General features: G+C 50.3%; 36 protein-coding genes, 3 pseudogenes and 1 riboswitch. Of the genes and pseudogenes, 12 read left to right on the top strand and 27 right to left on the bottom strand.

Going from position 1 to position 43,027, the window contains the following annotated elements; all coding sequences use genetic code 11:
* Positions 1-2: 2 nt before the first annotated feature.
* On the top strand, positions 3-59 hold the full coding sequence (locus ABZJ92_RS08460) for an IS1 family transposase (protein WP_003032489.1): 57 nt from the start codon (positions 3-5) through the stop codon (positions 57-59).
* A 107-nt stretch (positions 60-166) separates the two neighbouring features.
* Here ABZJ92_RS08460 and ssb1 read toward each other — a convergent pair whose 3' ends face one another.
* Complete coding sequence (gene ssb1 / locus ABZJ92_RS08455) at positions 167-703, bottom strand: single-stranded DNA-binding protein SSB1 (protein ID WP_000168305.1); 537 nt, start codon at positions 701-703, stop codon at positions 167-169.
* Positions 704-956: 253 nt separating this feature from the next.
* On the opposite strand from ssb1, the gene uvrA reads away from it, so the two are divergent.
* A complete protein-coding gene (gene uvrA, locus ABZJ92_RS08450) occupies positions 957-3,779 on the top strand; it encodes an excinuclease ABC subunit UvrA (protein WP_000357740.1) in 2,823 nt (940 codons plus the stop codon).
* Positions 3,780-3,813: 34 nt separating this feature from the next.
* Here the strand turns inward: uvrA and ABZJ92_RS08445 are convergent, their stop codons facing one another.
* The 3 genes from ABZJ92_RS08445 to aphA form a co-directional block, all read right to left on the bottom strand.
* Complete coding sequence (locus tag ABZJ92_RS08445) at positions 3,814-4,170, bottom strand: MmcQ/YjbR family DNA-binding protein (RefSeq protein WP_000155673.1); 357 nt, start codon at positions 4,168-4,170, stop codon at positions 3,814-3,816.
* A gap of 3 nt (positions 4,171-4,173) precedes the next feature.
* On the bottom strand, positions 4,174-4,590 hold the full coding sequence (locus ABZJ92_RS08440; protein WP_000270367.1) for a secondary thiamine-phosphate synthase enzyme YjbQ: 417 nt from the start codon (positions 4,588-4,590) through the stop codon (positions 4,174-4,176).
* Between the two features lie 110 nt (positions 4,591-4,700).
* Complete coding sequence (aphA, locus tag ABZJ92_RS08435; protein ID WP_001226928.1) at positions 4,701-5,414, bottom strand: acid phosphatase AphA; 714 nt, start codon at positions 5,412-5,414, stop codon at positions 4,701-4,703.
* 401 nt (positions 5,415-5,815) lie between these two features.
* On the opposite strand from aphA, the pseudogene ABZJ92_RS08430 reads away from it, so the two are divergent.
* Positions 5,816-6,020, top strand: a pseudogene (locus tag ABZJ92_RS08430) (hypothetical protein).
* Between the two features lie 502 nt (positions 6,021-6,522).
* On the opposite strand, the gene tyrB reads toward ABZJ92_RS08430, so the two are convergent.
* From tyrB to dnaB, 3 genes are all read right to left on the bottom strand, one after another.
* The gene (gene tyrB, locus ABZJ92_RS08425) at positions 6,523-7,716 is read right to left on the bottom strand and encodes an aromatic amino acid transaminase (RefSeq protein ID WP_000486978.1); all 1,194 of its coding nucleotides are present in this window, start codon (positions 7,714-7,716) and stop codon (positions 6,523-6,525) included.
* Between the two features lie 252 nt (positions 7,717-7,968).
* Positions 7,969-9,048, bottom strand: a complete 1,080-nt coding sequence (gene alr, locus ABZJ92_RS08420) for an alanine racemase (protein ID WP_001147328.1) — start codon at positions 9,046-9,048, stop codon at positions 7,969-7,971.
* A 52-nt stretch (positions 9,049-9,100) separates the two neighbouring features.
* The gene (dnaB, locus tag ABZJ92_RS08415; RefSeq protein WP_000918363.1) at positions 9,101-10,516 is read right to left on the bottom strand and encodes a replicative DNA helicase; all 1,416 of its coding nucleotides are present in this window, start codon (positions 10,514-10,516) and stop codon (positions 9,101-9,103) included.
* Between the two features lie 82 nt (positions 10,517-10,598).
* Here dnaB and ABZJ92_RS08410 point away from each other — a divergent pair, with 82 nt between their 5' ends.
* Positions 10,599-11,582 carry a quinone oxidoreductase gene (locus ABZJ92_RS08410; RefSeq protein ID WP_000235501.1) on the top strand — a complete coding sequence of 328 codons (984 nt, stop codon included), beginning with the start codon at positions 10,599-10,601 and terminating at the stop codon, positions 11,580-11,582.
* Positions 11,583-11,747: 165 nt separating this feature from the next.
* On the opposite strand, the gene pspG is transcribed toward ABZJ92_RS08410, so the two are convergent.
* The 3 genes and pseudogenes from pspG to ABZJ92_RS08395 all read right to left on the bottom strand — a co-directional run bounded on the left by pspG (position 11,748) and on the right by ABZJ92_RS08395 (position 14,509).
* Positions 11,748-11,990, bottom strand: coding sequence for an envelope stress response protein PspG (gene pspG / locus ABZJ92_RS08405; protein ID WP_000891402.1), 243 nt, complete (start codon positions 11,988-11,990; stop codon positions 11,748-11,750).
* A 133-nt stretch (positions 11,991-12,123) separates the two neighbouring features.
* Entirely contained in the window at positions 12,124-13,161 is a 1,038-nt protein-coding gene (dusA, locus tag ABZJ92_RS08400) for a tRNA dihydrouridine(20/20a) synthase DusA (protein WP_005050598.1), read from the bottom strand.
* A gap of 362 nt (positions 13,162-13,523) precedes the next feature.
* Positions 13,524-14,509, bottom strand: a pseudogene (locus ABZJ92_RS08395) (DUF2713 domain-containing protein).
* Positions 14,510-14,826: 317 nt separating this feature from the next.
* Here ABZJ92_RS08395 and zur point away from each other — a divergent pair.
* Positions 14,827-15,342 carry a zinc uptake transcriptional repressor Zur gene (gene zur / locus ABZJ92_RS08385; protein WP_001295691.1) on the top strand — a complete coding sequence of 172 codons (516 nt, stop codon included), beginning with the start codon at positions 14,827-14,829 and terminating at the stop codon, positions 15,340-15,342.
* A 41-nt stretch (positions 15,343-15,383) separates the two neighbouring features.
* Here zur and ABZJ92_RS08380 read toward each other — a convergent pair whose 3' ends face one another.
* From ABZJ92_RS08380 to dgkA, 4 genes are all read right to left on the bottom strand, one after another.
* On the bottom strand, positions 15,384-15,593 hold the full coding sequence (locus ABZJ92_RS08380) for a CsbD family protein (RefSeq protein ID WP_001030593.1): 210 nt from the start codon (positions 15,591-15,593) through the stop codon (positions 15,384-15,386).
* Between the two features lie 115 nt (positions 15,594-15,708).
* Positions 15,709-17,034, bottom strand: coding sequence for an MATE family efflux transporter DinF (gene dinF, locus ABZJ92_RS08375; protein WP_001301116.1), 1,326 nt, complete (start codon positions 17,032-17,034; stop codon positions 15,709-15,711).
* Between the two features lie 72 nt (positions 17,035-17,106).
* A complete protein-coding gene (lexA, locus tag ABZJ92_RS08370; protein WP_000646078.1) occupies positions 17,107-17,715 on the bottom strand; it encodes a transcriptional repressor LexA in 609 nt (202 codons plus the stop codon).
* 109 nt (positions 17,716-17,824) lie between these two features.
* Positions 17,825-18,193, bottom strand: a complete 369-nt coding sequence (dgkA, locus tag ABZJ92_RS08365) for a diacylglycerol kinase (RefSeq protein ID WP_000002907.1) — start codon at positions 18,191-18,193, stop codon at positions 17,825-17,827.
* A gap of 170 nt (positions 18,194-18,363) precedes the next feature.
* Between dgkA and plsB the strand changes: the two genes are divergently transcribed.
* Positions 18,364-20,787: a glycerol-3-phosphate 1-O-acyltransferase PlsB gene (gene plsB / locus ABZJ92_RS08360; RefSeq protein WP_005050606.1), complete on the top strand. Its 2,424-nt coding sequence runs from the start codon at positions 18,364-18,366 to the stop codon at positions 20,785-20,787.
* Positions 20,788-20,941: 154 nt separating this feature from the next.
* Here plsB and ubiA read toward each other — a convergent pair whose 3' ends face one another.
* The 6 genes and pseudogenes from ubiA to malK all read right to left on the bottom strand — a co-directional run bounded on the left by ubiA (position 20,942) and on the right by malK (position 27,955).
* A complete protein-coding gene (gene ubiA, locus ABZJ92_RS08355) occupies positions 20,942-21,814 on the bottom strand; it encodes a 4-hydroxybenzoate octaprenyltransferase (RefSeq protein ID WP_000455241.1) in 873 nt (290 codons plus the stop codon).
* Between the two features lie 12 nt (positions 21,815-21,826).
* Positions 21,827-22,324 carry a chorismate lyase gene (ubiC, locus tag ABZJ92_RS08350; protein WP_001295693.1) on the bottom strand — a complete coding sequence of 166 codons (498 nt, stop codon included), beginning with the start codon at positions 22,322-22,324 and terminating at the stop codon, positions 21,827-21,829.
* Between the two features lie 222 nt (positions 22,325-22,546).
* Positions 22,547-24,127, bottom strand: a pseudogene (locus ABZJ92_RS08345) (SopA family protein).
* Between the two features lie 228 nt (positions 24,128-24,355).
* Positions 24,356-25,276: a maltose operon protein MalM gene (malM, locus tag ABZJ92_RS08340; protein WP_000783442.1), complete on the bottom strand. Its 921-nt coding sequence runs from the start codon at positions 25,274-25,276 to the stop codon at positions 24,356-24,358.
* Positions 25,277-25,427: 151 nt separating this feature from the next.
* Positions 25,428-26,768: a maltoporin LamB gene (gene lamB, locus ABZJ92_RS08335; RefSeq protein ID WP_000973658.1), complete on the bottom strand. Its 1,341-nt coding sequence runs from the start codon at positions 26,766-26,768 to the stop codon at positions 25,428-25,430.
* Between the two features lie 71 nt (positions 26,769-26,839).
* Positions 26,840-27,955, bottom strand: a complete 1,116-nt coding sequence (gene malK, locus ABZJ92_RS08330) for a maltose/maltodextrin ABC transporter ATP-binding protein MalK (protein ID WP_005050616.1) — start codon at positions 27,953-27,955, stop codon at positions 26,840-26,842.
* Positions 27,956-28,319: 364 nt separating this feature from the next.
* Here malK and malE point away from each other — a divergent pair, with 364 nt between their 5' ends.
* The 4 genes from malE to xylE all read left to right on the top strand — a co-directional run bounded on the left by malE (position 28,320) and on the right by xylE (position 33,959).
* Positions 28,320-29,510 carry a maltose/maltodextrin ABC transporter substrate-binding protein MalE gene (gene malE / locus ABZJ92_RS08325; RefSeq protein WP_000695390.1) on the top strand — a complete coding sequence of 397 codons (1,191 nt, stop codon included), beginning with the start codon at positions 28,320-28,322 and terminating at the stop codon, positions 29,508-29,510.
* A 153-nt stretch (positions 29,511-29,663) separates the two neighbouring features.
* Positions 29,664-31,208 (top strand): maltose ABC transporter permease MalF, encoded by a 1,545-nt coding sequence (gene malF, locus ABZJ92_RS08320; RefSeq protein WP_001297290.1) that lies wholly within the window; start codon positions 29,664-29,666, stop codon positions 31,206-31,208.
* A 14-nt stretch (positions 31,209-31,222) separates the two neighbouring features.
* Positions 31,223-32,113 (top strand): maltose ABC transporter permease MalG, encoded by an 891-nt coding sequence (malG, locus tag ABZJ92_RS08315; RefSeq protein WP_001252058.1) that lies wholly within the window; start codon positions 31,223-31,225, stop codon positions 32,111-32,113.
* Between the two features lie 370 nt (positions 32,114-32,483).
* A complete protein-coding gene (gene xylE, locus ABZJ92_RS08310; RefSeq protein ID WP_001097282.1) occupies positions 32,484-33,959 on the top strand; it encodes a D-xylose transporter XylE in 1,476 nt (491 codons plus the stop codon).
* Between the two features lie 43 nt (positions 33,960-34,002).
* On the opposite strand, the gene psiE is transcribed toward xylE, so the two are convergent.
* Both psiE and ABZJ92_RS08300 read right to left on the bottom strand, forming a co-directional pair.
* Positions 34,003-34,413: a phosphate-starvation-inducible protein PsiE gene (gene psiE / locus ABZJ92_RS08305; protein WP_000202902.1), complete on the bottom strand. Its 411-nt coding sequence runs from the start codon at positions 34,411-34,413 to the stop codon at positions 34,003-34,005.
* A gap of 125 nt (positions 34,414-34,538) precedes the next feature.
* Entirely contained in the window at positions 34,539-34,682 is a 144-nt protein-coding gene (locus ABZJ92_RS08300; protein WP_000487766.1) for a hypothetical protein, read from the bottom strand.
* Between ABZJ92_RS08300 and ABZJ92_RS08295 the strand changes: the two genes are divergently transcribed.
* Positions 34,683-34,961, top strand: coding sequence for a periplasmic protein (locus ABZJ92_RS08295; protein WP_001295279.1), 279 nt, complete (start codon positions 34,683-34,685; stop codon positions 34,959-34,961).
* Positions 34,962-35,007: 46 nt separating this feature from the next.
* Here ABZJ92_RS08295 and ABZJ92_RS08290 read toward each other — a convergent pair whose 3' ends face one another.
* The 5 genes from ABZJ92_RS08290 to pgi all read right to left on the bottom strand — a co-directional run bounded on the left by ABZJ92_RS08290 (position 35,008) and on the right by pgi (position 40,944).
* Positions 35,008-37,104: a YjbH domain-containing protein gene (locus ABZJ92_RS08290; protein ID WP_000745744.1), complete on the bottom strand. Its 2,097-nt coding sequence runs from the start codon at positions 37,102-37,104 to the stop codon at positions 35,008-35,010.
* Positions 37,104-37,841, bottom strand: coding sequence for a capsule biosynthesis GfcC family protein (locus ABZJ92_RS08285; protein WP_000595564.1), 738 nt, complete (start codon positions 37,839-37,841; stop codon positions 37,104-37,106). The genes ABZJ92_RS08290 and ABZJ92_RS08285 overlap by 1 nt, the downstream gene beginning before the upstream one ends.
* The gene (locus tag ABZJ92_RS08280; protein ID WP_001341739.1) at positions 37,838-38,476 is read right to left on the bottom strand and encodes a YjbF family lipoprotein; all 639 of its coding nucleotides are present in this window, start codon (positions 38,474-38,476) and stop codon (positions 37,838-37,840) included. Before ABZJ92_RS08280 ends, ABZJ92_RS08285 begins: the two co-directional genes overlap by 4 nt.
* A gap of 113 nt (positions 38,477-38,589) precedes the next feature.
* On the bottom strand, positions 38,590-38,832 hold the full coding sequence (gene yjbE / locus ABZJ92_RS08275) for an exopolysaccharide production protein YjbE (protein ID WP_000757326.1): 243 nt from the start codon (positions 38,830-38,832) through the stop codon (positions 38,590-38,592).
* 462 nt (positions 38,833-39,294) lie between these two features.
* The gene (gene pgi / locus ABZJ92_RS08270; protein ID WP_000789994.1) at positions 39,295-40,944 is read right to left on the bottom strand and encodes a glucose-6-phosphate isomerase; all 1,650 of its coding nucleotides are present in this window, start codon (positions 40,942-40,944) and stop codon (positions 39,295-39,297) included.
* 236 nt (positions 40,945-41,180) lie between these two features.
* Positions 41,181-41,377, top strand: a riboswitch (Lysine riboswitch).
* A gap of 91 nt (positions 41,378-41,468) precedes the next feature.
* On the opposite strand from pgi, the gene lysC reads away from it, so the two are divergent.
* A complete protein-coding gene (gene lysC, locus ABZJ92_RS08265) occupies positions 41,469-42,818 on the top strand; it encodes a lysine-sensitive aspartokinase 3 (protein ID WP_001290322.1) in 1,350 nt (449 codons plus the stop codon).
* The last annotated feature ends 209 nt before the right edge of the window (positions 42,819-43,027 follow it).

Genomic DNA, 43,027 nt, shown 5'->3' with positions numbered 1-43,027 from the left:
CGGTGGAGCTGCATGACAAGGTCATCGGGCATTATCTGAACATAAAACACTATCAGTAAGTTGGAGTCATTACCGAAGCCTCCATAACGGAGGCTTCTTTTTTATGGCTGGCAGATGCTTTAATCATCCACCTTAAAACAATATAACCTATTGTTTTAATGACAAATCAGAACGGAATGTCATCATCAAAGTCCATCGGCGGCTCGTTAGACGGCGCTGCCGGAGCGGACTGCTGCGGGCGAGACTGCGCGCCGCCGCTGAACTGATTGCCACCCTGCGGCTGCTGAGGCTGACCCCAACCGCCCTGCGGCTGACCACCACCGATATTGCCACCTGCCGGAGCGCCACCACCCTGACGACCACCCAGCATCTGCATGGTGCCGCCAACGTTCACCACGACTTCTGTGGTGTAGCGATCCTGACCGGATTGATCGGTCCATTTACGGGTACGCAGCTGACCTTCGATATAAACCTGAGAACCTTTACGCAGATATTCGCTCGCCACTTCTGCCAGTTTGCCGAACAGCACAACGCGGTGCCATTCAGTCTGTTCTTTCATCTCGCCGGTCGCTTTATCACGCCAGGATTCGGAAGTAGCCAGCGTAATGTTGGCAACTGCGCCACCATTTGGCATGTAGCGTACTTCCGGGTCCTGACCCAGATTACCAACGAGAATAACCTTGTTTACGCCTCTGCTGGCCATGTTCGTGTCTCCTGAAAAAAATCGTTCTGAATAAGTGTAAACGCGCGATTGTACCATTACCAATAGCGCTTTTACTATGTTGTGACCTCGGTTCCGGGAAACAAACCTGGCCAGACATTGTTACACAACACTCCGGATAATGCATTCCAATACTGTATATTCATTCAGGTCAATTTGTGTCATAATTAACCGTTTGTGATCGCCGGTAGCACCATGCCACCGGGCAAAAAAGCGTTTAATCCGGGAAAGGTGAATGGATAAGATCGAAGTTCGGGGCGCCCGCACCCATAATCTCAAAAACATCAACCTCGTTATCCCCCGCGACAAGCTCATTGTCGTGACCGGGCTTTCGGGTTCTGGCAAATCCTCGCTCGCTTTCGACACCTTATATGCCGAAGGGCAGCGCCGTTACGTTGAATCCCTTTCCGCCTACGCGCGGCAGTTTCTGTCACTGATGGAAAAGCCGGACGTCGATCATATTGAGGGGCTTTCTCCTGCCATCTCAATTGAGCAGAAATCGACGTCTCATAACCCGCGTTCTACGGTGGGGACAATCACCGAAATCCACGACTATTTGCGTTTGTTGTTCGCCCGCGTCGGCGAACCGCGCTGTCCGGACCACGACGTCCCGCTGGCGGCGCAAACCGTCAGCCAGATGGTGGATAACGTGCTGTCGCAGCCGGAAGGCAAGCGTCTGATGCTGCTCGCGCCAATCATTAAAGAGCGCAAAGGCGAACACACCAAAACGCTGGAGAACCTGGCAAGCCAGGGTTACATCCGTGCTCGTATTGATGGCGAAGTCTGCGATCTTTCCGATCCGCCGAAACTGGAACTGCAAAAGAAACATACCATTGAAGTGGTGGTTGATCGCTTCAAGGTGCGTGACGATCTTACCCAACGTCTTGCGGAGTCGTTTGAAACCGCGCTGGAACTTTCCGGTGGTACAGCGGTAGTGGCGGATATGGACGACCCGAAAGCGGAAGAGCTGCTGTTCTCCGCCAACTTCGCCTGCCCAATTTGCGGCTACAGTATGCGTGAACTGGAGCCGCGACTGTTTTCGTTTAACAACCCGGCAGGTGCCTGCCCGACCTGTGACGGCCTTGGCGTACAGCAATATTTCGATCCTGACCGCGTGATCCAAAACCCCGAGCTGTCACTGGCTGGCGGTGCGATCCGTGGCTGGGATCGCCGCAACTTCTATTACTTCCAGATGCTGAAATCGCTGGCAGATCACTATAAGTTCGACGTCGAAGCGCCGTGGGGCAGCCTGAGCGCGAACGTGCATAAAGTGGTGTTGTACGGTTCTGGCAAAGAAAACATTGAATTCAAATACATGAACGATCGTGGCGATACCTCCATCCGTCGTCATCCGTTCGAAGGCGTGCTGCACAATATGGAGCGCCGTTATAAAGAGACAGAATCCAGTGCGGTACGTGAAGAATTAGCCAAGTTTATCAGCAATCGCCCATGCGCCAGCTGCGAAGGGACGCGTCTGCGTCGGGAAGCGCGCCACGTTTATGTCGAGAATACGCCGCTGCCTGCTATCTCCGACATGAGCATCGGTCATGCGATGGAATTCTTCAACAATCTCAAACTCGCTGGTCAGCGGGCGAAGATTGCGGAAAAAATTCTTAAAGAGATCGGCGATCGCCTGAAATTCCTCGTAAACGTCGGCCTGAATTACCTGACACTTTCCCGCTCGGCAGAAACACTTTCCGGCGGTGAAGCCCAGCGTATCCGTCTGGCGAGCCAGATTGGTGCGGGCCTGGTTGGCGTTATGTACGTGCTGGACGAGCCGTCTATCGGCCTGCACCAGCGCGATAACGAGCGCCTGTTGGGTACGCTTATCCATCTGCGCGATCTCGGTAATACCGTGATTGTGGTGGAGCATGACGAAGACGCAATTCGCGCCGCTGACCATGTGATCGATATCGGTCCTGGTGCGGGTGTTCACGGCGGTGAAGTGGTCGCAGAAGGTCCGCTGGAAGCGATTATGGCGGTGCCTGAATCGTTGACCGGGCAGTACATGAGCGGTAAACGCAAGATTGAAGTGCCGAAGAAACGCGTTCCGGCGAATCCAGAAAAAGTGCTGAAGCTGACAGGCGCACGCGGCAACAACCTGAAGGACGTGACGCTCACGCTGCCAGTCGGTCTGTTTACCTGCATCACAGGGGTTTCAGGTTCCGGTAAATCGACGCTGATTAACGACACACTGTTCCCGATTGCCCAACGCCAGTTGAATGGTGCGACCATCGCCGAACCGGCACCGTATCGCGATATTCAGGGACTGGAGCATTTCGATAAAGTGATCGATATCGACCAAAGCCCAATTGGTCGTACTCCACGTTCTAACCCGGCGACCTATACCGGCGTGTTTACGCCTGTGCGCGAACTGTTTGCGGGCGTACCGGAATCCCGTGCGCGTGGTTATACGCCAGGACGTTTCAGCTTTAACGTCCGTGGCGGGCGCTGCGAAGCCTGTCAGGGCGACGGTGTGATCAAAGTGGAGATGCACTTCCTGCCGGATATCTACGTGCCGTGCGATCAGTGCAAAGGTAAACGCTATAACCGTGAAACGCTGGAAATTAAGTACAAAGGCAAAACCATCCACGAAGTGCTGGATATGACCATCGAAGAGGCGCGTGAGTTCTTTGATGCGGTGCCAGCTCTGGCGCGTAAGCTGCAAACGTTGATGGACGTTGGTCTGACGTACATTCGCCTGGGGCAGTCCGCAACCACACTTTCTGGTGGTGAAGCCCAGCGCGTGAAGCTGGCGCGTGAGCTGTCAAAACGCGGCACCGGGCAGACGCTGTATATTCTCGACGAGCCGACCACCGGTCTGCACTTCGCCGATATTCAGCAACTCCTCGACGTGCTGCATAAACTGCGCGATCAGGGCAATACCATTGTGGTGATTGAGCACAATCTCGACGTGATCAAAACCGCTGACTGGATTGTCGACCTGGGACCAGAAGGCGGCAGTGGCGGCGGCGAAATCCTCGTCTCCGGTACGCCAGAAACCGTCGCGGAGTGCGAAGCTTCGCATACGGCACGCTTCCTCAAGCCGATGCTGTAATCGTTAAGGCCGCTTTCTGAGCGGCCTTTTCCTTTCAGAGTTGTACCAGCAATTTACGCTTTTCTTCCGGTAGTAAATTCACTGCCTGCTGATAAGACGCATCCACCAGATAATAGATTTGCGAATCCGGCAGCGAACCGTCGAGATACACGGTGCTCCAGTGCGCTTTATTCAGATGGCGGCTAGGACGCACATCGCTGTGCTGCTGACGTAGCAGCTCCGCCAGCTCCGGGCTGGTTTTCAGCGAAACAGCTGGGCGATTTTCTACTTCTTTCACCATCGCAAACAGTACATCTTCCACTTTGATCTGCGTCGCTTTCCAGTCGTTATGCACGCTCTGTTCTGCGCTTGGTTTTGCCATGCAATATTGTAGCAACTCCGAAATGGTCATTTTTTACTCCCCTTGTAGTGTCGCGATGATGCGACGCGATCCGCCGTGGATGCGATGTTCCCCCAGCCAGATGCCTTGCCAAGTGCCGGTCTGAATACGCCCTTTATGTACCGGCAATACAAGCGATGTTCCCAGCATTGAGGATTTGATATGAGAAGGCATATCGTCTGCTCCCTCATAGTCATGCTCATAATTTCCGTTGTCGGGAACGGTGCGGAGGAAAAAACACTCCATGTCGTGGCGTACGGTGGGATCGCAGTTCTCATTAAGTGTCAGAGAGGCGGAGGTATGTTGCAGCAACAGATGCAGTAAGCCGATGTTAACGCGCGGCATATCAGCCAGCTGATTCAGAATTTCATCCGTTACCAGATGAAACCCACGAGATTTGGCGCTAAGCGTGAGCGTCTTTTGATACCACATGTGCTGCTCCTTGATAAAACTCTCTTAATCAGTTTGCAGCAAGACAGCGAAAGGATAAAGGTGTGATTAAAAAAACAGCATTCGGGAGAGCATCACTCTCTCCCGCTCTGTCAGTATTCTGAATTGACGATCACCTCTTCACCAAACGCACCCGCTTGTGGCAAGGGTTTGTAGGTAGAGTTGGAGGCGCGCAGAATGCGGATACCACGAGCGCCGACATCGCGTGCGGCGGTAATATCGTTATCGGAATCGCCATAAAAAATTCGGATATTTTTATCCTGCAGCCATTGCGATTTTGTATTTTGCCCTGGTTTATCGCCCGCAAAGATTACCGGATTCATGTTGGTGGCAGGAATATGAAAATTATCCGCCAGCGTTTTTGAAACCGTTTCTGTTTTCGTCGGGCTACGACCAGTCACAAAGAAGATCGCGTCACCGCGGCGTACATGCATATCAATCAGCTGGCGAGCGACCTCTTTTGGAATGCTGAATTCATCCCAGCCATTATTCATTTTTTCCCAGAACACAGGATTTTTCAGATAATCTTCGCTTTCTGGCGAGAAGGTTTTTTTGCCGCGCCAGAACCCCGGACTGGAAAAAAGTACCGTGTCATCGATATCAAACCCCACCGCCATTGGCGGACGCCCTGCGAGGCTATTTTCAATTTGTGCGACCGAAACCCAATGAATTGGTGCCTGTTCAGCAAGCCTGGCAACGTTAGTCCCAGGGTTAAGCGGTGAAGGAGATGAGGCCAGGGCAACAGCGGAACTGTTTAGAGCGAACAATAAGCAAACGGCACTGATTGCCTGTGTGATCTTGCGCATATTTTTCCCTAAATAGTCAGTATGTTGAAACTTTTTATTGTGAGATTTGTTGCAAAAACCATCTGACCATAACGCCAGCTGCCGGGGAAAGGAAGGATTATCTGCGGTTTTTGTGATGAAAAGCAGGATGATTATATTTAACCCAGTAAATACGTTCCTGTCTTTTTTTGTATAAAAAATGTTTATTACTCGATGTAAGGATACATTAATTTTACGTTTATTATGATGAATCCTCGGCAAATGAGCGAAATTTGATAGAACATTTATCTGCTGTACGATTTAATGAACTTAATGATACAGCATTACAAAAACAATCGAAGTTTATAAAGATGATTTCTGATTGACCAGCCCCCTACCCTACAATGGTGATTAATTTTATTACTCGCGATGGAGATGATGATATGAATATATCATATGTGAATAGCAACAAAACGACATCTTTACCTGTTGAGCTAGATGCACTAAATAATAAAGATATCTCTTATGCCAAAGATTTCTTTTTATACATAGAAACACAGTTAAAAATTGCAAAAGATTTTTGTAGACCTGGAGAAGAAGTATCAAGTTCTATTGCAAGTAAAGTTTTTCACGCATTTATTGATTTAGTTAACAAAATCAGGGGTAAGAAAGACTTTATGTATATTTGCACGCTTTGCTGTTTTGCCGAGGAGGTTAAAGGTGATTATTCTCATTACAGGACCTTTTTATTTGATATTGGTAATCAATATAAGGTTAAACTTACACAAAGCGGAAAAAAGAGTTCTCTTTAACATTAGAATTTAACGATACTATAATTGAATCTCAGAAAGTCACAGGCAATAAGGCAAAGCATATTCTTGAGGATATAGAAATATTCTATCGTAACAAACCCGATACTTATTATTAAATTTAATAATGGTTAGATGTGCAGAAATTATTACTCCACACGAAAAAATAGGGAAAGGAATTCCAGATAATTGGGATAAACTTAACAATAAAAGAACTGACAACGTTTTATTATCTCTCACGTAGAACAACGGCATCAAAAAAATCATCTACAAAGAAATAGTGAAAGCGACGACAGTTTAATTTCACTGCAGGCTGGGTAACTCCAGCCTGCTTTCCTGCATTACATCACCGCAGCAAACGCCTTTGCCACACGTTGTACATTTGCCGTATTTAACCCGGCGACACACATGCGACCGCTGGCGATGAGATAGACACCAAATTCTTCACGTAGTCGGTCAACCTGAGCGGCACTTAAACCGGTATAACTGAACATGCCGCGCTGATTAAGCAGATAATCGAAATTGCGTTCTGGCATCTCTGTGCTTAATACCTTCACCAATTCCTGACGCATTGCCAGAATGCGAGTACGCATCTCTTCTACTTCCGCCAGCCAGCTGGCTTTCAATGCCTCGTCATTCAGCACTGCAGCCACCACCTGCGCACCAAAATTCGGCGGGCTGGAGTAGTTGCGGCGAACTGTTGCTTTCAATTGCCCCAGTACGCGGCCAGCGGCTTCGGCATCTTCACACAGAACAGAAAGTCCGCCGACGCGCTCGCCGTAAAGGGAGAAAATTTTCGAGAACGAATTGCTCACCAGAGCGGGTAATCCAGCACTGGCAATGGCGCGAATAGCGTAGGCATCCTCTTCCATACCGGCACTAAATCCTTGATAGGCAATATCGAGGAATGGGATAAGCTCGCGGGCTTTGAGAATTTCAATCACCGCATCCCACTGATCATTAGTGAGATCGGCACCCGTTGGGTTGTGGCAACATGGATGCAGCAACACAATACTGCGGGCAGGTAATGTTTTCAGCGTCGCCAACAGGTCATTAAAGCGCACGCTGTTAGTCACTTCGTCATACCAGGGGTAAGTACTCACTTCGAATCCAGCCCCGGCGAATATTGCTACGTGGTTTTCCCAAGTAGGATCGCTGACCCAGACGCCTGATTCCGGGAAGTAGCGTTTCAGGAAATCCGCGCCCACTTTCAATGCCCCTGAGCCGCCAAGGGTTTGAATGGTTGCTACGCGCTGTTGTTGCAGTACCGGATGGTCCGCACCAAACAGCAGCGGCGCAATGGCATGGCGATAGCTGTTAAGCCCTTCCATCGGTAAATAAAGCGAAGCGCCATGGGGCTGCGCATTCAGGCGCGCTTCCGCCTCCGCCACGGCTTTCAATTGTGGAATAATTCCGTCTTCGTTGTAGTACAGACCGATACTTAAATTCACTTTGTCGCTGCGAGGGTCTTCTTTAAAACGCTCCATAAGCGTAAGAATCGGGTCGCCAGCGTAGGCGTCAACTTTTTGAAACACGCGATGGTTCTCCAGGTTTACGGGCAGGTGGTTAAAACACAATAAACCGGAAGAAGGCGAAGATCGAGTGGATGTTCAGGAGCGAACGGCAATTAGCAACAGAGTGAGACTAATGATAAACGTACATCCGCCAGAGGCACGACCTTTATAAGAGCATGAAAGAACATCAACTTATTGAATTTTTAGGATTTTATTGGCCGGATAAGGCATTCACGCCGCATCCGGCACAGACAATCAAATATTACAGAACGATTAATCCACGTATTTCATCGCGACCCTTGAAGTCAGGCGCGTAATAAGTTCGTAAGCGCTTACTTTCGTCATTTCAGCGATACGTTCTACGGGCAAACCTTCGCCCCATAAAATGACCGGATCCCCGGCTTTGTCCTGCGCCTGTGGACCTAAGTCTACGCAGATCATATCCATCGCCACGCGCCCGACAATCGGTACTTCGCGACCGTTCACCAGCACTGGCGTACCGGACGGCGCGGCGCGCGGATAACCATCGCCATAGCCCATCGCGACTACGCCAAGACGGGTATCACGTTCGCTTACCCAGGTTCCACCATAACCAACAGGCTCTCCGGCTTTATGCTCACGCACGGCAATCAGGCTGGAGGTTAGTGACATCACTGGCTGACAGCCAAAATCGGCACCGGTGGAGCGATCTTCCAGCGGCGAGACGCCATAAAGAATGATGCCCGGGCGCACCCAGTCAAAATGCGACTGTGGCCACAGCAGAATGCCACCCGACGCGGCAATGGAACGTTGACCAGGTTTGCCTTCGCAAAAGGTATTAAAGATAGCGAGTTGTTTCTCGGTTGCGCCACATTTTGGTTCATCCGCGCGCGCAAAATGGCTGACGATATTCACCGGCTGACGAACGTTTTTGCACTGGGTCAGGCGATGATAAAACGCCTCAGCCTGTTCCGGCCTTACGCCCAGACGGTGCATACCGGTATCGAGTTTCATCCAGACGGTAACCGGCTCGTCCAAGCTAGCCTCTTCCAGCGCAGCCAGCTGTTCTTCGTTATGCACGGCGGTATGAAAATGTTGCGCAGAAATCGTCGGCAGATCTCTGGCATCAAAAAAGCCTTCGAGTAACAGTACAGGTTTGGTGATTCCCCCCGCACGCAGTCGCAGAGCTTCTTCGAGACGGGCTACGCCAAAGGCGTCAGCATCGGGGAGCGTTCGCGCGGTCTCAAGAAGACCGTGACCATAAGCGTTCGCTTTCACCACCGCAACCATTTTACTGGCAGGTGCCAGTTCACGAAGACGTTGCAGGTTGTGTCGCAGAGCGCGGCGGTTAATCACAACAGTTGCCGCTTGCATTTGTGTTCCTTGATAATTGTTTGCTTTAATTACCTAATTCATAAAATAATTATTATTCGTCGTCGTACTGCGGCCCCGCATAGTTGTCGAAGCGCGACCATTGACCGTTAAAGGTCAGGCGTACCGTCCCGATTGGGCCGTTACGTTGTTTACCGATAATAATTTCCGCGATGCCTTTTAAATCACTGTTTTCGTGATACACCTCATCACGATAGATAAACATGATCAAGTCCGCATCCTGCTCGATAGAGCCAGATTCACGCAGGTCGGAGTTGACCGGACGTTTGTCGGCACGTTGTTCCAGAGAACGGTTCAACTGGGACAGCGCCACCACCGGCACGTTCAGTTCTTTCGCCAGTGCTTTCAGCGAGCGGGAGATTTCTGCAATTTCCAGCGTACGGTTATCGGAAAGCGCCGGTACGCGCATCAGTTGCAGGTAGTCGATCATGATAAGCCCGATGCCGCCGTGTTCACGGGCAATACGGCGTGCGCGGGAACGCACTTCCGTTGGCGTCAGGCCGGAAGAGTCATCGATATAGATATTGCGTTTTTCGAGCAAAATACCCATGGTGCCGGAAATGCGCGCCCAGTCTTCATCATCGAGCTGCCCGGTACGGATTTTAGTCTGGTCAACGCGCGACAGCGACGCCAGAGAACGCATCATGATCTGTTCTGATGGCATCTCCAGCGAGAAGATAAGTACTGGTTTATCCTGCAACATTGCCGCGTTTTCGACGAGGTTCATCGCAAATGTTGTTTTACCCATCGACGGACGCGCGGCGACGATGATCAAATCCGACGGCTGCAAGCCAGCGGTTTTTTTGTTGAGATCGTCATAACCGGTGTTTACCCCGGTAACGCCATCGTGTGGCTGCTGAAACAACTGCTCAATACGCGCCACGGTTGCGTCGAGCACATCGGCGATGTTCTTCGGCCCTTCGTCTTTGTTTGCACGACTTTCGGCAATTTTAAAGACGCGGGATTCAGCAAGGTCCAGCAGATCTTCGCTGGTACGCCCCTGCGGATCAAAACCGGCTTCAGCAATCTCATTCGCAACCGAGATCATCTCACGGACAACGGCACGTTCACGCACGATGTCCGCATAAGCACTGATGTTCGCCGCACTTGGCGTATTTTTTGACAGCTCTGCCAGATAAGCAAAACCACCGACGCTATCGAGTTGCCCCTGGCGTTCCAACGATTCCGCAAGGGTAATCAGATCGATAGGACTACCGCTTTCCTGCAAACGCGCCATTTCAGTAAAGATATGACGGTGTGGGCGGGTGTAAAAATCGTCTGCTACCACACGCTCGGCTACATCATCCCAGCGTTCGTTATCCAGCATTAAACCGCCCAACACCGACTGCTCCGCTTCGATCGAGTGCGGAGGCACTTTCAGCCCGGCAACTTGTGGATCGCGTTCGCGGGGTTCAGCCTGCTGTTTGTTGAAGGGTTTATTTCCTGCCATAGTGAATGGAGTTACCGAAATAAAGAATGGGTCGAAACTTTACCATATGAAGCAGACCCTGACGATACGTTCTGGAGGACACATGGCAACACGAATTGAATTTCACAAGCACGGTGGCCCGGAAGTACTTCAAGCCGTAGAGTTCACTCCTGCCGATCCGGCGGAGAATGAAATCCAGGTCGAAAATAAAGCCATCGGCATCAATTTTATCGACACGTATATCCGCAGCGGCCTTTACCCGCCGCCATCGCTACCCAGCGGATTAGGTACCGAAGCGGCAGGCATCGTGAGTAAAGTCGGCAGTGGTGTAAAGCATATTAAGGCTGGCGATCATGTAGTCTATGCGCAGTCGGCGTTAGGCGCTTACAGCTCTGTGCATAACATTAATGCGGATAAAGCGGCGATTCTGCCTGCGGCAATTTCTTTTGAGCAAGCTGCGGCATCCTTCCTGAAAGGCTTAACGGTTTATTATCTGCTGCGCAAAACCTATGAAATTAAACCCGATGAACAGTTCCTGTTCCACGCAGCGGCTGGCGGCATTGGCTTAATTGCCTGCCAGTGGGCAAAAGCCCTGGGCGCGAAACTCATCGGCACCGTAGGAACCGCGCAAAAAGCGCAGAGCGCGCTAAAAGCCGGCGCGTGGCAGGTTATTAACTATCGTGAAGAGAATCTGGTCGAGCGATTGAAAGAGATCACCGGCGGTAAGAAAGTGCGCGTAGTGTACGATTCCGTGGGCAGAGACACCTGGGAACGGTCGCTGGATTGCCTGCAACGCCGCGGCTTAATGGTCAGTTTTGGCAACTCATCAGGTGCGGTTACCGGTGTGAACTTAGGCATTCTCAATCAAAAAGGCTCGTTGTATGTGACACGCCCTTCCCTGCAAGGCTATATCACCACGCGGGAGGAATTAACCGAGGCCAGTAATGAACTGTTCTCTTTGATTGCCAGCGGTGTGATTAAGGTCGATGTCGCCGAGCAGCAGAAATATCCGCTGAAGGATGCGCAGCGTGCGCATGAGATTCTGGAAAGCCGGGCGACGCAAGGTTCCAGCCTGCTGATTCCATAAAAGAAATAGGGCTTCCACCTGGGAAGCCCTTTCTTTTTATAGTTCGGCTGTATGTAGGGTACAGCACGATGAATCTGTTAGAGGCGCAATAGTGACAGATTTGATTATCAATTCCTATTTTGTTCTAAGGATAAAACCTTAGGTTGTGATCATCCGCACAATCCCTTAGTAACGCCAGCGGTCATAACGCTGATATTTCGGCATTTTTGGTGCTTTAATCGCCTTAATAACCCACACCACCGCAATCGCCAGTAGTAACCACGGCAGCAACTTAATCATCAATGCCAGCATACCGCCGAGGAACATAATGGCCGTCGCCACAACCAGCGCGGCGATAATGCCCAGCAACGAAACGCCGGTGACCATCAGCATGACAAAAAAGCCAATCACAAAAAGTAGTTCCAGCATGATGCTCTCCCAAATATGAAATCTCTTGCTGGCATTACAAGAATCATGCCAAAAATAATCTATTGATTTAACAGCAAAACGCCCCGCGACGGTGCGCAGGGCGTGGTGAATTTGACTACTTTTTGGTGAAAAGTTAACGCTTATCCGCCACCAGTTTGAGCGCGTGTTCCAGCACGTTAATGTCAGCACCCGCTTTATGGGCATTTTCACTTAAATAACGCCGCCACTGCCGCGCGCCAGGAATACCCTGGAACAAACCCAGCATATGCCGGATAATATGGCCGAGATACGTCCCCTGGCTGAGTTCATGCTCAATGTACGGATACATGGCACGCACTACTGCCACCGGATCGGCATCGGTATCCGAGGAACCAAAGATCTCCCGGTCTACCGCCGCCAGAATACCCGGATTCTGATACGCCTCGCGCCCGACCATCACGCCATCCATATGTTGCAAATGCGCTTTAGCTTCTTCCAGCGACTTGATACCACCGTTAATCGACATTGTCAGATGCGGGAAGTCACGCTTCAGTTGATACACACGCGGATAATCGAGCGGCGGGATTTCACGGTTTTCTTTCGGGCTTAACCCCGAAAGCCAGGCTTTACGTGCGTGGATGATGAACATCTCACACTCGCCTTTGCCGGAAACGGTATTGATGAAATCGCAGAGAAATTCATAGCTGTCCTGGTCGTCGATGCCAATACGCGTTTTCACCGTCACCGGAATCGACACCACATCGCGCATCGCTTTCACGCAGTCGGCAACCAGCTGCGCATTACCCATCAGACACGCACCAAACATGCCGTTCTGCACCCGGTCAGACGGGCAGCCGACATTCAGGTTGATCTCATCATATCCGCGCGCTTCTGCCAGCTTTGCACACTGCGCCAGCGCCGCCGGATCGCTACCGCCCAGTTGCAACGCTACCGGATGTTCTTCTTCACTGTACGCCAGATAATCACCTTTACCGTGAATTATCGCCCCTGTGGTCACCATTTCGGTATAAAGCAACGTATTGCGGGAAAGCAGACGCAAGAAATAGCGGCAATGTCTGTCCGTCCAGTCGAGCATTGGTGCAACACTAAACCGACCACTCCAGTGAACGTCAGTTTTTTCAGGCATTGCGCTGGTTTGGTTGATTTTTTGCATTTCAGAATTACCGTGCATTTTCAAATGTAGAGATTATTTTATCGATATATCATGGGGTTATGTTATTCAGCTTCACTGTTCAGGAGGCTCAATAGCGGGGTACTATACCATAACAACAGGAAGCGCCTGTCTCATTGCAAAAGAAAATTGAGATCCTCTCAAGGCATGAAGCTCTCACGAAGTGATGGAAATAATCTTATTAGCCGTTAACTTTGTTAAGGCCAATGATAAACAATCCAGGTTCGACGATAAATAAAAAATCACACATTAAACTCTGGTGATATATCTCCCTGCTAATAGCATTGATAGAGAAAAAAGAACCCAATAAATATTGGGTCCTTTTATATAATGCCTTCCATACTATCGAAGAACTTCACATATTATTTCTCCGATTTAACCCCGAACAAGTCATAAATTAATTTAGAAGTGTCTGTAAGTATTTTAATCTCTTCCTTTGAGGTTGGGTCAAACGACTTCGCGAAGCTAATTAATTGTGGTGCAGCATCTCGCATTTTGCTTAAAATATCAGGATCGAGCGTTCCTTCATTCACCAGATGTGACATCTTATCCAGATAGCCATCAAAATTCATTTCTCCCCCATCTGCCAGACGCTTCATCTCTCCCAGGTACTTCTTCATATCACGTTGATATAATTTTTCAAACTGAGCTTTCAGGTAGCTCTCATTATTTTCATTAATATACACTGTTTCTGATAAATCTGCGTAGGCACTAGAATATGAAAGTGAAATTAACAGCGAAGCAAATAATTTTAAGCTGTTGTCATCATGTTCCTGGCAGGCATTAACAAACGTTAAAAAACCAGAACCTATTGCTTGAAAATGTATATTCGCTAAAGGTTCATTATCCTTAGATTCCTCATAAAATAGCTGAACCGTGGAGGGAAGGCCATTCTTAGTTTCTACATCAAAAGTACATTGTTCAATGGGCATTGCATCTTTATTATCCCCAGGATTACATATACTATTAATCGCGAAATGAAAAATAGCCCGGTCAACAACTGATGCAATAAAGTCACGATCGTTTAAATCCTCATCAGTGCAATCGTCAGTATACTTATTGACCCACATTTTGAGATCATTTATGTGCTCAATTAAAAACACATTTTTTTACGTGCATGCCATAAATTATGCGTGATTCGTTGAATAAACAAATCTATTTTTGCAATAATTATATCCCGATGACGCAGCGCTGCATAATCAATAGATTTACCATATGTATTATTTAATTTACCTTTGATTGAACCTCTATTATCCAATTTATCTTTGGTTGCATCTTTATTTTCGAATTGATTTGAATTGAGTGTTTTATTAAAGTATCCAGTTGCACCGGGTATTATCTTCAACATGATTCATCTACCTTTTTTGTCGTACCGTGTCCTCCTTATAATTCTTTTGCCATCTGGTCACTATCAAAAATCGCTCATAATTTCTGAACTACAGGTATGCGTTTAAACCCAGTTAAATAAATAGCGAGTTAACTTGAAGCAATTTATTTAAAAATGAATTATTAATTATTATCGTGTTGATAATGGTACGATAAGGCAACACAACACCTTACCTACAAAACAGAAAATCAACATTACGGCAACAATAAGGGTTCTCGGTGTTTTTCCTGGAACATGGTAAAGTAAGGACATTCTTAACCCCCACTTTGAGGTGCCCGATGGAAAAGACCACAACGCAGGAGTTATTAGCGCAGGCTGAAAAAATCTGCGCGCAGCGTAATGTGCGCCTGACCCCACAGCGCCTGGAAGTGTTGCGCCTGATGAGTCTGCAGGATGGCGCTATCAGCGCTTATGATCTGCTTGATTTACTGCGCGAAGCTGAACCGCAAGCCAAGCCGCCAACGGTTTATCGCGCGCTGGATTTTCTGCTTGAGCAAGGTTTTGTGCATAAGGTGGAATCCACCAACAGTTATGTGCTCTGTCATCTGTTCGACCAGCCCACGCATACGTCAGCCATGTTTATTTGCGATCGCTGCGGCGCGGTGAAAGAAGAGTGTGCAGAAGGCGTGGAAGACATTATGCATACGCTGGCGGCAAAAATGGGGTTTGCCCTGCGGCATAATGTGATTGAAGCACATGGGCTCTGTGCGGCATGCGTGGAAGTGGAAGCGTGTCGTCATCCTGAACAGTGCCAGCATGATCACTCTGTGCAGGTGAAAAAGAAACCGCGTTAAGAGGGCGTACATCCTTGTACACGTCGGGCAGGAGGGATTAATTACCAGCGATATTCATTGCGGGTTTCCCAATCCACGACCTCTTTTTCTGCCTGATCTTTCTGATAACCATAACGTTCCTGGATTTTACCGACCAGTTGATCACGTTTACCTTCAATGATCGTCATATCATCATCGGTCAGTTTGCCCCATTGCTCTTTCACTTTACCTTTAAACTGTTTCCAGTTACCGCCGGCTTCATCTTTATTCATAATCAAGACCTCATCGTTAGGTTGTGAATGAGAGTACGTTCACTTTTCTTCTGAACGTGAGATTAAGTGTAGTCAGCAATTTGGCTTAGGATAATTTATTCAGAATTTTTAACCGTCACGTTGCGGCAAACCAGGTACCGTTGCGCCAGTGACGCCGCCAGATAGCCGCCAGAGAAAGCCCGCGCAACGCCAGAAAGACGGTTAATGCCAGCCACAAACCATGATTACCCAGCCACGGCAGCGTAAGGAGCGTCAGCGCAAAACCTGCGGCGGCCACCGCCATACTGTTACGCATTTCGGCGGCACGCGTTGCGCCTATAAACATGCCGTCCAGCAGATAACACCAGACGCCAACCAACGGCAAAATCACCTGCCAGATAAGATAGCGGTCAGCCAGCTGCTGAATCTGGGTTAACGACGTCAGCAACGCAATGATGTGTTCCCCTGCCAGCAAATAAACCACCGAAAATAGTAACGCTACAATCCCCGACTGGCGGCACGCTGCCCGCCATACATCCAGCAACTGGCTACCGTCGCGCGCACCGTATGCCTGACCGGAGTGCGCTTCAACCGCGTAGGCAAAACCATCAAGCGCATAGGCGGTAAAGGTGAGTAGCGTCATCAGAACCGCGTTAACAGCGATAATGTCACTCCCCAGTCGCGCACCAAGTACGGTGATCGCGCCGAAACAGAGTTGCAACAACAGCGAACGCAGCATGATATCGCGGTTAAGCGCCAGCAAGCGACGGAAGTTTCCTCGCCAGGCAGTTTTCAGCATTTCGCCGGAAATTCCGCGTAGTTTGAGGATTTTACGCACCATTAGCAGACCAATCAGCAATGTTGCATATTCCGCAATAACCGTCGCCAGCGCCGCGCCCTGCACGTTCATATGCAGCCCCATCACCAGCCAGACATCCAGCACAATGTTGAGGATATTGCCGACCACTAACAAAATTACTGGCGCACGGGCATATTGCACGCCGAGTAACCAACCGAGTAATACCAGATTCGCCAGCGACGCCGGAGCGCTTAACCAGCGGATTTCAAGAAAGCGCCGCGCCTGTTCCAGGACCGCTTCACTACCGCCAACAATATGCAGCGCCAGATCGATAATCGGCGTACGCAACAGCGCAATTAACGCCCCGGCCCCCAACGCCAACAGCAACGGTTGCACCAGCGCACGGGCTAATGCCTGAGGATTTTTGGCACCATAAGCCTGCGCAGTCAGCCCGGTGGTGCTCATGCGTAAAAACAGCAACAGCATAAAGAGAAAGCTGGTCGCCGTTGCACCAACCGCCACGCCGCCCAAATAAACCGGACTATCAAGATGACCAATTACCGCCGTATCGACCAGTCCCAGCAACGGAACGGTGATATTGGAGAAAATCATGGGTAAGGCGAGATGCCAGAGTGCTTTATCAGATGAAGTGAGGAATGCCATGCAGACAAGCCTGATGAAGAGAGATGAAAAACAAACCGCGACGCCAAGCGGCATCGCGGTCTCAGAGATATGTTACAGCCAGTCGCCGTTGCGAATAACCCCAACCGCCAGCCCTTCAATGGTGAAGCTCTGCTGACGAAGGTCAACGACAATTGGTTTAAACTCGCTATTTTCTGGCAACAGTTCGACTTTATTGCCCTGTTTTTTCAGGCGCTTAACGGTAACTTCGTCATCAATACGTGCGACAACGACCTGACCGTTACGTACATCCTGAGTTTTATGCACTGCCAGCAAGTCGCCATCCATAATGCCGATATCTTTCATCGACATCCCGCTGACGCGCAGCAGGAAATCAGCATTCGGCTTGAACAAGGAAGGATCGACCTGATAATGACCTTCAATATGCTGTTGCGCCAGAAGCGGTTCACCGGCAGCCACACGACCTACCAGCGGCAACCCTTCTTCCTCTTCCTGCAACAGACGAATCCCGCGTGATGCGCCGGAAACAATTTCAATAACGCCTTTGCGTGCCAGCGCCTTCAGATGTTCTTCAGCCGCGTTTGGGGAACGGAACCCCAAACGCTGCGCGATTTCCGCACGCGTCGGCGGCATACCTGTCTGGCTGATGTGATCACGGATGAGATCAAACACCTCTTGTTGCCTGGCCGTTAACGCTTTCATTCCGCCCCCTGGGTGTATATACAGTTATACTGTGAGTATATACAGCAAAAGGCGATTTTGGAACCATAAACTGCACAATAAACCAGAGATTTATCGAAATCTGGAAGGGTTATCCAAAATGCGACCATAACAGGATGCACCAGGTAATCACGGCGACGATAATGGCAATCAGCACCGCGGCGGATCCCATATCTTTTGCGCGTCCGGAAAGCTCATGGTATTCAGAGCCAATTCGGTCAACCACTGCTTCGATGGCGCTATTGAGGATTTCCACAATCATCACCAGCATCACGGAGCTGATAAGCAGCACGCGGGTAATTGCGTCCACATCCAGCCAGCAGGCGATGACCACCGCCAACAATACCGCTACGCCTTCCTGACGGAATGCCGCTTCGTTGATCCATGCAGCGCGTAAACCTTTCCAGGAATAGCCAGCAGCTTTGATAATTCGGGTGAATCCAGTTGTATTATTGGCCATTGAAAGAACCTTTTTACATTATGAGCGTCAATATCAGTGTACCGTTAAATCCGATGATTCGGGTTTGCGTAACGCCGCGCGAAACATGAGCGGATACCACAGAATTTCCCATGACTTTCTGCTATCCTTGCCGCGCATTTGCATTATTAACCAGAGGCTTTACATCGTTTATGTCCGGCTGGCCACGAATTTACTACAAATTACTGAATTTACCATTAAGCATCCTGGTAAAAAGCAAGTCTATTCCGGCAGATCCTGCCCCGGAACTGGGGCTGGATACCTCTCGTCCAATTATGTACGTTTTACCGTACAACTCGAAAGCAGATTTGCTGACGTTGCGCGCCCAGTGTCTGGCACATGATTTGCCTGACCCGTTAGAGCCGCTGGAAATCGACGGCACGCTACTGCCGCGCTATGTGTTCATTCACGGCGGGCCGCGTGTATTCACCTATTACACGCCGAAAGAAGAGTCTATTAAGCTTTTCCACGACTATCTCGATTTGCACCGTAGCAACCCAAATCTGGATGTGCAGATGGTGCCAGTATCGGTGATGTTTGGTCGCGCGCCGGGGCGTGAAAAAGGCGAAGTGAACCCGCCGCTGCGTATGCTTAACGGCGTACAGAAATTTTTCGCTGTACTGTGGCTCGGTCGCGACAGTTTTGTGCGTTTCTCGCCGTCAGTGTCGCTGCGCCGTATGGCGGATGAACACGGCACGGATAAAACTATCGCTCAGAAACTGGCGCGCGTGGCGCGTATGCACTTTGCCCGTCAACGTCTGGCTGCCGTAGGCCCACGTCTGCCTGCTCGTCAGGATCTGTTTAATAAGCTGCTCGCCTCCCGCGCCATTGCCAAAGCGGTAGAAGATGAAGCGCGCAGCAAAAAAATCTCCCATGAAAAAGCGCAGCAGAACGCGATTGCGCTGATGGAAGAGATTGCGGCGAATTTCTCTTACGAGATGATCCGCCTGACTGACCGCATTCTGGGCTTCACCTGGAACCGATTTTATCAGGGCATCAACGTCCATAACGCCGAGCGCGTTCGCCAGCTGGCCCACGACGGTCATGAGCTGGTGTATGTGCCTTGCCACCGCAGTCACATGGACTACCTGCTACTTTCTTACGTGCTGTACCACCAGGGACTGGTGCCGCCGCATATCGCCGCCGGGATCAACCTGAACTTCTGGCCGGCCGGGCCGATTTTCCGCCGTCTGGGGGCGTTCTTTATTCGCCGTACTTTTAAAGGCAATAAACTTTATTCCACCGTTTTCCGTGAGTATCTCGGCGAACTGTTCAGCCGTGGTTATTCCGTCGAGTACTTCGTGGAAGGCGGTCGTTCCCGCACGGGGCGTTTGCTGGATCCGAAAACCGGTACGCTGTCGATGACCATTCAGGCGATGCTGCGTGGCGGCACGCGTCCGATTACGCTGATTCCGATCTATATCGGTTATGAGCACGTCATGGAAGTGGGTACTTACGCCAAAGAACTGCGCGGCGCGACGAAAGAGAAAGAGAGCCTGCCGCAGATGCTGCGCGGTTTAAGCAAGCTGCGTAATCTCGGTCAGGGTTACGTCAACTTCGGTGAACCAATGCCGTTGATGACCTACCTTAACCAGCACGTACCAGACTGGCGTGAATCTATCGATCCCATCGAAGCGGTGCGTCCGGCCTGGTTAACGCCGACGGTCAATAATATTGCTGCCGATCTGATGGTACGCATTAACAACGCAGGCGCGGCAAACGCCATGAACCTGTGCTGTACTGCGCTACTGGCATCACGTCAGCGCTCACTCACCCGCGAGCAGTTAACCGAGCAACTCAACTGCTACCTGGATCTGATGCGCAACGTACCTTACTCCACGGACTCTACCGTTCCTTCAGCCAGCGCCAGCGAGCTTATCGATCACGCGCTGCAAATGAACAAGTTTGAAGTCGAGAAAGACACTATCGGCGACATCATCATTCTGCCACGCGAGCAAGCGGTGCTGATGACCTACTATCGCAACAACATTGCGCATATGTTGGTGCTGCCTTCGCTGATGGCGGCAATTGTCACCCAGCATCGCCACATCTCCCGCGACGTATTGATGGAGCACGTCAATGTGCTTTACCCAATGCTGAAAGCGGAGCTGTTCCTGCGCTGGGATCGCGACGAGTTGCCGGACGTTATTGATGCGCTGGCAAATGAGATGCAACGTCAGGGGCTGATTACCCTGCAAGATGATGAGTTGCATATCAACCCGGCGCATTCTCGCACCCTACAGCTGCTGGCCGCAGGCGCGCGCGAAACGCTGCAACGTTATGCCATCACCTTCTGGTTGTTGAGTGCCAACCCGTCGATCAACCGCGGTACGCTGGAGAAAGAGAGCCGCACCGTTGCGCAACGTCTCTCCGTGCTGCACGGCATCAACGCGCCGGAGTTCTTCGACAAGGCGGTGTTCAGTTCTCTGGTGCTGACGCTGCGTGATGAAGGGTATATCAGCGATAGCGGCGATGCCGAACCAGCAGAAACGATGAAGGTTTATCAGTTGCTGGCGGAGTTGATTACATCAGACGTGCGTTTGACGATTGAGAGTGCGACGCAGGGCGAAGGGTAATCAGAGAGAATTGCCGGATGCGGCGAAAACGCCTTATCCGGCCTACCATGACCTGCAAATTCAATAAATTGCGATTCACCGGGTAGGCCTGAGAAGCGCAACGCATCAGGCAACCCAGAAGAAAGCCGGATGATCATCCGGCTTTTTTACATCATCAGAAATGCCAGTAACTCATTGCCAGTCCTAAAAACAGTACCAGACCAACATAGTTATTATTCATAAATGCTTTAAAGCAGGCTTCACGCTCGCGGTTGGCAATCAGTTTTTGTTGATAAACAAACAGCGCGCCAGCCACCACAATTGACCAGTAATATCCCCAGCCTAAGCCATTTAACTCACCGATGATCGCCATCAGTGCCAGTACGCCAATCTGCAAAATACCAATAATCAATTTATCGTATTGGCCGAACAGGATTGCCGTGGATTTAATGCCAATCTTCACATCATCATCGCGGTCAACCATCGCATACTGCGTGTCGTAAGCCACCGCCCAGAGAATATTGGCGAGGAACATTAACCAGCAACTCAATGGCACCGACTCACTCACAGCGGCAAAAGCCATTGGAATCGACCAGCCAAACGCCGCGCCCAGCACCACTTGCGGGAGATGGGTATACCGCTTCATAAACGGGTACACCCACGCCAATGCCAGAGCGGCAATCGACAACAGAATGGTCATCGTATTCAGCGTCAGAACCAGTAAAAACGAAATCAGTACCAGCACTACAAACAGCGCGCGCGCCTCTTTCTCTGTTACCGCGCCGCTGGGAAGTGGTCGGTTCGCCGTGCGCTTAACATGACCATCAAACTTGCGATCAGCATAATCATTCACCACGCAACCAGCAGCGCGCATCAGCCAGACACCCGCGACAAACACCGCCATGATCCAGAGCTGAGGAACGCCCGGTGTCGCCACCCACAACGCCCATAATGTTGGCCAGAGCAGCAGTAACGCGCCAATTGGCTTATCCGTACGCATTAAGCGATGAAACGCCAGCAGCTTATTCTGCGTCAGACTCCACTCCATATTTTTTTCCTCTTAGTACAACGGTGACGCCGGTAAAAACAGTTCTGTTAGCAACAGCGGTTTACCGCTTAATCGCAGGCGGGAACGTCGCCCCCACAGTCCGGCATCACGGCCTATCTCGATAAAATCCCGGGTTAGTGTCGATGATGTGAACAGATAGCGTCCTAACGGCGTTTTACCCAATTTTTGTAACGCTAGTTCCGGCCCGCTTAATGTTGATACAGGAACGACGGTACGACCGGCAAGCCACGGTTCACCATCGGCACATAACAAAATTTCACGTAACCAGTAACGAGACTCTTTCGGCAGCAGCGGCAGTTCTTCGGGGATTTCATTCTGCTCGACAAACCCCTCGCGGATCATCGTCACACTCACCGTTTTTCCCTGCTGTTCAAAACGTTTTGTCATGGAATCCTCCAGCAACAGCCAGTCGAGCAGTTGCGGATCCAGGGCAGGGATCTCTTTAAAATAGCGCAGCGCACGCAGTTGCGTTAACGCGGGGTGTGACATGCCGAACTCTCCGTTACATAACGTAAAGGCATTGTATCGCAGAAAAGTGTTTACGGGAGATGTAAAGCAAATTAAGTGATCTAATGCGCAACAAAAACGCAACAATCGCATGAAGTGGTAAAACGCTGTTGAACCTTACGCTTTGCCGATGCCCGTGCTGGCGAGGGCAACCATAGGGGCATCACCGCCCATGATGCTAGGAACGGTGATGTTTTCCTTTACTTAAATACCTTTATTCTTTATACGAGTAGCTCGCCAACTCGCAGTAAAAATTGGGAAAAGCGCATATTTACCATGAGATTTGGAGCTGAAAAGTGTTTCCTGAGTAAGATTAATAGGCAACATCTTATGTCTGGATTTATAGATACACGTGGAATTCCAATTGGTATCTTTTGTAGGATTCAACATATCATGTAAGCGCTGGGAGCTTACCACCATAACAGGCCCATCATCGACAGAGGAGAACAGGATAAATATATTATCGTTTCGTGTTAATTTATTAGTGTTAAAGGTTCTTAACTTTTCTTCAGTTTCTATAAATATAGGTGAAACATCATCACTACGAATCCACTCTTTATAAAGATACCAGGCATTTGCTTTGATCATATCATCCGTTGATCGTAAGGCCTGATCGATAAGTTGGATAAAAAAATTGTTATTTTTATCAACCAGCCCTTTATTCATATTAAATCTGTTAATAAAATGGATCATCTGTTGGGTATCGAAATTCACCTTACTGAATCGATGTTGACGCATAAAATTATCGAACTTGTCATCTTCCCCAGAATGTATATAACTACGTATAATTGGATCTTTTATATAAGGACAATGGCTAAATGTTTTCTTCATATTCTCAATAAAGTTTTTATTAACAATATTGAGAATTTTTAATTGCATCACCAGTTTTACTGCCAGAACGGATTTCAATATCATTGCATTATCTGGCAATGTATCAATCATTTTTATAATGTTATTGATATAACCATCGAGATCTTCATTCCCAAATATATCTGAATAATCAATAGTTAATTCCAATTGTTCTGTAATGCAATCTTAAAAATTCCCTGTCGACATTCGCACATGATCAAACATAACAGCTGTCAAATTCGATTTAATAAATGATATTTCTTTGGCAGACAGAAACTCTGCTCTGGTGAAGTGCGAAGCGTAAAGATAACAATTATCGAAGTTTGAATTTCTAATCTGACATTCGCGAAAATTACTATGACCAAGTTGACTCTGCGAGAAGTCAACTGTATCAAGAATATTTTGGCTAAAATCAACACATTCGCCACTCGTTTTGAGAAAAATCACATTGTGTAAACGTCGACATTTAAATATGACATTATCAACTGTTGCCTTAGTAAAATTGCAATTCTCAATTTCTTTACATTCGAAAGTTACATGTTGTAGATTTGATGATAAAAAAGACACCTTAGAAATAACGTCACCTTTAAAATGACAATTTGTTAAATCAAAATCAGACAGGTCGATATACCCCTGCGCATCTTTATCCATCAGAAAATTACAAGCGCATTCTATTTTTTCATTTCTGTAGAATTTTACACTTATAGTATCATTACTAATTGAGACTTCACGTAACATATTTATTGCATGATTTTTTTCGTTCCGTTGTTTTATATTTAAAAATATATCACTGATATAAATAAAGTAATCTCTGTTTAAACCTGTCACCCCATTGAAATTACGTAGTAAATCAAGATCTACTATATTATTTCCTTGCACCACATCATGTTTCATCAAAGAGTTATTGCCGCCAGAATTTGTGATATGACCTATCATAAAACCTCTGTAATACAGAAATAAAATAACCTGGAAAAGTAGCCTGAGCGTCCAGACACTACCGGCGAAAGGAAAAGAATCTCTGATAATGCATTGAAATAATGGACATTCTTAGTGAAGAAGAAGTGAAGTACTATAAAAAATCGCTCATATCCCAGGAAGGAAGCATAAAAAAAGGTGCGCCAGGAGACGCACCAGTTGTTGCAAAATCAGCACTGTGGGGCGTAATTACCCCTTGCCTTTTACACTGCTGATAAAGGTGGAACGGGCAGATGTCGATCCCAGGCGTTCAGCTTCATCAAGCAGTTTTAACGCCTTATCAACATCACCTTTCGCGACAGCGTTTTTGATCGCGGTATTAAAATAACTTTCCGTGTCGTTGAGCATCGGCTCGCTTTTCTTCACCGGCACCGGAGCAGGTGCAGCCACAGCTGGTGCCGCCGTGTTGCCTACCGTAACCGGAGCTGGAGCGGAAGAACCAAATAGCGGTCCTACCAACACGCTGGAGCTGGAGTTCGTTTTGACTTTCAGTTTCAGTAAGCCATCGCTGGTATGACGAGCAACCGGATCGGGAATATCCGGGATCGAGTTACCGACGCCTTTGGCATAGGCTTTAGCCGGGTCGAGCAGTTGGGTCGTCTGCTGGAGATCTTTTTCCGTGGTAAAGACCAGAACATAAAGTTTTTGCTGCCCCAACGCCGGTGTCAGGCGCATAACGCCTTCCAGCCGATCTGCACTCATCACGCCTAGTTCCTGGTAGGTGAAATAACTGCTGGGGAAGAAGGCTGATGGGGTCATGTTCTGATCAAGAATCAGCACGTTCGGCGCAAAAACGCTGGTTTGTTTGTTCACTTCGCTGGTCAGCGTCAGGGTCAGTTCGCCAATGTTTGCCGGGACGCTGTACGCAGCAACCGGACCACTGATGCCGGGAACGTTCAGTTGTTGGCCGCCGGTCGCCAGTTGGGTGGTCTGGGTTTTAGATTGATCGACCGGTGTCCAGGTGAGTTGTTGCAGCGCGGCAGATGGAATGGCTGGCGCGTCGCTGGTGTTTTGCGGTACGTAGTTAACATCGGCAAGGCTAATTCCAGGCGCGCTTGCCAGTAACCCTGCTGATAAACAGAGGGCGATGAGACTTTTATTCATTTTCATTGTTTTCACCTCAAAATCTGGAGCTCAGCGGTAGCCAGGCAATAGCGCGCTAAACCCGATAATCAGAGGGGCTTTCGCCCCTTTCAGATAATGACAACCTGTTTTTATGCCGGATGCGGCGTAAACGCCTTATCCGGCCCAGGTTTTGCTATTACCACCAGATTTCCATCTGGGCACCGAAGGTCCACTCGTCGCTGTCGCCACGACCGAAGCTGCCGCCGTTGAAATCAGCAGGAACGGCTTTGCCGTAGTTCGGGTTAACCTTGCTATCGCCGTTGTAGTCGTAACCCCATTTCTCATCCCACTTGGCGTAGGTTGCGAAGACACGAATAGCCGGGCGTGACCAGATGCTGTCGCCAGCCTGCCATTGTTGTGCGAGGGTAATTTTGTACTGATTGTTCTTGTCGCCGGTGCGCTGGGATTCGACGTTGTCGTAGCCGATTTCCATCACGGTGCTCATGATTGGCGTCCACTTGTACATCGGGCGAATACCAACGGTCCACCACTTGGTGCCGTTGTCGTTATCCCAGTTGATATCCTGGTACATACCCACGTACATCATGTCCCAGTTGTCGCCCATGGAGATCGCACCGTGGTCGAGGATACGCAGCATGTGACCGTTGTTGTTGATATTGTAGGCAAATTTTTCGTTATCAAACGCGACGCCAGAACCCTGCGACAGACCTTTACCCTGCGAGGTCATCGAGTCAGTAGCGTACTGAACAACAAACTTGTTAAAGCCCTTCAGGACACTCTGAGTATGTTCAGCAGTGAATAACCAGCCGTCTTTCGATGCGCCATCAACCAGACGATAGTTATCACGCAGGTTGGCACGACCGTAGTCGACACCCAGTTCTAATGTGCCGCCCGGGTTGATTTCCATCTGCGCTAAACGCACATCGAAAACGTCGTTCGCGGTTTCGTTGGTATAGTCATAAATATTGTTGCTGGCAAAAGAGGAAGAACCACCAGCTTCAGAGGAGCGGGTTGCTGCCAGAGAGAGTTTACCGAAGCCAACATCGATGTTTTCCAGACCGGCACCAGGACCAGAAATATCCCAGTAGTAGAAGTCGATCATATGAACGTCATGACGTTGGTAGAAGCGCTTACCTGCCCAGATGGTGGAACCTGGCAGCCATTCGATCAGGTTTTTTCCCTGCACGTTTGCTTCACGGAAGGCCGGATCGGTAGCTTCCCAGTCATTCTGTTGCGCGACGGAATAGGCCACGTTAGTGTCGAAATAGAAGCTCTTATCGCCCTCTTTCCACACTTCCTGACCCAATTTTAATTCAGCATAAGTTTCACATTCGTTGCCAAGACGGTATTTACTTTGAGCACCGGTAGTCTGGAAACACTGTTGTTCACCGCCGCTACCTGTCCAGCCAATACCGGAACGTGCATAGCCGTGGAAATCAACAGCCATTGCCTGAGCAGACATTACGCCCGCTGCGACGGCAACCGCCAGAGGAAGTTTGCGCAGAGTAATCATCATTCTATCTCCTGAGTCATTGCTTTTCTTTTTTCACATCACCTGTGACAGGCTTTGTGTGTTTTGTGGGGTGCTTAAACGCCCGGCTCCTTATGCAGTCGACGACATGCAGTGCCATCCTCACGGAACAGATGGCAACGCTCTGGCGGCAGGCCGATAGCGAATGTGGCACCTTCTTCTACCAACACCACGTCGTTCTGGCGGTACACCAGGTTTTGACGAATGGAAGGGATCTGGATATAGATTTGGGTTTCGTTGCCGAGTTGCTCGACGACCTGAACTTCACCCTCAAGGATGACGTCAGCGATATCACTCGGCAGTAGATGTTCCGGGCGAATACCCAGCGACATATTGGCTCCAACCTGGACATCACGGCTTTCAACAGGCAGCCAGACTTGTTGACGATTTGGCATCGGCAGCTCCACCTGCACTTGATCGATTGCGGTGGCGGTCACTTTTACCGGCAGGAAGTTCATCTTTGGCGAACCGATAAATCCGGCGACAAAACGGTCTGCCGGATAGTGGTACAGTTCCAGCGGTTTCCCAACCTGTGCCACGCGACCGGCGTCCAGCACCACGATTTTGTCGGCCAGCGTCATCGCTTCGACCTGATCGTGGGTGACGTAAATCATTGTGCGGCCCAGGCGTTTATGCAGACGGGAGATTTCGATACGCATTTGCACACGCAGTGCAGCATCGAGGTTGGAGAGCGGTTCATCGAGCAAAAATACGCTTGGCTCGGCCACCAGCGTACGGCCAATCGCCACGCGCTGACGCTGACCACCGGAGAGCGCTTTCGGTTTGCGATCCAGCAAATGCGCCAGTTGCAGCACTTCCGCCACCTGGTTGACGCGTTGGTTAATCACCTCTTTTTTTGCGCCAGCCAGTTTCAGGCCAAATGACATGTTTTCTGCTACTGACAGGTGGGGATAGAGCGCGTAAGACTGAAACACCATACCAACGCCGCGTTCTGCTGGCGGAGTGTCATTCATCCGTTTCTCACCGATGAACAGGTCGCCGCTGGTGATCGTCTCAAGCCCGGCAATCATGCGCAGTAAAGTCGATTTACCGCAGCCAGACGGTCCGACAAACACCACGAATTCACCTTCATGGATATCGAGATTGATATCTTTCGATACCACGACCTCGCCCCAGGCTTTCGTTACATTTTGCAGCTGTACGCTCGCCATGCCCTTCTCCCTTTGTAACAACCTGTCATCGACAGCAACATTCATGATGGGCTGACTATGCGTCATCAGGAGATGGCTTAAATCCTCCACCCCCTGGCTTTTTTATGGGGGAGGAGGCGGGAGGATGAGAACGCGGCTTCTGTGAACTAAACCGAGGTCATGTAAGGAATTTCGTGATGTTGCTTGCAAAAATCGTGGCGATTTTATGTGCGCATCCCCACATTACCGCCAATTCTGTAACAGAGATCACACAAAGCAACGGTGGGGCGTAGGGGCAAGGAGGATGGAAAGAGGTTGCCGTATAAAGAAACTAGAGTCCGTTTAGGTGTTTTCACGAGCACTTCACCAACAAGGACCATAGATTATGAAAATAAAAACAGGTGCACGCATCCTCGCATTATCCGCATTAACGACGATGATGTTTTCCGCCTCGGCTCTCGCCAAAATCGAAGAAGGTAAACTGGTAATCTGGATTAACGGCGATAAAGGCTATAACGGTCTCGCTGAAGTCGGTAAGAAATTCGAGAAAGATACCGGAATTAAAGTCACCGTTGAGCATCCGGATAAACTGGAAGAGAAATTCCCTCAGGTTGCGGCAACTGGCGATGGCCCTGACATTATCTTCTGGGCGCACGACCGCTTTGGTGGCTACGCTCAATCTGGCCTGTTGGCTGAAATCACCCCGGACAAAGCGTTCCAGGACAAGCTGTATCCGTTTACATGGGATGCCGTACGTTACAACGGCAAGCTGATTGCTTACCCAATCGCTGTTGAAGCGTTATCGCTGATTTATAACAAAGACCTGCTGCCGAACCCGCCAAAAACCTGGGAAGAGATCCCGGCGCTGGATAAAGAACTGAAAGCGAAAGGTAAGAGCGCGCTGATGTTCAACCTGCAAGAACCGTACTTCACCTGGCCGCTGATTGCTGCTGACGGGGGTTATGCGTTCAAGTATGAAAACGGCAAGTACGACATTAAAGACGTGGGCGTGGATAACGCTGGCGCGAAAGCGGGTCTGACCTTCCTGGTTGACCTGATTAAAAACAAACACATGAATGCAGACACCGATTACTCCATCGCAGAAGCTGCCTTTAATAAAGGCGAAACAGCGATGACCATCAACGGCCCGTGGGCATGGTCCAACATCGACACCAGCAAAGTGAATTATGGTGTAACGGTACTGCCGACCTTCAAGGGTCAACCATCTAAACCGTTCGTTGGCGTGCTGAGCACCGGTATTAACGCCGCCAGTCCGAACAAAGAGCTGGCGAAAGAGTTCCTCGAAAACTATCTGCTGACTGATGAAGGTCTGGAAGCGGTTAATAAAGACAAACCGCTGGGTGCCGTAGCGCTGAAGTCTTACGAGGAAGAGTTGGCGAAAGATCCACGTATTGCCGCCACCATGGAAAACGCCCAGAAAGGTGAAATCATGCCGAACATCCCGCAGATGTCCGCTTTCTGGTATGCCGTACGTACTGCGGTGATCAACGCCGCCAGCGGTCGTCAGACTGTCGATGAAGCCCTGAAAGACGCGCAGACTCGTATCACCAAGTAATGCTGTGAAATGCCGGATGCGGCGTGAACGCCTTGTCCGGCCTACAAAACTGAAACGCATGTAGGCCTGATAAGACGCATCAGTGTCGCATCAGGCAGTTGTTGTCGGATAAGGCGTGAAAGCCTTATCCGTCCTGGAATGAGGAAGAACCCCATGGATGTCATTAAAAAGAAACATTGGTGGCAAAGCGACGCGCTGAAATGGTCAGTGCTAGGTCTGCTCGGCCTGCTGGTGGGTTACCTTGTTGTTTTAATGTACGCACAAGGGGAATACCTGTTCGCCATTACCACGCTGATATTGAGTTCAGCGGGGCTGTATATTTTCGCCAATCGTAAAGCCTACGCCTGGCGCTATGTTTACCCGGGAATGGCTGGAATGGGATTATTCGTCCTCTTCCCTCTGGTCTGCACCATCGCCATTGCCTTCACCAACTACAGCAGCACTAACCAGCTGACTTTTGAACGTGCGCAGGAAGTGTTGTTAGATCGCTCCTGGCAAGCAGGCAAAACCTATAACTTTGGTCTTTACCCGGCGGGCGATGAGTGGCAACTGGCGCTCAGCGACGGCGAAACCGGCAAAAATTACCTCTCCGACGCGTTTAAATTTGGCGGCGAGCAAAAACTGCAACTGAAAGAAACGACCGCCCAGCCCGAAGGCGAACGCGCGAATCTGCGCGTGATTACCCAGAATCGTCAGGCGCTGAGTGACATTACCGCCATTCTGCCGGATGGCAACAAAGTGATGATGAGCTCCCTGCGCCAGTTTTCTGGCACGCAGCCGCTCTACACACTCGACGGTGACGGCACGTTGACGAATAATCAGAGTGGCGTGAAATATCGTCCGAATAACCAAATTGGCTTTTACCAGTCCATTACCGCCGACGGCAACTGGGGGGATGAAAAGCTAAGCCCCGGTTACACCGTGACCACCGGCTGGAAAAACTTTACCCGCGTCTTTACCGACGAAGGCATTCAGAAACCGTTCCTCGCCATTTTCGTCTGGACCGTGGTGTTCTCGCTGATCACTGTCTTTTTAACGGTGGCGGTCGGCATGGTTCTGGCATGTCTGGTGCAGTGGGAAGCGTTGCGCGGCAAAGCGGTCTATCGCGTCCTGCTGATTCTGCCCTACGCGGTGCCATCGTTCATTTCAATCTTGATTTTCAAAGGATTGTTTAACCAGAGCTTCGGTGAAATCAACATGATGTTGAGCGCGCTGTTTGGCGTGAAGCCCGCCTGGTTCAGCGATCCGACCACCGCTCGCACGATGCTGATTATCGTCAATACCTGGCTGGGTTATCCGTACATGATGATCCTCTGCATGGGCTTGCTGAAAGCGATTCCGGACGATTTGTATGAAGCCTCAGCAATGGATGGCGCAGGTCCGTTCCAGAACTTCTTTAAGATTACGCTGCCGCTGCTGATTAAACCGCTGACGCCGCTGATGATCGCCAGCTTCGCCTTTAACTTTAACAACTTCGTGCTGATTCAGCTGTTAACCAACGGCGGCCCGGATCGTCTTGGCACGACCACGCCAGCCGGTTATACCGACCTGCTTGTTAACTACACCTACCGTATCGCTTTTGAAGGCGGCGGGGGTCAGGACTTCGGTCTGGCGGCAGCAATTGCCACGCTGATCTTCCTGCTGGTGGGTGCGCTGGCGATAGTGAACCTGAAAGCCACGCGAATGAAGTTTGATTAAGGGAGATAACAAAAATGGCAATGGTCCAACCGAAATCGCAAAAAGCACGTTTGTTTATTACTCACCTGCTACTGCTACTTTTTATCGCGGCGATTATGTTCCCGCTGCTGATGGTCGTCGCTATCTCGCTGCGTCAGGGAAACTTCGCGACCGGTAGCCTGATCCCGGAGCAAATCTCCTGGGATCACTGGAAACTGGCGTTAGGTTTTAGCGTTGAACAGGCTGATGGTCGCATTACGCCACCGCCATTCCCGGTACTGCTGTGGCTGTGGAACTCGGTAAAGGTCGCTGGGATTTCCGCGATTGGCATTGTGGCGCTCTCCACCACCTGCGCCTACGCTTTCGCCCGTATGCGCTTTCCAGGCAAAGCGACGCTGCTGAAAGGAATGCTGATTTTCCAGATGTTCCCGGCAGTACTTTCACTGGTCGCGTTGTATGCGTTGTTTGATCGTCTGGGTGAGTACATTCCATTCATTGGCCTGAATACTCACGGCGGCGTAATTTTCGCGTATCTGGGTGGGATTGCGCTGCATGTCTGGACCATCAAAGGCTATTTCGAAACCATCGACAGTTCGCTGGAAGAAGCGGCTGCGCTGGATGGTGCGACACCGTGGCAGGCCTTCCGCCTTGTCCTGTTGCCGCTGTCAGTACCGATTCTGGCGGTGGTATTCATCCTGTCGTTTATCGCTGCCATTACTGAAGTTCCGGTCGCGTCGCTGTTACTGCGTGACGTAAACAGCTACACCCTGGCCGTGGGGATGCAGCAATACCTCAACCCGCAAAACTACCTGTGGGGTGACTTTGCCGCCGCTGCCGTGATGTCTGCATTACCGATCACCATCGTCTTCTTGCTGGCTCAACGCTGGCTGGTCAACGGCCTGACGGCAGGTGGTGTGAAAGGTTAAAGATGTTGTTCTGCCAATGTTATGCCGCTGCACCCTCAACTTACGTTATCCCAACTTGTGACTATTATTCGGCGCTCCACGGAGCGCCTTTTTTTCTTTCGTCTGCAATCTGAATCGTTCGCCGGTTAATATTCCCATCATAGAACTTATTATTTTTACGTTATTTGTTTTCCCACTTACGATAATTCTCTTTCGTGCTCTGAGTCACGGCAATAGTATTGTTTCATCAATTTTTGATAATTATCACAATTAAGATCACAGAAAAGACATTACGTAAACGCATTGTAAAAAATGATAATTGCCTTAACTGCCTGACAATTCCAACATCAATGCACTGATAAAAGATCAGAATGGTCTAAGGCAGGTCTGAATGAATACCCAGTATAATTCCAGTTATATATTTTCGATTACCTTAGTCGCTACATTAGGTGGTTTATTATTTGGCTACGACACCGCCGTTATTTCCGGTACTGTTGAGTCACTCAATACCGTCTTTGTTGCTCCACAAAACTTAAGTGAATCCGCTGCCAACTCCCTGTTAGGATTTTGCGTAGCCAGCGCTCTGATTGGTTGCATCATCGGCGGTGCCCTCGGTGGTTATTGCAGTAACCGCTTCGGCCGTCGTGATTCACTTAAGATTTCTGCTGTCCTGTTTTTTATTTCTGGTGTAGGTTCTGCCTGGCCAGAACTTGGTTTTACCTCTATAAACCCGGACAACACAGTACCTATTTATCTGGCAGGTTATGTCCCGGAATTTGTTATTTATCGTATTATTGGCGGTATTGGCGTTGGTTTAGCCTCAATGCTTTCACCAATGTATATTGCGGAACTGGCTCCAGCTCATATTCGCGGAAAACTGGTTTCATTTAACCAGTTTGCGATTATTTTCGGGCAACTTTTAGTTTACTGCGTAAACTATTTTATTGCCCGTTCCGGTGATGCCAGCTGGCTGAATACTGACGGCAGGCGTTATATGTTTGCCTCGGAATGTATCCCTGCACTGCTGTTCTTAATGCTGCTGTATACCGTGCCAGAAAGTCCTCGCTGGCTGATGTCACGCGGCAAGCAAGAACAGACGGAAAGTATCCTGCGCAAAATTATGGGCAACACGCTTGCAACTCAGGCAGTACAGGAAATTAAACACTCCCTGGATCATGGCCGCAAAACCGGTGGTCGTCTGCTGATGTTTGGCGTGGGCGTGATTGTAATCGGCGTTATGCTCTCCATCTTCCAGCAATTTGTCGGCATCAATGTGGTGCTGTACTACGCGCCGGAAGTGTTCAAAACGCTGGGGGCCAGCACGGATATCGCGCTGTTGCAGACCATTATTGTCGGAGTTATCAACCTCACCTTTACCGTACTGGCAATTATGACTGTGGATAAATTTGGTCGTAAGCCACTGCAAATTATCGGCGCACTCGGAATGGCAATCGGTATGTTTAGCCTCGGTACCGCGTTTTACACTCAGGCATCGGGTATTGTGGCGCTACTGTCGATGCTGTTCTATGTTGCCGCCTTTGCCATGTCCTGGGGTCCGGTATGCTGGGTACTGCTGTCGGAAATCTTCCCGAATGCTATTCGTGGTAAAGCGCTGGCAATCGCGGTGGCGGCCCAGTGGCTGGCGAACTACTTCGTCTCCTGGACCTTCCCGATGATGGACAAAAACTCCTGGCTGGTGGCCCATTTCCACAACGGTTTCTCCTACTGGATTTACGGTTGTATGGGCGTTCTGGCAGCACTGTTTATGTGGAAATTTGTCCCGGAAACCAAAGGTAAAACCCTTGAGGAGCTGGAAGCGCTCTGGGAACCGGAAACGAAGAAAACACAACAAACTGCTACGCTGTAATCTTCCTGTCCAGCACGCCGCGCCATTTCGGCGTGCTGTCTTTTTACTCCCGCTTCAGCCGTTTCGAATTACACAGCCACAGGGTGATCACCAGTAACAGGATCGCAGCCGAGTAGATCAACACATCCAGTGGCGATTTATGATCGACGATGATCAAGCGCACAATGGCGGTGATCCCAATATAGACAAAGTAACGTAGCGGGAAGTGAAAACCGGACTGAAAGTACTTCACAATCAGCGCGATAAATTCGAAATAGAGAAAGTAAACCACCAGTCCTTCTACCAGCTCATATTTGCTGGTTTGTTCTGGCGCGAACAGCACATCAGCCAGATGCACCGTTTCTTTGCCGAGGAAGACAACCAAAATCAGGCCGAGGCACAGCAGGCCAAGATTGAGTACGGTCTGCAAAATGGTGGAGATAAACTCCACGCGCGGACGAGAGAGTGACGTCATAGCAGTACCTCCTTCACAGTGGCGAGCTTCCTGTATAACGCAAAAATGTGACGGAGATCTATATTTTTTGTGTATGTTTTGTTCAACCTGGATTTGGAGCGCGCCTCCACCAAAGCCGGATATACCTACCCGTAGGCCGGATAAGCCGCGCCTGGCGGCGCATCCGGCAAGACAAACCGCACCAAAGCCGGTAATTCAAAAATCACCCATTCAGGTGATTCCCAGCCACCAGCAATGCGCGAAAAATCGACAATGTTCCTCTGGAACAAATGAAACGTAACCTGATAAAGGTGGTAAAAATGAAGCCTTATTTTGCTGCTTTGATGTTATCAGTCTCTGTTCTTCCTGCTTATGCTGGTCCGCTCGGTACTGCTGATAAAGCCGACCTACCGCAAAGCAATGTCTCCAGCCCAATGATGGCCCAGTCGCTCAGGCAACCAGACCTGCAACCGATATCGACGGACAGGAAGACAGAATGTTTTCGCCTTTACACACCAGATCGTAAACCGGGGGTGAACTGCGTTCCTGATGGCTCAACAGGTCATTAAGAATGAGGGTGCCAGTGAGTGCGAAAACTGGCACCTTTCCCATGACTTAGCGGAAATTTACGCTACGGTCGCTGGTCATGTCATACAACTGGAACTTACGCCCAAGTTGCTGACCACCGTCACGCGTCAGCGGCGTCCAGCTAATCGCCGCACGGCTGCGTGTCGGGCCAGACGAGAAGAGATCCAACGGTACCGAGACATACACGCCTTTGGTGAAGTCCCCTTCGCCGTACTCCTCTTTCGAAACGTTGGTGATCGTGGCATAGCCACCCACCACCACGCCGCTGTCAAAGCGTTTAGCGATCTCCAGCGTGCCGCCTTTATCCCCTGCCAGATACTGCCCGACGCTGGCTTTCACCAACACGTCCTGGGCGAAAGATGGCGTCCAGTAGGCGGTCAGATGTCCGGTTTTCACGCTGTAGTCGGTGAATTTCATCATATCTTTTGCACTACGCCAGTCGCGCTGTTTAACGTAGTTGGCATCCAGACCAAACGCCCAGTTACTGTCCAGCGGACGATACAACACTTCGGCCCCCGCACCGCCAAACATGGTTTCGAGATAACCTCCATAGACCTGACCGTAGAAGCCGTTGCCCAGATGCTGGAAGTAGTTGGCTTGCAGGTTATTCACATAGACATCGTTCTGCACATACTCGCGCACATGGGTACGAACGCGCGGTAAGTGCGAGTCCTGCGGTGGATTGGTGTAGTTAAACTTGTCGTAGTTGTTGGCAAGATTTGCAAACAGGCTGCCGGTGGTCAGTAGATGGTCCGTCAGCCACAAATCTGCCGTTCCCATCACGCCCAGCTGATACATGTAAAAGTTTTCCGGGCCACCGACCGACTGGTTCAGCACCGGATCGATATGGAAATCAAAGCGTGATTTGTCGATATACCAGCCCTGCTCGGTGGACTTCGGAACCACTGGCTCGACGCGTTTGTGCGCCAGCGTCGTTTCGTGGCCCAACGGCTCTCCGGCGAGATGATTTTTCAGGCTGGCGACATCGGTTTCCGTCGTCACTTGCGGCATGTTAAGGCGATTTTCCGTAATGCGGATCGTTTTGATCCCATCCGGCAGATCGTTCATCACGATCCGATTAGCACGGATGATCCCTTCGCGCGAATCACGATATTTCACCTGCTCGCCGGTAACATACAGCGTATCGCCTTTCGCCTGGATCTGCGGATCGGCAAGTCCGGCGTTGTATTTCAGCAACGTTAACTGATTCGCCACCACCGAATGCTGCAAAATGGCATCCTGCGGCTGCGGTTGATATTGCGGGCGGGCGTTATCGATGTAGGACGGGCGCAGATCGTTAAAGTTGGTGCGCAGCGTGACGCCAAACATAAAGGTGTTGCCACGTTCATAGCTAAGGTTAACGTCGGCCCAATCGGTAACGCGATAAATCGCCCCGACGTTAAACTTACTTTTTTGCTCCAGCTTCCCGGCAAAATCCTGCTGATAATTATTACCTTCATACTCCAGTTTCAGACGCAGCGGTTGCCAGGGCGTCTGGTATTCCACGCCGCCAAACAGTGAGGCAGGACCGTGGAACATCTGGCTACCGTCGATAGATCCCGCCTGTTTGTAGCTGTTATCGCGATAGCAATATTTATCACTGGCTGAACAGAGCGGATTTTTTACATTACCGCTGGTGCCCAGATATCCCCAGCCCAGGCCGAGCGTAAAATCGAACGGCCCCCAGGCTTTGCTGGCAACAAGATATTCCGCATCAAACAGCCCCGTACCGCCGATATCCCGCGCACCAACCGCCACTTGCGGCAGCCAGTAACTCTCTTCCCACAAACGCAGTTTGAGATCGAAGGCTTTATCTTTATACGTTTGATCGCCAGAGAACGCTTCGACGCTGCTGTACTGCCGGGTGCGCACGTCGGTGTAGCGCAGCGTTGTTTCCAGCCACGGGAAGAGTTGCACTGAAGCTGAGTAATAACGGTACTGATCGTTATCGCGATAGTTCAGACTCAACTCCCCTTCCCGTGCCATACGCGCGGTGGGAGTTTGTAATAATCCTACGCCACCGAAATCCGACTGCGACGGACCAATGGGCGCAGGATATGTTTCGCCGTAGCAAGCTGTGCTAATGCCCAGCGCCAGTAAGCTAAGCAGATGTCTTTTTTTCATTATTGGGGTATCCGCTGCGTCAGAGTCTGAAGAATGTCGGCGTTAAGGGCATCAGGCGTCTCACTCCAGACGGAATCTGCGAGGCCAACATAAATAATGCTGCCGGGCATCGGCTCTACGTGACGCTTGTTCCAGTAAGCCACCGGCGCTTTTTGCGTGCGTCCGTCCGGGTAAACGACCCACGCGTAGCTGCGATCCGCACCGCTGAGCAGGCTCTGGTCAGAGAGATAGCTCGCCACGTCGCGACCTGGAGTGAATGGCTGATTGCCAGGATGGCTGATAAGCCCGAACAACGTGACCGTGGACGGCGGTGGTCCGACCCACAGCGTGTAGTTGCCCTGCAACGGCGGGTTACCGCGTTCGGCAACGCGGACGATATCGGGATCAAGATTGATTTTTTGCCTGCCTGTCACTTTCAATGCCTGGATTTGCTGGCGTAAGGCGTTAATGGCGGCGGCATCGTCGGTGCTGGAATCTGCGCCCTGTTCTGCCAGCCGTGTCAGCAACGCCTGCTGCTGACGCAATGCTGCCGCCGTTGCCAGCTCTTCGCTAATCACCGCACCAGGCCACCAGCTGTTTGCCAGTCGAGGTTGCCCTACCAGATCGATTAAATGCTCTGCGCCCGTTAGCGTTTTGGCCTCACTGCTGCCATTGCTGAACACCTTGACGGTTCCTGCCGCGAAGACCGATGACGCTCCCACACTCAAAAGCAACGCGACAATAGTTTGTTTAATCATTGTTTTGCCGCCTTGATGAGAGTGGTTTTCACCGGGAAATAATCCGCGCCGAGATACTGTTCCGACTGGCGAATTTGCCCTTCGCTGTCGATCCAGTAGCGGTTATGCCAGCGCGCCTGGTCGGTGGAGACTTCTTCGTCCAGCACGCGAACCAGGGTTTCATCGCTGCCGACCTTGACGGTATCGGTGCCATCCCATTTGAAGACTGAGCGTGCGGTGGCGTAGCGTACCTGCTGGTACTCGGTCCAGCCCATCGTGCGCGTCCATGTTGCACCATCAACAATTTGTGCGGGTTTAATCAGCGGGTCGGCGGCAAGGTTATTCACTTCAATCAGGTTGTCGCCGCCAAGCAAAGTCTTCACCAGACGACCATGTTGTGTGACAAGAGTGGCTTGATCCTGAGTGACCCATTTTTGTTGTCCGTCTTCAGCGAAGGCCAGCACCACAAACAATTGCGGCCCGCCATTAAGCTGCATGTACTGGCTGGCGTAGGGCATATTTTGAATATCATCGTCCGTCAGCTGTACGCCTGGCGTGCCGAACAGACTGTCCCACAGTGAATTGCCCAGCTCTTTAGTCGTGGCTGAACAGGCCTGTAATAGCAGGCAGATAAGAATGAGTGCAGGTCGCTTCACGACTCTTCTCCAGAGGGGCAGAATAACCACACCGGAGTGTGGTTATGGTAAATCCCTTCATACTTCAAGCCACAGATGCAATGACTCAAATTATTTTGGGGATACATACTTTATTACTGGGTACTGGTGGTCGTGGTTGTGGTGGTCCCGGTATTAGAACCATCACCGCCACCGGTTGCCGCGAGCGCGACACCCACCGCCGAGCTTACGGTGCTGACGCTGGTCGCGGAGGAACTCCCCGCCGAAACCGACGTTGCTGCCGACTCTGCCGCTTCGCCCACCTGTACAGGTGCAGCCCACGCAGAAGTCGCCGCAAGCGCAGATATGGCAAAAATGCCATACAGAACTTTTTTCATAACAATTTCCCTTCATTGAATGAATGGAGATTTACCCAAAAACATTTCGGGCGGGATCGAGTATACACAACTAAAGCATGCGAATTACGGCGCGGGGAATTAGCGATGGAGTTTTAGGATAATTGGAATGAATATCAAATATAAGTTTCAACTTATATTTAAATAACAATAAAAATCATAAGCTTAAAATAAAAAACAAAAGTAATTAATCTGCGTATTCTCCGAAATAAACAACGATTAAAAATCTATTTTAGGATTAACCTCACGGTATGATTTCCGTTAAATCACAGACAAGGGGATTTATCTGATAAAACAATGCCGACTTATTGTCGGCATTGTTTTTAAGGTTATTTAACTCCTCATACTATGCATTAATGTCGATATTGGCATCAGGCTCCGGTTGCCGGATGCGGCGTAAACGCCTTATCCGGCCTACATATCGGCATCAGGCACGCATGATGATTAACCGCGCCACGCTTTATAGCGGTTAATCAGACCATTGGTCGAGCTATCGTGGCTGCTGATTTCTTTATCATCTTTCAGCTCTGGCAGAATACGGTTTGCCAGTTGTTTACCCAGCTCCACGCCCCACTGGTCGAAGGTGAAGATGTTCAGGATCACGCCCTGAGTAAAGATTTTGTGCTCATACAGCGCAATCAACGCACCCAGGCTGAACGGAGTGATTTCGCGCAGCAGGATGGAGTTGGTCGGGCGGTTACCTTCGAACACTTTGAACGGCACCACGTAGTCAAGCGTTGCCGGATCTTTACCCTGATCGCGATATTCCTGCTCAACCACTTCGCGGGATTTACCAAACGCCAGCGCTTCGGTCTGGGCGAAGAAGTTAGACAGCAGTTTCTGGTGGTGATCAGAGAGCGGGTTATGGGTGATAGCCGGGGCGATGAAATCGCACGGTACCATTTTGGTTCCCTGGTGGATCAGCTGGTAGAACGCGTGCTGACCGTTAGTGCCTGGTTCACCCCAGATAATCGGGCCAGTCTGGTAATCCACAACGTTACCGTTACGGTCAACATACTTACCGTTGGACTCCATATTGCCCTGCTGGAAGTACGCCGCGAAACGGTGCATATACTGGTCATACGGCAGAATCGCTTCAGTTTCCGCACCAAAGAAATTGTTGTACCAGATGCCAATCAGCGCCAGCAGGACAGGCAGGTTTTTCTCGGCAGGCGTGGTGGAGAAATGCTTGTCCATTGCGTGTGCGCCAGAAAGCAGTTCAACGAAGTTATCAAAGCCGATGGAGAGAACAATCGACAGGCCAATCGCTGACCACAAAGAGTAACGGCCGCCGACCCAGTCCCAGAACTCGAACATGTTGGCAGTATCAATACCAAACTCGCCAACGGCTTTGGCATTGGTTGAGAGCGCCGCAAAATGTTTCGCAACGTGTTTTTCATCACCTGCCGCTTTCAGGAACCAGTCACGCGCGCTATGGGCGTTGGTCATGGTTTCCTGAGTGGTGAAGGTTTTAGATGCTACCAGGAACAGCGTGGTTTCCGGGTTTACTTTTTTCAGCACTTCCGAGATGTGAGTCCCATCGACGTTAGAAACAAAGTGCATGTTCAGGTGGTTTTTGTACGGACGCAGTGCTTCGGTCACCATGTACGGGCCGAGGTCAGAACCGCCGATCCCGATGTTCACTACGTCAGTGATTGCTTTGCCGGTATAACCCTTCCACTCACCGGAGATAATCGCTTCCGAGAAGGTTTTCATCTTCTCCAGCACCGCGTTGACTTCTGGCATAACATCTTTGCCATCAACCAGAATCGGGGTATTGCTACGATTACGCAGCGCTACGTGCAGCACGGCGCGGTTTTCAGTGCGGTTGATCTTCTCGCCAGAGAACATCGACTTAATCGCGCCCGCCAGATCGCACTCTTTCGCCAGATCCTGTAATTTCGCCAGCGTCTCTTCAGTGATGCGGTTTTTGGAGTAATCCACCAGCATCTGATCGTCGAAGGTTGCGGAGAACTTAGAAAAACGATCGCCGTCTTTAGCAAAAAGATCGGCGATCGTAACGTCTTTCATTTCATCGAAGTGTTTCTGTAGTGCCTGCCAGGCAGCGGTCTGCGTTGGATTGATGTTTTTCATTAGCAATACTCTTCTGATTTTGAGAATTGTGACTTTGGAAGATTGTAGCGCCAGTCACAGAAAAATGTGATGGTTTTAGTGCCGTTAGTGTAATGTTGAGTGTAAACCCTTAGCGCAGTGAAGCATTTATTAGCTGAACTACTGACCGCCAGGAGTGGATGAAAAATCCGCATGACCCCGTCGTTGACAACCGCCCCGCTCACCCTTTATTTATAAATGTACTACCTGCGCTAGCGCAGGCCAGAAGAGGCGCGTTGCCCAAGTAACGGTGTTGGAGGAGCCAGTCCTGTGATAACACCTGAGGGGGTGCATCGCCGAGGTGATTGAACGGCTGGCCACGTTCATCATCGGCTACAGGGGCTGAATCCCCTGGGTTGTCACCAGAAGCGTTCGCAGTCGGGCGTTTCGCAAGTGGTGGAGCACTTCTGGGTGAAAATAGTAGCGAAGTATCGCTCTGCGCCCACCCGTCTTCCGCTCTTCCCTTGTGCCAAGGCTGAAAATGGATCCCCTGACACGAGGTAGTTATGTCTGAAATTGTTGTCTCCAAATTTGGCGGTACCAGCGTAGCTGATTTTGACGCCATGAACCGCAGCGCTGATATTGTGCTTTCTGATGCCAACGTGCGTTTAGTAGTCCTCTCGGCTTCTGCTGGTATCACTAATCTGCTGGTCGCTTTAGCGGAAGGGCTGGAACCTGGCGAGCGATTCGAAAAACTCGACGCTATTCGCAACATCCAGTTTGCCATTCTGGAACGTCTGCGTTACCCGAACGTTATCCGTGAAGAGATTGAACGTCTGCTGGAGAACATTACTGTTCTGGCAGAAGCGGCGGCGCTGGCAACGTCTCCGGCGCTGACAGATGAGCTGGTCAGCCACGGCGAGCTGATGTCGACCCTGCTGTTTGTCGAAATCCTGCGCGAACGCGATGTTCAGGCACAGTGGTTTGATGTACGTAAAGTGATGCGTACCAACGACCGATTTGGTCGTGCAGAGCCAGATGTAGCCGCGCTGGCGGAACTGGCCGCGCTGCAGCTGCTCCCACGCCTCAATGAAGGCTTAGTGATCACCCAGGGATTTATCGGTAGCGAAAATAAAGGTCGTACAACGACGCTTGGCCGTGGAGGCAGCGATTATACGGCAGCCTTGCTGGCGGAGGCTTTACACGCATCTCGTGTTGATATCTGGACCGACGTCCCGGGCATCTACACCACCGATCCACGCGTAGTTTCCGCAGCAAAACGCATTGATGAAATCGCGTTTGCCGAAGCGGCAGAGATGGCAACTTTTGGTGCAAAAGTACTGCATCCGGCAACGTTGCTACCCGCAGTACGCAGCGATATCCCGGTCTTTGTCGGCTCCAGCAAAGACCCACGCGCAGGTGGTACGCTGGTGTGCAATAAAACTGAAAATCCGCCGCTGTTCCGCGCGCTGGCGCTTCGTCGCAATCAGACTCTGCTCACTTTGCACAGCCTGAATATGCTGCATTCTCGCGGCTTCCTCGCGGAAGTTTTCGGCATCCTCGCGCGGCATAATATTTCGGTAGACTTAATCACCACGTCAGAAGTGAGCGTGGCATTAACCCTTGATACCACCGGTTCAACCTCCACTGGCGATACGTTGCTGACGCAATCTCTGCTGATGGAGCTTTCCGCACTGTGCCGGGTGGAGGTGGAAGAAGGTCTGGCGCTGGTCGCGTTGATTGGCAATGACCTGTCAAAAGCCTGCGGCGTTGGCAAAGAGGTATTCGGCGTACTGGAACCGTTCAACATTCGCATGATTTGTTACGGCGCATCCAGCCATAACCTGTGCTTCCTGGTGCCCGGCGAAGATGCCGAGCAGGTGGTGCAAAAACTGCATAGTAATTTGTTTGAGTAAATACTGTATGGCCTGGAAGCTATATTTCGGGCCGTATTGATTTTCTTGTCACTATGAGGTAGCCTGAGTTTAACGGACACTCCTTCCTGAAATAGAATGGCATCAGAAGGAGCTAATAATGAGCAGAAAAACCGTAAGCGCCCCGAGAAGTACGTAGCGTAAGGATTATTTTACAGACGAGAAGTTCCAGGGCAGCAGTTCATGCACTT

Origin of the sequence: Shigella sp. FJ200513 (assembly GCF_040495915.1) — a bacterium.
Taxonomy (GTDB): domain Bacteria; phylum Pseudomonadota; class Gammaproteobacteria; order Enterobacterales; family Enterobacteriaceae; genus ECMA0423.
Note: the sequence above shows the minus strand (reverse complement) of the source record. Positions and strands in the feature narration are given on the sequence as shown.

Bases quoted from the DNA above. Each gene is read 5' to 3' on its own strand.
- lamB (WP_000973658.1), bottom strand. From the start codon at position 26,768: ATGATGATTACTCTGCGCAAACTTCCTCTGGCGGTTGCCGTCGCAGCG.
- ABZJ92_RS08445 (WP_000155673.1), bottom strand. From the start codon at position 4,170: ATGACCATTTCGGAGTTGCTACAATATTGCATGGCAAAACCAAGCGCA.
- psiE (WP_000202902.1), bottom strand. From the start codon at position 34,413: ATGACGTCACTCTCTCGTCCGCGCGTGGAGTTTATCTCCACCATTTTG.
- xylE (WP_001097282.1), top strand. From the start codon at position 32,484: ATGAATACCCAGTATAATTCCAGTTATATATTTTCGATTACCTTAGTC.
- ABZJ92_RS08285 (WP_000595564.1), bottom strand. From the start codon at position 37,841: ATGATTAAACAAACTATTGTCGCGTTGCTTTTGAGTGTGGGAGCGTCA.
- ABZJ92_RS08410 (WP_000235501.1), top strand. From the start codon at position 10,599: ATGGCAACACGAATTGAATTTCACAAGCACGGTGGCCCGGAAGTACTT.
- lexA (WP_000646078.1), bottom strand. From the start codon at position 17,715: ATGAAAGCGTTAACGGCCAGGCAACAAGAGGTGTTTGATCTCATCCGT.
- plsB (WP_005050606.1), top strand. From the start codon at position 18,364: ATGTCCGGCTGGCCACGAATTTACTACAAATTACTGAATTTACCATTA.
- ABZJ92_RS08440 (WP_000270367.1), bottom strand. From the start codon at position 4,590: ATGTGGTATCAAAAGACGCTCACGCTTAGCGCCAAATCTCGTGGGTTT.
- dusA (WP_005050598.1), bottom strand. From the start codon at position 13,161: ATGCACGGTAATTCTGAAATGCAAAAAATCAACCAAACCAGCGCAATG.
- alr (WP_001147328.1), bottom strand. From the start codon at position 9,048: ATGCAAGCGGCAACTGTTGTGATTAACCGCCGCGCTCTGCGACACAAC.
- uvrA (WP_000357740.1), top strand. From the start codon at position 957: ATGGATAAGATCGAAGTTCGGGGCGCCCGCACCCATAATCTCAAAAAC.
- ABZJ92_RS08295 (WP_001295279.1), top strand. From the start codon at position 34,683: ATGAAACGTAACCTGATAAAGGTGGTAAAAATGAAGCCTTATTTTGCT.
- ABZJ92_RS08290 (WP_000745744.1), bottom strand. From the start codon at position 37,104: ATGAAAAAAAGACATCTGCTTAGCTTACTGGCGCTGGGCATTAGCACA.
- pgi (WP_000789994.1), bottom strand. From the start codon at position 40,944: ATGAAAAACATCAATCCAACGCAGACCGCTGCCTGGCAGGCACTACAG.
- malG (WP_001252058.1), top strand. From the start codon at position 31,223: ATGGCAATGGTCCAACCGAAATCGCAAAAAGCACGTTTGTTTATTACT.
- pspG (WP_000891402.1), bottom strand. From the start codon at position 11,990: ATGCTGGAACTACTTTTTGTGATTGGCTTTTTTGTCATGCTGATGGTC.
- malF (WP_001297290.1), top strand. From the start codon at position 29,664: ATGGATGTCATTAAAAAGAAACATTGGTGGCAAAGCGACGCGCTGAAA.
- malM (WP_000783442.1), bottom strand. From the start codon at position 25,276: ATGAAAATGAATAAAAGTCTCATCGCCCTCTGTTTATCAGCAGGGTTA.
- dnaB (WP_000918363.1), bottom strand. From the start codon at position 10,516: ATGGCAGGAAATAAACCCTTCAACAAACAGCAGGCTGAACCCCGCGAA.
- dinF (WP_001301116.1), bottom strand. From the start codon at position 17,034: ATGGCATTCCTCACTTCATCTGATAAAGCACTCTGGCATCTCGCCTTA.
- aphA (WP_001226928.1), bottom strand. From the start codon at position 5,414: ATGCGCAAGATCACACAGGCAATCAGTGCCGTTTGCTTATTGTTCGCT.
- zur (WP_001295691.1), top strand. From the start codon at position 14,827: ATGGAAAAGACCACAACGCAGGAGTTATTAGCGCAGGCTGAAAAAATC.
- ubiC (WP_001295693.1), bottom strand. From the start codon at position 22,324: ATGTCACACCCCGCGTTAACGCAACTGCGTGCGCTGCGCTATTTTAAA.
- ubiA (WP_000455241.1), bottom strand. From the start codon at position 21,814: ATGGAGTGGAGTCTGACGCAGAATAAGCTGCTGGCGTTTCATCGCTTA.
- ssb1 (WP_000168305.1), bottom strand. From the start codon at position 703: ATGGCCAGCAGAGGCGTAAACAAGGTTATTCTCGTTGGTAATCTGGGT.
- lysC (WP_001290322.1), top strand. From the start codon at position 41,469: ATGTCTGAAATTGTTGTCTCCAAATTTGGCGGTACCAGCGTAGCTGAT.
- malE (WP_000695390.1), top strand. From the start codon at position 28,320: ATGAAAATAAAAACAGGTGCACGCATCCTCGCATTATCCGCATTAACG.
- yjbE (WP_000757326.1), bottom strand. From the start codon at position 38,832: ATGAAAAAAGTTCTGTATGGCATTTTTGCCATATCTGCGCTTGCGGCG.
- malK (WP_005050616.1), bottom strand. From the start codon at position 27,955: ATGGCGAGCGTACAGCTGCAAAATGTAACGAAAGCCTGGGGCGAGGTC.
- ABZJ92_RS08380 (WP_001030593.1), bottom strand. From the start codon at position 15,593: ATGAATAAAGATGAAGCCGGCGGTAACTGGAAACAGTTTAAAGGTAAA.
- dgkA (WP_000002907.1), bottom strand. From the start codon at position 18,193: ATGGCCAATAATACAACTGGATTCACCCGAATTATCAAAGCTGCTGGC.